This is a genomic window from Tateyamaria pelophila (assembly GCF_019966495.1).
In the GTDB taxonomy this organism is placed as follows: Bacteria; Pseudomonadota; Alphaproteobacteria; order Rhodobacterales; family Rhodobacteraceae; genus Tateyamaria; species Tateyamaria pelophila.
On record NZ_JAIMIA010000027.1, the window covers coordinates 1 to 53,432 of the forward strand.

Annotated in this window: 50 protein-coding genes and 1 pseudogene; 19 read left to right on the plus strand and 32 right to left on the minus strand. The window is 58.5% G+C overall.

Going from position 1 to position 53,432, the window contains the following annotated elements; genetic code table 11:
* Positions 1–40 precede the first annotated feature (40 nt).
* The 7 genes from LC354_RS10770 to LC354_RS10800 all read right to left on the minus strand — a co-directional run bounded on the left by LC354_RS10770 (position 41) and on the right by LC354_RS10800 (position 6,848).
* Complete coding sequence (locus LC354_RS10770; protein ID WP_223423677.1) at positions 41–745, minus strand: hypothetical protein; 705 nt, start codon at positions 743–745, stop codon at positions 41–43.
* A gap of 95 nt (positions 746–840) precedes the next feature.
* Entirely contained in the window at positions 841–1,713 is an 873-nt protein-coding gene (locus LC354_RS10775) for a sulfotransferase family protein (protein ID WP_223423679.1), read from the minus strand.
* 403 nt (positions 1,714–2,116) lie between these two features.
* Positions 2,117–2,311, minus strand: a complete 195-nt coding sequence (locus tag LC354_RS10780) for a hypothetical protein (RefSeq protein WP_223423681.1) — start codon at positions 2,309–2,311, stop codon at positions 2,117–2,119.
* 344 nt (positions 2,312–2,655) lie between these two features.
* Entirely contained in the window at positions 2,656–3,690 is a 1,035-nt protein-coding gene (locus LC354_RS10785) for a glycosyltransferase (protein ID WP_223423683.1), read from the minus strand.
* Positions 3,683–4,666: a glycosyltransferase family 2 protein gene (locus LC354_RS10790; RefSeq protein ID WP_223423684.1), complete on the minus strand. Its 984-nt coding sequence runs from the start codon at positions 4,664–4,666 to the stop codon at positions 3,683–3,685. The genes LC354_RS10785 and LC354_RS10790 overlap by 8 nt, the downstream gene beginning before the upstream one ends.
* Positions 4,667–4,682: 16 nt before the next feature.
* Positions 4,683–5,606, minus strand: coding sequence for a glycosyltransferase family 2 protein (locus LC354_RS10795; protein ID WP_223423686.1), 924 nt, complete (start codon positions 5,604–5,606; stop codon positions 4,683–4,685).
* 3 nt (positions 5,607–5,609) lie between these two features.
* Positions 5,610–6,848 (minus strand): oligosaccharide flippase family protein, encoded by a 1,239-nt coding sequence (locus tag LC354_RS10800; RefSeq protein WP_223423688.1) that lies wholly within the window; start codon positions 6,846–6,848, stop codon positions 5,610–5,612.
* A 200-nt stretch (positions 6,849–7,048) separates the two neighbouring features.
* Between LC354_RS10800 and LC354_RS10805 the strand changes: the two genes are divergently transcribed.
* Positions 7,049–8,254, plus strand: coding sequence for a polysaccharide biosynthesis/export family protein (locus LC354_RS10805; RefSeq protein WP_223423689.1), 1,206 nt, complete (start codon positions 7,049–7,051; stop codon positions 8,252–8,254).
* Between the two features lie 9 nt (positions 8,255–8,263).
* On the opposite strand, the gene LC354_RS10810 is transcribed toward LC354_RS10805, so the two are convergent.
* From LC354_RS10810 to LC354_RS10820, 3 genes are all read right to left on the minus strand, one after another.
* On the minus strand, positions 8,264–10,762 hold the full coding sequence (locus LC354_RS10810) for a hybrid sensor histidine kinase/response regulator (protein ID WP_223423691.1): 2,499 nt from the start codon (positions 10,760–10,762) through the stop codon (positions 8,264–8,266).
* 44 nt (positions 10,763–10,806) lie between these two features.
* The gene (locus LC354_RS10815) at positions 10,807–11,322 is read right to left on the minus strand and encodes a molybdopterin-dependent oxidoreductase (protein WP_223423693.1); all 516 of its coding nucleotides are present in this window, start codon (positions 11,320–11,322) and stop codon (positions 10,807–10,809) included.
* Between the two features lie 218 nt (positions 11,323–11,540).
* The gene (locus LC354_RS10820; RefSeq protein ID WP_223423694.1) at positions 11,541–12,920 is read right to left on the minus strand and encodes a WecB/TagA/CpsF family glycosyltransferase; all 1,380 of its coding nucleotides are present in this window, start codon (positions 12,918–12,920) and stop codon (positions 11,541–11,543) included.
* A 253-nt stretch (positions 12,921–13,173) separates the two neighbouring features.
* Between LC354_RS10820 and LC354_RS10825 the strand changes: the two genes are divergently transcribed.
* The 3 genes from LC354_RS10825 (at position 13,174) to LC354_RS10835 (ending at position 16,679) form a co-directional block, all read left to right on the plus strand.
* The gene (locus tag LC354_RS10825; protein WP_223423696.1) at positions 13,174–13,788 is read left to right on the plus strand and encodes a response regulator transcription factor; all 615 of its coding nucleotides are present in this window, start codon (positions 13,174–13,176) and stop codon (positions 13,786–13,788) included.
* Between the two features lie 108 nt (positions 13,789–13,896).
* Positions 13,897–15,339 (plus strand): GumC domain-containing protein, encoded by a 1,443-nt coding sequence (locus LC354_RS10830; protein ID WP_223423698.1) that lies wholly within the window; start codon positions 13,897–13,899, stop codon positions 15,337–15,339.
* Positions 15,339–16,679, plus strand: coding sequence for an O-antigen ligase domain-containing protein (locus LC354_RS10835; RefSeq protein ID WP_223423699.1), 1,341 nt, complete (start codon positions 15,339–15,341; stop codon positions 16,677–16,679). Before LC354_RS10830 ends, LC354_RS10835 begins: the two co-directional genes overlap by 1 nt.
* A gap of 73 nt (positions 16,680–16,752) precedes the next feature.
* Here the strand turns inward: LC354_RS10835 and LC354_RS10840 are convergent, their stop codons facing one another.
* A complete protein-coding gene (locus LC354_RS10840) occupies positions 16,753–17,727 on the minus strand; it encodes an OmpA family protein (protein WP_223423701.1) in 975 nt (324 codons plus the stop codon).
* Positions 17,728–18,059: 332 nt separating this feature from the next.
* Positions 18,060–18,593, minus strand: a complete 534-nt coding sequence (locus tag LC354_RS10845) for a J domain-containing protein (protein ID WP_223423703.1) — start codon at positions 18,591–18,593, stop codon at positions 18,060–18,062.
* A gap of 405 nt (positions 18,594–18,998) precedes the next feature.
* Between LC354_RS10845 and LC354_RS10850 the strand changes: the two genes are divergently transcribed.
* A complete protein-coding gene (locus LC354_RS10850) occupies positions 18,999–19,307 on the plus strand; it encodes a hypothetical protein (protein ID WP_223423705.1) in 309 nt (102 codons plus the stop codon).
* Positions 19,308–19,454: 147 nt separating this feature from the next.
* On the opposite strand, the gene LC354_RS10855 is transcribed toward LC354_RS10850, so the two are convergent.
* The gene (locus LC354_RS10855; RefSeq protein WP_399203380.1) at positions 19,455–19,778 is read right to left on the minus strand and encodes a DUF6476 family protein; all 324 of its coding nucleotides are present in this window, start codon (positions 19,776–19,778) and stop codon (positions 19,455–19,457) included.
* Here LC354_RS10855 and LC354_RS10860 point away from each other — a divergent pair.
* The 5 genes from LC354_RS10860 (at position 19,750) to LC354_RS10880 (ending at position 24,476) form a co-directional block, all read left to right on the plus strand.
* On the plus strand, positions 19,750–20,772 hold the full coding sequence (locus LC354_RS10860) for an RluA family pseudouridine synthase (protein WP_223423706.1): 1,023 nt from the start codon (positions 19,750–19,752) through the stop codon (positions 20,770–20,772). The genes LC354_RS10855 and LC354_RS10860 overlap by 29 nt on opposite strands.
* A 214-nt stretch (positions 20,773–20,986) precedes the next feature.
* The gene (gene rpoH, locus LC354_RS10865; protein ID WP_223423708.1) at positions 20,987–21,883 is read left to right on the plus strand and encodes an RNA polymerase sigma factor RpoH; all 897 of its coding nucleotides are present in this window, start codon (positions 20,987–20,989) and stop codon (positions 21,881–21,883) included.
* Positions 21,884–22,067: 184 nt separating this feature from the next.
* Complete coding sequence (locus LC354_RS10870) at positions 22,068–22,985, plus strand: capsular polysaccharide export protein, LipB/KpsS family (RefSeq protein ID WP_223423710.1); 918 nt, start codon at positions 22,068–22,070, stop codon at positions 22,983–22,985.
* Between the two features lie 210 nt (positions 22,986–23,195).
* The gene (locus LC354_RS10875) at positions 23,196–24,167 is read left to right on the plus strand and encodes a Gfo/Idh/MocA family protein (RefSeq protein WP_223423712.1); all 972 of its coding nucleotides are present in this window, start codon (positions 23,196–23,198) and stop codon (positions 24,165–24,167) included.
* Positions 24,168–24,206: 39 nt separating this feature from the next.
* Entirely contained in the window at positions 24,207–24,476 is a 270-nt protein-coding gene (locus LC354_RS10880) for a DksA/TraR family C4-type zinc finger protein (protein ID WP_223423714.1), read from the plus strand.
* A gap of 21 nt (positions 24,477–24,497) precedes the next feature.
* On the opposite strand, the gene LC354_RS10885 is transcribed toward LC354_RS10880, so the two are convergent.
* The 7 genes from LC354_RS10885 to LC354_RS10915 all read right to left on the minus strand — a co-directional run bounded on the left by LC354_RS10885 (position 24,498) and on the right by LC354_RS10915 (position 31,624).
* Complete coding sequence (locus tag LC354_RS10885; RefSeq protein ID WP_223423716.1) at positions 24,498–24,851, minus strand: YybH family protein; 354 nt, start codon at positions 24,849–24,851, stop codon at positions 24,498–24,500.
* A gap of 99 nt (positions 24,852–24,950) precedes the next feature.
* Complete coding sequence (locus tag LC354_RS10890) at positions 24,951–26,771, minus strand: M3 family oligoendopeptidase (RefSeq protein ID WP_223423717.1); 1,821 nt, start codon at positions 26,769–26,771, stop codon at positions 24,951–24,953.
* A 145-nt stretch (positions 26,772–26,916) separates the two neighbouring features.
* Positions 26,917–27,774, minus strand: coding sequence for an amidohydrolase family protein (locus tag LC354_RS10895; protein WP_223423719.1), 858 nt, complete (start codon positions 27,772–27,774; stop codon positions 26,917–26,919).
* Entirely contained in the window at positions 27,767–29,359 is a 1,593-nt protein-coding gene (locus LC354_RS10900; RefSeq protein WP_223423721.1) for an ATP-dependent DNA ligase, read from the minus strand. Before LC354_RS10900 ends, LC354_RS10895 begins: the two co-directional genes overlap by 8 nt.
* Positions 29,356–30,354, minus strand: a complete 999-nt coding sequence (locus LC354_RS10905) for a ligase-associated DNA damage response exonuclease (RefSeq protein ID WP_223423723.1) — start codon at positions 30,352–30,354, stop codon at positions 29,356–29,358. Before LC354_RS10905 ends, LC354_RS10900 begins: the two co-directional genes overlap by 4 nt.
* Before the next feature lie 38 nt (positions 30,355–30,392).
* A complete protein-coding gene (locus LC354_RS10910) occupies positions 30,393–31,334 on the minus strand; it encodes an alpha/beta fold hydrolase (RefSeq protein ID WP_223423725.1) in 942 nt (313 codons plus the stop codon).
* The gene (locus LC354_RS10915) at positions 31,334–31,624 is read right to left on the minus strand and encodes an SCP2 sterol-binding domain-containing protein (protein WP_223423727.1); all 291 of its coding nucleotides are present in this window, start codon (positions 31,622–31,624) and stop codon (positions 31,334–31,336) included. The genes LC354_RS10910 and LC354_RS10915 overlap by 1 nt, the downstream gene beginning before the upstream one ends.
* A 149-nt stretch (positions 31,625–31,773) precedes the next feature.
* On the opposite strand from LC354_RS10915, the gene LC354_RS10920 reads away from it, so the two are divergent.
* The 5 genes from LC354_RS10920 to LC354_RS10940 all read left to right on the plus strand — a co-directional run bounded on the left by LC354_RS10920 (position 31,774) and on the right by LC354_RS10940 (position 36,761).
* Positions 31,774–32,256, plus strand: a complete 483-nt coding sequence (locus LC354_RS10920) for a tetratricopeptide repeat protein (RefSeq protein ID WP_223423728.1) — start codon at positions 31,774–31,776, stop codon at positions 32,254–32,256.
* Positions 32,257–32,277: 21 nt separating this feature from the next.
* The gene (locus LC354_RS10925; protein WP_223423730.1) at positions 32,278–35,169 is read left to right on the plus strand and encodes a helicase-related protein; all 2,892 of its coding nucleotides are present in this window, start codon (positions 32,278–32,280) and stop codon (positions 35,167–35,169) included.
* Positions 35,170–35,556, plus strand: coding sequence for an RNA-binding S4 domain-containing protein (locus tag LC354_RS10930; protein ID WP_223423732.1), 387 nt, complete (start codon positions 35,170–35,172; stop codon positions 35,554–35,556).
* Positions 35,557–35,608: 52 nt separating this feature from the next.
* Complete coding sequence (gene fdxA, locus LC354_RS10935; protein ID WP_223423733.1) at positions 35,609–35,944, plus strand: ferredoxin FdxA; 336 nt, start codon at positions 35,609–35,611, stop codon at positions 35,942–35,944.
* A gap of 304 nt (positions 35,945–36,248) precedes the next feature.
* Positions 36,249–36,761: a CarD family transcriptional regulator gene (locus LC354_RS10940; RefSeq protein ID WP_223423735.1), complete on the plus strand. Its 513-nt coding sequence runs from the start codon at positions 36,249–36,251 to the stop codon at positions 36,759–36,761.
* A gap of 64 nt (positions 36,762–36,825) precedes the next feature.
* Here LC354_RS10940 and cobS read toward each other — a convergent pair whose 3' ends face one another.
* Positions 36,826–37,578, minus strand: coding sequence for an adenosylcobinamide-GDP ribazoletransferase (gene cobS, locus LC354_RS10945; RefSeq protein WP_223423737.1), 753 nt, complete (start codon positions 37,576–37,578; stop codon positions 36,826–36,828).
* Positions 37,579–37,653: 75 nt separating this feature from the next.
* On the opposite strand from cobS, the gene cobT reads away from it, so the two are divergent.
* Positions 37,654–38,661 carry a nicotinate-nucleotide--dimethylbenzimidazole phosphoribosyltransferase gene (gene cobT, locus LC354_RS10950; protein ID WP_223423738.1) on the plus strand — a complete coding sequence of 336 codons (1,008 nt, stop codon included), beginning with the start codon at positions 37,654–37,656 and terminating at the stop codon, positions 38,659–38,661.
* A 66-nt stretch (positions 38,662–38,727) separates the two neighbouring features.
* Here cobT and LC354_RS10955 read toward each other — a convergent pair whose 3' ends face one another.
* Together LC354_RS10955 and LC354_RS10960 are read right to left on the minus strand one after the other, a co-directional pair.
* Positions 38,728–40,614 (minus strand): monovalent cation:proton antiporter-2 (CPA2) family protein, encoded by a 1,887-nt coding sequence (locus LC354_RS10955; RefSeq protein ID WP_223423740.1) that lies wholly within the window; start codon positions 40,612–40,614, stop codon positions 38,728–38,730.
* Between the two features lie 20 nt (positions 40,615–40,634).
* Positions 40,635–41,110 (minus strand): annotated as a pseudogene (locus LC354_RS10960) (Lrp/AsnC family transcriptional regulator).
* A 132-nt stretch (positions 41,111–41,242) separates the two neighbouring features.
* Here LC354_RS10960 and hppD point away from each other — a divergent pair.
* Positions 41,243–42,337: a 4-hydroxyphenylpyruvate dioxygenase gene (hppD, locus tag LC354_RS10965; RefSeq protein WP_223423742.1), complete on the plus strand. Its 1,095-nt coding sequence runs from the start codon at positions 41,243–41,245 to the stop codon at positions 42,335–42,337.
* Between the two features lie 126 nt (positions 42,338–42,463).
* On the opposite strand, the gene LC354_RS10970 is transcribed toward hppD, so the two are convergent.
* On the minus strand, positions 42,464–45,130 hold the full coding sequence (locus LC354_RS10970; RefSeq protein WP_223423743.1) for a hypothetical protein: 2,667 nt from the start codon (positions 45,128–45,130) through the stop codon (positions 42,464–42,466).
* Between the two features lie 165 nt (positions 45,131–45,295).
* On the opposite strand from LC354_RS10970, the gene LC354_RS10975 reads away from it, so the two are divergent.
* Positions 45,296–45,982 (plus strand): SIMPL domain-containing protein, encoded by a 687-nt coding sequence (locus LC354_RS10975; protein ID WP_223423745.1) that lies wholly within the window; start codon positions 45,296–45,298, stop codon positions 45,980–45,982.
* Between the two features lie 32 nt (positions 45,983–46,014).
* Here LC354_RS10975 and LC354_RS10980 read toward each other — a convergent pair whose 3' ends face one another.
* The 7 genes from LC354_RS10980 to LC354_RS11010 form a co-directional block, all read right to left on the minus strand.
* The gene (locus LC354_RS10980) at positions 46,015–47,307 is read right to left on the minus strand and encodes an O-acetylhomoserine aminocarboxypropyltransferase/cysteine synthase family protein (RefSeq protein ID WP_223423747.1); all 1,293 of its coding nucleotides are present in this window, start codon (positions 47,305–47,307) and stop codon (positions 46,015–46,017) included.
* Between the two features lie 139 nt (positions 47,308–47,446).
* Entirely contained in the window at positions 47,447–47,875 is a 429-nt protein-coding gene (locus tag LC354_RS10985) for a hypothetical protein (protein WP_223423748.1), read from the minus strand.
* Positions 47,876–48,012: 137 nt separating this feature from the next.
* Entirely contained in the window at positions 48,013–49,017 is a 1,005-nt protein-coding gene (locus tag LC354_RS10990; RefSeq protein WP_223423750.1) for a hypothetical protein, read from the minus strand.
* 88 nt (positions 49,018–49,105) lie between these two features.
* Positions 49,106–49,357 carry a hypothetical protein gene (locus tag LC354_RS10995; protein ID WP_223423752.1) on the minus strand — a complete coding sequence of 84 codons (252 nt, stop codon included), beginning with the start codon at positions 49,355–49,357 and terminating at the stop codon, positions 49,106–49,108.
* Complete coding sequence (locus LC354_RS11000) at positions 49,354–50,109, minus strand: hypothetical protein (RefSeq protein ID WP_223423754.1); 756 nt, start codon at positions 50,107–50,109, stop codon at positions 49,354–49,356. The genes LC354_RS10995 and LC354_RS11000 overlap by 4 nt, the downstream gene beginning before the upstream one ends.
* Positions 50,106–51,176: a Rieske 2Fe-2S domain-containing protein gene (locus tag LC354_RS11005; RefSeq protein WP_223423756.1), complete on the minus strand. Its 1,071-nt coding sequence runs from the start codon at positions 51,174–51,176 to the stop codon at positions 50,106–50,108. The genes LC354_RS11000 and LC354_RS11005 overlap by 4 nt, the downstream gene beginning before the upstream one ends.
* Entirely contained in the window at positions 51,173–51,544 is a 372-nt protein-coding gene (locus LC354_RS11010; RefSeq protein ID WP_223423758.1) for a hypothetical protein, read from the minus strand. The genes LC354_RS11005 and LC354_RS11010 overlap by 4 nt, the downstream gene beginning before the upstream one ends.
* 263 nt (positions 51,545–51,807) lie before the next feature.
* Here LC354_RS11010 and LC354_RS11015 point away from each other — a divergent pair, with 263 nt between their 5' ends.
* Positions 51,808–52,821 carry a succinylglutamate desuccinylase/aspartoacylase family protein gene (locus LC354_RS11015; RefSeq protein ID WP_223423759.1) on the plus strand — a complete coding sequence of 338 codons (1,014 nt, stop codon included), beginning with the start codon at positions 51,808–51,810 and terminating at the stop codon, positions 52,819–52,821.
* Between the two features lie 144 nt (positions 52,822–52,965).
* On the opposite strand, the gene LC354_RS11020 is transcribed toward LC354_RS11015, so the two are convergent.
* Entirely contained in the window at positions 52,966–53,304 is a 339-nt protein-coding gene (locus LC354_RS11020) for a hypothetical protein (protein ID WP_223423761.1), read from the minus strand.
* Positions 53,305–53,432: the final 128 nt, after the last annotated feature.

Below are 53,432 nucleotides of genomic sequence, written 5' to 3' on the forward strand. Positions count from 1 at the left end.
ACATCACGCAATTTCCTGTCGATGATCAAACTGGCATCCGTCAGGCTGTGGATCGAGTTTTATGAGTCCGCTGCCTAGTTTGATAAGTTTGCGGTCCGTATTGATCCGCCCCATCTCCAGCACCGTTGCTATAGCCGCCAACGCCGCCACTTCCGCCACCTCCGCCCGCACCTCCAACGATGTTGCTTGGATCTCCCATGCCCGTCGACGTCACCGTCACCCATGAATCGAAAATTTCGAGCTGCGCTCCTGCGTGGTTTACAAGCGTGCCTGCACTGCCACCGTTTCCGCCATCACCTCCATTGCTGGCATCTTCACCAGGTCCTCCGTTTTTCGAATTCCAAAATGGGCGACCATGCTCCCCAATCTCTCCGTTCGCCCCGTCCCCCCCCCCGTCCGCACCATCAGCACCCATCGCGTAGGCGCCGGTCAGAACCAACCTGGCGAGCGACGCGTCAGCACCTGCTTCCACGGTCAACAACGACGTTGCACCACCACCGTCGATGGTGATGTCTGCCGTCCCATTGCCATCCACATCGCCCTCGATAACGACGGTTTCACCGCTTGCGATCACCAGCGGTCCGTTGTCTGGATCAAGCTCGATCACGCTGCCTTCAGGCAGGTCGAACCCGATCTCATCGGGCCCTGCGTTGCCTTGCGCGATCTCCAGAGCCTCGCGCAAAGTCGTGGTCTCTGCCTCGGGCGTCACCGTGTCCAGAACTGAATTCACCGTAATCATTGTCATGGTATCCTCCTCTCCAGCCAGACCTCTCCCGTGGCTTGCCGCAGGTGCCGCGCCATGCCTGAAAGGTCGCTCCTCAACTCATCCAATGCGCCCCGTCAATTCGGCAGGGTGCGATCCTCCGCTCCGGCAGTTCCGGTCTTTCCAGTGATCCGGAAGGCCTGTGTTTTGCCATCGCGACGCCAGAAATCCAGCGCCCCGAGACGATCGAAAATCTCAGGTGGCAGGCAGGTCTTGCGGGGCCGGAACCGGACTGGGCCGGACACCTTGTGCAAGCCCGGCGTATCGACCGCTCTATCGAACACCTCGGCTTCATATTCCACATGGCTGAAATCATGCTCAAAGGCCGGTTCACCCAGAAATTCGTAGATCAGGCCGATTGCCTGTTCGGGGCGTTGGCAGAGTATATCGTATTCCAGAAGCAGAATCCTGTCGGCAAAATGCCCGTAATAAGTTTCGCGCAGCGCGTTCAGCGGAAAGCCGATCAACCGGTCGCCGCGCAGCATGGCCTCGGCGCGATCGAATACTGTCGCTCGGTCCGCGGACGATCCGAAAATGCGCGGCACGTTCAGAGGGTTTTCGCGATGCAACCGTTCAAGCGAGTCCATGACCCAAGCCGGGTTACGTACACAGCAGATGATCTTTGCCTCAGGAAACAAGTCCGCAATCAGCGGCAGGTGGGCACACCAGAGACGGTTGGTGTCAAACAGTATCTCGGCATCCGGAAATTCGTCGTAAAAGCCGGTGACGATACTGCGCAAAATGCGGCGCTTTTGCGCATCGTTGCGAAAGACAGAGAACTCGTTGTCCGGTCCCATCGCACGCAAGGCACCCATGATAACGCCACCGACAGGTCCGCTCATCGAAGCGAAACAGCGTGGATTCTGCCGCAGGATCCCTCCCAACATCGTGCTGCCGGATCTGGGCAGTCCAGATATGAAGTGGATAGGTCTCCTGCGCGATTGATCCATAACCCAAGGAAAAAACGGTATGCTGTTTGGCTGATGCGCTTATTCTAGACAAAATCGCTCTTTTTGGCGTTGATAAATGTCAATCTGCCGTTCTGCGCGGTGCAAACCCAATGTCGGGTTCCCCGATTTTTGATGGAGGTAACGGCCAGACACGCTCCGCAAGGCGGTTACTTTTTTCGCAATCTAAGCGCGACGGGATGCGCCTTTCAGGCTCAGTCGCTATCATGTTGCCTGCTGTCTACTGGCCATAGTCATTATGGTGGTGCGTTCGACCTCAGCGACTTGAGAGGCTTCAAGTTCATCCCAAGGCAGGTTCGGATCACGCGTCGTAGACGGCAATTTGATTTGGCCGAAGCTCCAGTTTCCAGGCGTCACTTGGGTGCCAAGGATGGCGGAAATCCCGTCAAGCCACACGGCCCTCAAAGGCATTGCGACAAAAGGCGAACCCGCTGCCGCCTTGCTTTGTTATTTCGGTTTGAAGCTGTTGGGCGGTCTCGACTGCGCGCGCATCGGCTTGAACTGTTGTCCTGAAGGATGTGTCGATTTCTTTTACATCCCGCAACCAAGGTGCTTCCAGCACCTGTTTGACTGTTGCCATCTGCTTATGCCTCAATTTCCCTTTTTGCCCCCTCAAGGATGACGGCGATCCTGCGCGCCATTTCGAGGTCCGAAACGTCTGACGGGTTGATTTCGACTGAGGATATGCTGCCGTTACTGGACTGGTGGTCTTTATTGTCCGCCAGACCCAAATCGCGGGCGATAATACTGGCGTTCAGCAGCCCCGCCGATGTGGCCGACCCGAAGGAACAGGTGATCGTCTGTGGGGCGCAGTGGCGTGATGGGATACGGAAGCGTGCTGCTTCGCGACCAGGCGCCTTTGCCACACATACTGAGTGACACCTCTGATACGATTCAGTCCGGGGGCTGAGACGCCCTTCGTGCTCATGTTTTAACTGACAGCCCAGTGCGCGGTTCAATCCCCTGAACTCCAGTGACCGTGTCCAGAAACCGTGCCCATCCTGTAACAAAGCTGTTTTGCAATTGGTGTTCAAGGTCGCTGTTTGCGCTTTGAGGTTTTGTCACATCCGTCGCAAGAACGTCTTCCATTGCTTTGGTCAAGGCACTGACGGAGGCGGTGTCCAATGGCTGTCCTCCGTATTCCATGTGGTCCCTCAACCCGTCGACACTGGCGCATAACGCAGTTCTGCCTGCGACCAATGCTTCAATGGCGACAAGGCCATAGGCTTCCCAGCGTGACGGTATGATCACGACGTCCACCGCTTCATAAGCCTGCACGGGATTTGTCGCGAACCCGTCAAAGTGGATACGCGGGTCATCAGCGGCCAGACTGGCAAGATATTCATACTCTTCACCTTCTCCGAAGATGCGCAGTTGAACACTGGGGTCAGAGATCGCCCGAAAGGCTTTGATCAAGGTATCGAACCCTTTTTGCCGGTCAAGGCGACCAATGGCACCAAAAACCCGTGGTCGATTGCTGACTGGTTGCGCATTCTGAAAGGCAGACAGGTCAACGCAAGAGCGTATGACCGACAATTTGGCCGCGTCGCAGAGCTTTTCCCGCCTGATCCATTCGGCTTGTCCATCACTGACCGCGACGACGGCGTCGAAGATTGCAAATGTTGTTTTGAGCAGCGCATGAAACCGCGTCTTGTTCGGGACATTATGCGCCACAAAACCTGCTGTGTAGCTGTGTTCCACATGTGCCAGCTTCGCGCCGCTATTCGCCAGTTTGAGGGCGAGGAACATTGGCAGACTGCGCCAGCTCACCGCCAGATGAGAAACGATGACATCGCAATCATAGTGACGCCCGCTCACCCGACCGCGCTGCACCTGAACGAACTGATGGTCGGCGATTTCAGCCATGTCAGGTGAGGTTTTGATATGTTCCAGCACCCGCATGACGCCACCCGCAGTGGTATCATCAATCAGATGAACGATCCGCGGGCGATTATGCATGTTCCTGACCCACCGATGATGTGACCAGGTCCAGCGCAAGGCCGCCACCTGCTTTGAGAAACAGGGCCGCCAAGACCGTTACGGCGCTTTTCACAGGCTCTTCAAAGGCCGGTCGCAGCGATTGTCCAAAGGCAGATTTTATCAAGAGCAACGCACGATCTGCATCGCGGTCACTGATGGCGCGGCGCGCAAGATAGCGCAGCTGATAGGCGCGTGCGGCGTTGGCGTGTTTTGCAAACAGGTTCGGTGCAAGTGGCGTCAATTTGTCGATCATTTGTTGCCACGTTGCGAATTGCCGGTCCGTATTCGTCGAAAGCGCACCTTTTGCGATGCGGTACCGTGTCAGCAAACCTGGCACGCCTTCGAACGTCCAATCCGTCGTTAAGGCGATACGTAACCAGCATTCGATGTCTTCTGATTGACGCAGCGTTTCGTCAAAATACCAATCGCGTTCGGTCTCAGACTTTGGTCGAAATGCAATTGCTTCAAACACAGCGCGACGGATAACCGGGGCTGACCCGTTGCCGACGGGATTACGTTTGAGAATATGTGCAGGCGAGATGCTTTTCAGACGGGGCTTTTGCGCTGTTCCCAGCAGGTTGCCGTGATCGTCGATCAGAGCCGATCCGGAATAGCTGACCCCGACGCTGGGATTTTGCTTCAGGTGGCGCACATGAACGCCGAGTTTCTCTGGTTCCCACAAGTCATCTGCATCACAAAACCCCACATAGTGCCCGGTTGCTGCGGCGATCCCGGTATTGCGTGCACCGGCCAATCCGCGATTGCGTTGATGCACGACGCGCACGCGCGGATCGCTTTGATAGGCCGCAGCAATATCGACGGTGCTGTCGGTTGAGCCATCGTTGACGATGATGATCTCGAAATCTGAAAAGGTCTGTTGCAACAATGCGTCCAGTGTTTCTGGAAGTGACTTTTCGACATTGTAGGCGGGGACGATGATTGAGGCGACAGTCATGACGCAACTCCTTGAATTAGCGTGAAAACAGAATTTGGCGCGTGCGGCGGGGCAGCACGAGTGCGGCAACGGCGCCGCAAAGCGTAAGCGCGCCGCGGCGCGGGGATCTGAAAAACCCTACGGGACTTTCGACGAGGCCGCGCATTGCGAATTTGAGCGCGTCGGTTCGGTCGACCCCGACACGCAAGGCGCGGCGTGCAAGGTAGCGCATGTGGATGGCCTGATCTGCTCCGGACGGGATAAACCCAAACGCCTTCGCTGTGCGCAAAGCCGCGTTGCGCCCTTGCATCATGGCGGTCAGATCTGCGGACAATCCGTGTGGATTGGCGCGATAATAGGTGAGCGTCTGATCGACACCGATAATGCAGGCCCCCAATCCGATCAAGCGGATCAGCCATTCCAGGTCTTCGTTGTGCACAATGTCGGAATTGAAGCCGCTTGACACAATGAACTGATCTTTTCGAATGGACAAATTGGACATCGTTCCCACCGGGTTTTCGCCCAGCAGATCTGCAATGGTCAGGGCACCGGACGGCACGTTGGAAAACGTTTGAACGTCGCTGGGCGAATGTTGGAAAAACCCGATTTTCGAGAAGACGGCATCGCAGGTTTCGGTTTCAAAAACGCGTTTCAATTCGGCCAGTTTGGTTGGAGCCCACAGATCGTCCGCGTCGCAAAACGCAATGATGTCACCCTGTGCAAAACAGATTGCGCCGAGGTTTCGAGCGTCACTTGGGCCTTTGCCCGTGTTGCGCACAAGGCGCACGCGCGGATCATGGGACTGCGCCTGCGTGATCAGGTCACGCGTTTTGTCGCTTGAGCCATCATCGACGCAGATAACCTCGAAATCAGCCAGAGTTTGGACGCAAATGCTGTGCAGGGTTTCTGTGATTGTTGCTTCTGCGTTGAAGCAGGGAATGACGACGGAAAACTGTGTCATGGTTCAAACCTCCTGAATGCGTGCTGTGAAGAATGCTGTGCGCAACCCTGGCCAAGCGGCTGCAACGAGGATCACGGTCGTCACGCAGGCATACCCAGTAGCGACAGCGGTGAGGCCGAAGGGGGAAAGTAAGACGGTGTTCAGTACCGTCGCCACAGCCAAGGCAAATGTGACCATAAGTTCAGTTTCCGGCCGGTTGTTCGTCCGCAACCAACCTGCTGTCGCCGTCCAGATTGTCGTCGGGATCGCTACAAGGCACAGAATGGAAACGATACCGGAAATGTGGGACCAGTCCGGCCCAAGTAGGATCGGGACATAAATCGGTGCTGCAATCGCCTGAAGCAATACGACCGGGCTGATCAGGCAAAGCGCGATACTGATGCTGCTGCGCAATGCGGCAGACTGGTCGGATGTCTGGTTCAGGGTTGGGAAAAGAACGGTCGCAAACGCCATCGTAAAGGCATTTGACAAGCTGAGGCCTGCGTTGAATGCCATGAAATAGAGACCCAGCGCTTCGCCGCCCAAGGTCAATCCAACCACGATCTTGTCAGCCTGCAATCGGATCGCCTTGACCACCTCGATGCCCAGAACGGCACGACCATAGACAAAAAATGGACGCAGCGGGGCGAAGCCTGCCGATACATCGCGTTTCCAGGGATGCAATCGACGCACTGCGATCAACCAGATCGGAGCCGATAACAAACGCGGCAGCAACAACGCAATCGCTGACGGCCAGACAAACACAATAGCGGCCGCCAAGAGATTGGCGCTGACCACTTGAGTGCCCGCGATTGCGGCCGTCTGTTTCATCTTGCCCGCGCGCATCGCCAGTGCCACCTGCACGAGGCCTGCTGGCATAAAGAGGAATTCGGTTCCGAGTATGAGAACGAGCAAGGCGAGCGTCGTGCTGCTTCCCAAGCCGAACAAAAGACCGGCGACGGCGGCTTGCACACAGAAAAGAGAGACACACCAGACCCAGAAAATGCGGGACGCTGTGGCGCAAGTAGCTTCAAGCTCGCGGTCTTTGGCCGCAATGATGCGCTGCACCACCCCGTTTTCGGTGAGGGACTTGAGGATATCTGCGGCAGCCATCGCTCCTGCAGCGATGCCAACCTCAGTCAGGTCAAGCGTCCGCGCCACGATGATCACAACCAGTAGCCGCGATGCCTTGGAGGCGACTTCGGAAGCCCCATAGGACAGCAAGTTGGTCGCGAAGGTTCGAATGTTCGGTGCTGTGCTCATATCTTTATGCTCATGCAGTGGCGTTGAGAGACAGATACAGCGCCTTTGTTGTGCTGTCGCGGGCACCTCCGGGCAGCAAATGGGTGCATTTGGGCCATACCCTATCCCATCGGATAGGGGTGGTGGCATAGTTCCCATAGACCGTTTGCGTGTGATCTCTTAAAACGGTCATATAAAAATAGACGAGGCAGCAGCAGAGTATGAGCACCACCAGAAGCGCATTTGCGATGCTGCTGCTATGCACGGCATGCAGCGCATATGACACACCCGACAATATTGAAGCGGTTGCGGAAGGCACTGCGTATCAAGCGCAATGGCGCCAACCCGATGTGTCCCGCGCGAATGCCGAATACCTGCGTTCGGCTGAATTGAATGCGCAACAATGCCTTCCCTTGGGTGGCTATGACGGCAAGGGCAAAGGCTCTGCGATCGCCGCATCCGCACTTGCGGGCGAACGTCTGACACGCAACGATCTGGTGGATGTGCGCGTCGGTGAGGATGAGACGTTTAACGGCGATTATGTCATTTCGCGTGACGGACAGCTCAAACTGCCATTCCTGACGCCGATCCGGGCACAGGGGCGCAGCACGTCACAGATCGAAGCAGACATCGTCAGTCAACTTCTGGACAATGGCTTCTACTCCGACGCGCCGCGTGTCTCTGTACGCGCGGCAGATTTCGCATCGGTCACGGTGGGCGTGTCGGGCGCTGTGTTCGAGCCGCGGGCGGTTGAGATTGGTGGCGTTCCGGGCGATCAGCTTGACGCACGTCGCCAAGCGGCTTTGGGCGCATCGACAGAAGCGCGCAACCTGTCCGCTGCTCTGCGGGCCGCTGGTGGTGTGCGACCGGATGCGGATATCTCGGCGGTGCAGGTGCGACGCGGGGGACTGGTTTACCGGCTCGATATGCGCGGCGTTTTCGAAGGACAGAATGCGGTCGACATCATGCTGCTGACCGATGATGAAGTTTTTGTATCCAGTCGCCAGTGTTTCCAGGATGATCTGATGCGCCCCAGTCCGATCAGCCCCCCGGGTGTCAGCCTGTATCTGTCAAACCTGACACAACCCGCATCAAACAATGCTTCATCTGCCATTGGTCAAACGGTGCGCGAAGTGCCCTACGGCACACGCTATATGCAGGCGGTTGTGGATGCCAACTGTGTCGGTGGTCCGCGCAGTACAAGTGCGGATCGTTCGGCTGTTTTATTCACCCGGAACCCGGTCACCGGCGTCTCCGCGGTGATAGAGCGCGACATCGAAGATCTTTTGCGGCGGGCTGATCGGGATGACTATGACCCCTACCTTTTGCCCGGCGACGCGTTGGCCTGCTACGACAGCACCGTCACCAATGTTGCGGAAATCGCGCGGGTGTTGGGCATCATCAGTATCGCGGCCCTCATCCGGTAATCAAACACGTCACAAGAGGTCATGTTTGGTGGCAGACCAAATTGGGGCGAGTGTATTGATTTCGCGCCGGAGCGTTGCGTGATCTCCCGTTTTTGCAGCGGTTTCAATCACTTTAAGCGCTTCGCGCAGCGCTGTGGCTCCGAACACGGCTGCGCTGCCGGCAACCTTGTGGCTGCGCGATGCGACATCCAGATAGTCATGGGCGTCGTCAGAACCAAGCCATTGCAGCAGGTCTTCGACCTCATGCGAAAACTGCGATGTCAGCTTGGCAAAGGCGACCTCTCCCAAGGCCAGACGCGTTTCTGCGGTGTGATCGGCATCGACAACGGGCCAGATGTTTGTCGGCTGTGCGGACTGATAATCCGCCAACACCTGGCGAAGTGCATCACGGGACAACGGCTTGGTCAGGACGTCGTTCATGCCGTCTTGCAAAAGGTCAGCTTGTTCACTTGCCATCGCGTTCGCCGTCAACGCAATGATTGGCACATTGGCGGACACGCCGCCTGCTGACCTGATGTGACGCGCCGCCGTCCGACCGTCCATGACCGGCATGTTGATGTCCATGAAGATAAGATCGAATGCCTCTACCGCTGCGAGGTCTGCACCTTCGCGCCCGTCATGTGCTTCGAGCACAATGTGCCCGTCCGCTTCGAGCATTGTGCGCGCAACGACGCGATTGACTTCGTTGTCCTCGACGATGAGCACGCGCATGGTGCGCGTCGCCTGGAGGAGTGCAGGAGGTGTTGTATCTTCTGCCGGAGGTTCCGCTGCGGTCACCGGCAGCTTCACCGTGAACGTACTTCCCTCATTCAGCGCACTTTCGACTTCGATCTTTCCGCCCAACGCCTGAACGAAACGCTTTGCGATGCCAAGGCCAAGCCCGGTGCCGCCCACCTCGCGATTGCGCTTTGTATTGCCAATCAGGAAATCATCAAAGATCTGGCCGACCAGTTTATCCTCGATGCCTTCCCCCGTATCGGCGATCTGCAGCGTCAGCAGGCTCTGGTCAGGCTCTGTATGGACGCTCGCCGTGATGCTAACCTTGCCGCGGCGGGTGAATTTGACCGCATTGCCGATAAGGTTCATCATCACATGTTGCAAACGGTCGTGATCTGACACGATCCAGTGCATCGGCGGACCGTCCCAGCCCCATTCCAGTGATGTTTCATTGTCGGCGGCCGTGGCACTTTGGTTGTCTACGATATCTTCCAGCAGTGCAGAGATGTTGACCGCTTCACGCCGGGTGTCGAGCTTGCCCGCGTCATATCGTGTAATGTCGAGCACGTCGGAAATATGGCTCATCAGAAGGCGTCCGGAAGATTCCATATATCCCAGATATCGATCCTGCTCTTTCGAGAGCCGCGTATCACGCAACAGGTTCATGTTGCCAAGCAACCCGTTCAGAGGCGTTCTGATTTCGTGGCTCATGGTCGCAAGGAAATCCGTTTTCAATTTCTCACCGGCAAGCGCCTTGTCGCGTGCCTCGACCAATGCGTGTTCGTTGGCGACCCGTTTCGAGATGTCGCGCAGGTAGGCGATGAAAATCTCGCCATCGTCTGTTTTTGCAGATTGCAGGGCAAGCTCGACAGGAAAAGTGTCACCATTCGCGCGCTTGCCTTCCAACTGGACCCGGCCTTTGCCGACGACCCTGCGTTCGCCAGACCGGCGCATCCGTTCCATTCCCGCGTAATGCGCGTCACGCAGATGATCCGGGACGATGATTTTGGCAATGTCCTTGCCGCGCACATCCTCGGCGTGATGTCCAAAAATCGCTTCCGCGGCCGGGTTGAACTCGATGATCCGGCCTTCTGCGTCACTGACAATCATCGCATCCAATGAGGTCGAGATCACGGTATTCATGCGCGTCGCGATTTGGGATTGCGCCCGTTCCCGGCCCGCCACCTGTGCATTTAACCGATTGAGATACATCACCCCAAGGAACAGCGCGCCGATCAGGCACGCAAGCGCGAAGGCCAGCTGTGTCATCGTTCGTGCCACAAGCGCGCGCTGCTGGTCCGCGGCCCTGGCGAAGACATCCAGCCCTGATTTGGCCAGCAAACGAACTGTTGGCCGTATCTCTGCCGCCATGGCGCGCAGATCGTCAAGACGTGCCAATACGACATCATCATTCGCGTCGATGACAGGCACAGTTTGGTCAAGAAATCCGCTGATCTGTTCCAGTTTGTCCTGTGCTTCCGGATCAGCCCGCAATCCGGCAAAGACCGACGCGGTCGTCAGCGTGTTCACCCGACTGTAAAAGACGTCAAAGCGACGCCTGAGAGTCACCAGATTTGTCGGCGCGATCTCTAACTGGCGGGTATATTCCAGGTATTCGACCTCAGCTTGCGCCAGTGACCATTGGACATTGTCAGACTGTGCCGACCCCAACTGCCGAATTTCGCGTTGGACGTTCAGCGTCAGAAACGCGATGGCTGCGATAACGACAAGCCCGGCCAGAGCCAAAAAGGCTCGACCGGGCTTGGCCTTCAGAGGTGTGTTGGCGGGCAAAATACCCTCCATTATATTATGAACGTAGTTGGCGTGCCTTGGAGCTAACGCACGACTTCAATCCTGTCGAGTTGCCAGATGCTGCGGGAATAGGTGACTTCGGAACGATAGTCCGCATTTTGATCATAGGGGTAGATGATCCACAACGGCCCTTTGTCGCGCACAGACATCGGCGCACCATTCAGCAGATATGCAAGGATCGGGCCGTTTTCCACTGCGTCCGAAACCGGAACCTCAACGGTATAATCATTGATCGCAGATGCCAAAAGCGTGCCGCCATCCGCCCCGACGAGGTCAACGAGGGTCTTGAGTGGTATACCCTGAAAGGTATCCACACCGTCCGTCCAGATCGTGCTTGTTTCAATCTCGACACTGCCAAGTGCCGCAAGGGTGTCGGCGTCAAAAACCAGCGTATCGCCAACATTTGTTTTTTCGATATCACCGGAAATCGTCAGGATCGGCGTGCCGCTTGGTACAGCGATATCAGATGCGCCTGCAGGGATTGCGATCCCAAAGGCAAGCATCAGGCCCAGAATTGTCGCGCGGAAACGGGTGATCATCAAAAGCTCCATCATATGTTTCAGTCAGCATCGCAAATCTTGCTGCTCCCCGCATCTGGGCATCGGGATACCGACCTATCCAATCGGATAGGTCGGTGAGCAAGCTATCAGGACTTTGTTACCAATTTCATGCCACAAACCCGGCGGCAGAAGACTGTCCGTAAGCTGTAGTGCGAGACCATCAGATCGTCTAATGGTTCACTTGGTTGCGCGGTGGTTCAATGCGCCCCACGGCCAGACACAACAGCTCGGAAGGTAAAAGCGATGATCAGCAGGTCGAGCAGAACCGTACGTGACCGCGCATAGGCAAGGTCCATATCGATCATCTTGTCAAAGCTGACATCAGCACGGCCGGATACCTGCCAAATGCCGGTGATCCCTGGCTTGACTGCCAAACGGCCATAGGCACGTGCGGGGTAGGCGGCGACTTCTGAGGGCAGGGAGGGACGCGGCCCGACAATCGACATCTTGCCCCGCAACACGTTCCAAACCTGCGGCAATTCATCGATCGAGGCGCGACGAATGAAGCGGCCAACGCGCGTGATCCGAGGGTCCACTTTGGACTTGAAGCAAATTCCATCCCGGTCGGACGTGGCCAGCAAGTCATGCCGCAGGTCTTCTGCGTTCTGCACCATGGACCGGAATTTGATCATCTCGAAAGGCTTGCCATCCTTGCCAATCCGCGTTTGACGGAAAAAGACAGGGCCCTTGCTTTCCAATTTGATCGCAGCGGCCGTGACTGCGAAAACCGGAGCAAACAAGAGCATTGCGCTGGTTGAGACCACCACATCCAATGCCCGGCGCGCAACGCCCGCGACTGTGACGCGATGCAAGGCCGTTTTGGCTGTGCGCGCCATGAAAGTCGTGTTGCCGGCAAGATAGCGTTGCGCCATCCGCTTGGGCTCCGCCCCGAGGCGCCAAATCCATTCACAGCGCGCTTTGCGCACGACGGCAGGAGCGCGACGCACATTGCCTGCCAGAAAGTCAAAAAGAGCGCCCACACCAAGCGTCAGCGACGCGTTCAGGCGAACAGCGTTACGGTGCAGCCAAAGCTCTTGCATCGGCACACCGAGTGCGACCAGAACAATATCTGCGCCCGAGGCGTTGATGGCGTCCACGACAGCATCCGCATTGCTTGCACCGTCAAATCCGTCCCGCGTGCCTGCGATACGCAAACCGGGAGTGCTTGTGACCAATCTCTGAGCGGCCAGTTCCGCAGTGCCGGGTTTGCCACCGAACAGGTAAACCGACTTTCCCAAGTTCGCGGCTTTCGCCAGAAGCTCGGGGACGAGATCGGTGCCATTCAAATTGGCGGTCAGTGCTTTGCCGTCCATCTTTGCCGCAAGCGCCACGCCGATCCCATCGGGCAGCAGAACGTCAGCCGTGCGGACCGCCATCGCGTATTGACGATCGTGCTGCATCACGTTGCAGCAATGCGCGTTCATGAAAAACGCCCGGCGGCGGCCCGGCGCCAAAAGCGCATCAACGGCCTGTTGGCTGGTGACGTCGGCGAGGTTCAAGTCCAGCGTATTGATGTAAGAGGCGTTTACACCCGGTGCAGGTGTGGAAGAGTGAAAGTCGATGGCAGCGTGTTGCATTTTGAGGTGTCCTGAGTTTGTGTTTGGTTGATCGTTCAATCCACGAAATCAGGTGCTTGCCTCAACTGAGCAGACGGAGAGGTTTGCGGCGCAACCGGCGAACGGATTAGTGCGAACGTTGCCTTGAGTAGCCGCAAGTCGTGGCGTACCTATCCGTTCGTGCTATCCACCTGTCTCAATGTCCTCTCAATATCCTGCCTTTCAACGGCCACACTTGCGGGCTAATGTCGGGACAGACGTTAAGGACTTCGCGATGCGCATTCTGATTGCTGACGACCACGACCTGTTAAGAGACACGCTGGTGCTCTTCCTCGAAAACGAAGGCACGATGGAAGTCGACGCGGTTGGATCATTCGATGCCGCCCGCGACCGCATGGAAACGAATGCGCCTTATGATCTGGTACTGCTGGATTACAACATGCCCGGCATGAACGGTCTTGACGGGATCAAGCAGGCGCTGGCGTTAAAGGACGGTCAGCGCGTCGCGCTTATTTCGGGCGAGGCGACAAAGAAGATTGCCGAAGAAGCACTTGAGGCAGGTGCCGCGGGTTTTGTGCCCAAATCGTTGCCAGCAAAGTCTTTTGTAAACGCGGTCAAATTCATGGCCATGGGCGAGCAATATGCACCGCTGGATTTCATGACGGCCGAGGACAAAACGCAATCGAATCCGCTCGCCGCAAAGCTGACGGAGCGCGAATTGCAGGTTCTGGAGGGACTGACACAGGGCCTCTCCAACAAAGAGATCGCGCGAAATCTCGACATTCAGGAACCCACGGTGAAACTTCATATGAAGACACTGTACCGCAAAGTCGGCGCGGCAAACCGTACCCAAGCTGCATTGATCGCGCGCGAAGCCGGTCTTTTCTGACCTATCCGTTCGAATAGGGTTCATCACCACATGCGCCCCGGCTTGTCCGTCCGCGTGCGTGATCAAGCGGGCGTTCAAGTGTAGGCATATCGTCAAAGGAGATTTCCTATGACCGATCAAGCCACATGGAACTACGCACCCGTCAGCGCGCCCAAACCCAAGAAAAGCCGCATCCGCCGTGCCTTTGTCGGGGGAGCCCTCAGCGATCTGGGCCGTTTGCCGCGGTACGTTGCCTTTGCCCTGCTCGGCGGTGCCATGATCTGGGCCCCGATTACCGGATATCTCAAGACTGCGCCTGAACGGTACAAGTCGGTTGCATCCCTGATCATGCCCGGGTCCGGCGCTTCTGCCTCGCTGAACCTGAACGGCATCGGCCAGGCGTCCTCTTACGCAAGTTCCGCGTTCGCCAGCAACGCAGTCAGCCCCACGGAAACATATAAACGTCTGCTGGGGGCTGACCGTATCCTGGCCGCAGCGGCGGATGCGCTTGGCATGGCGCAGATTGATCTGGGGCGTCCCCGCATCAACCTCGTGGATCAGACAAGCCTGATCCATATCGAGATGGTCGGGAACAGCCCGGTCGACGCGCAAGCCCGTGCTGACGCAGTCCTGGCTGCATTTTTCGCAGAGTTGGATGCCTTGCGCACAGACGAGGTGAACACGCGCGAAGACAGCGGGCTGCAAGCCATGTCCGACTATCGCGACTCTGTCTCGGAAACACGCGCTGACATTGCAAGACTGCAGGCGGACAGCGGGTTGCTTTCCATGAACCAATACGAGGATCTCGTTGATCGGCATCTGGCTTTGAAGTCCAACGTGCAGGAAAAATCGGCGGTGCTCAGCGACAAGTCTGCAGAAGTGAAACGGCTGGAAGAACAACTGGGTGTGAATGCGCAGATGGCAGCCGCGACGCTTAAACTGTTTGCCGACGGCGCTTATGTCAAAATGCTTGAAGAAGTCGCTTTGTTCGAAGCCGCGCTCGCGGAGGCACAGTCCCACTACGGGCCGTCCCATCCAAAAGTGCAAGAGGCGCGTCAGGCGCGGGATACGGCCAAGACGGCAGCCTTTGAGTTGGCGCGGGGGATTACTGATTTGTCGCTGCGCGATCTTCGGGATCTTGATCTTGCCCCAAATGGCGTCCGAGCCGACCTGCTGTCTCAACTTGTCGAGAAAGACGCAGATCGCTCAGGCACGCAACACGAGCTGGCCGAATTGGAAAACCAACTTGCTGAAGGGGCGGCGGATCTTGAGGTCAAGCGGCCCGCTGCTGCCTCCCTGCAAGACCTCGAGCGCGATTTCGCCGTGGCCGAAGCCGTGTTTGCAACTGCCATTGCGCGTACGCAATCCGGCAAATCGGATTTCTATGCCTCCTATCCTCTGGTTCAGGTTCTGGAAAATCCCTCCATTCCGGAAAGGCCGTCTTCGCCCAACAAGAAACTGGCCATTGCGGCAGGCGGCGCGGCAACCTTCATGATGCTGATTGGGCTACTTCTGGGTTGGACCCGCAAAGCCGTCATCACGCGCCTTCTCACCTCGTCGAAGCCTGCCTGATGGCACCGCAGAACCCCATAGAGCGCATTGTCTTGCGCACGCTCACGCTCACCTGGCCGTTCTATGCAATCGGTGCGCTTTACGTGGTGGGGCCTGTGCTGGCCTGGACGCTTGGGGCTTTGGCGCTGGTCATTCTGTATCTTGGCCCTGCCGTCCGTCAGGATATGCGGGCCAGGGGCTCTATCCCGCTGATTGTCTGGGTTTGGATCACAGGAATGGCGATGATGCTGGTGGTGCTCTGGATCGGACACATGGACTGGGGGCTGGGTCTCAAACAAACCATCAAGTCTTCGATTGGGTGGGCCAAAGGTTGGGCGTTGCTGGCGCTGTTTCCATTGATCGGCGCGGTGCTTCCGATCCGGCGTGCCATCCTTGTGCGCGGACAGTGCATCATCGGGCTGTGGACGTTGATCCTTGCGCCTTTGATGTTGGTGGCCCCTTACGTCGGACTGCCTGACCTCATCTTTACATCTCCGCTCAAAGCGGTGGGTGGCCCCGGGCCCGAATACTTTTCAGTTTATCTTTTCACCTGGGATCCGGCCAGCTGGACACCCAGGTGGCAGTTTTATGCCCCCTGGTCGCCTTTTGCAGCGTTGCTTGGTGTTATCATGCTGATCTTCGCACTCGAAGACCGGTCTCCCAAATGGCGGGCCATCGGAGTGGCAGCAGGCTTGCTCATGATCTTTGCCTCCAAGTCCCGAATGGGCCTTGTCGGGGTTGTGGCCTGCACGGTCGGTCCCCGGATGATGCCGTTGATCCTGCGCGGATGGGCATGGCAGATGGTAGCAGCGCTGGTGGCGTCGCTGGCCGTTTTCGGTAGTGTCGTTTTCGGAGCCGCCATGGATTTTGTGTCCGCCTTCAAAGGCGCCCGGGCTGACAGCACCCGCGTGCGCGCCACGCTTCAACGCATTGCATCCGAGCGGTGGCAAAACGAAGCCTTCTGGTTTGGTCACGGCACCGTTCAACCCGGCTCGCATGCGGTCGAATACATGCCAATCGGAAGTCACCATACCTGGTTCGGGCTTCTCTTTGTGAAAGGCCTTGTGGGCATGGTCAGCTTGGTCATCCCATTCGTATGGCAGATGACAATCACGATGCTGGACGCGGCCAGGTCGAAACGCGGATATTTGCCGATGGGTATCATGATGACTTTCACGCTGCTGTCATTTGGCGAAAACATCGAAATTGAAGCTTACCTTCTTTGGCCAGCCATGATGATGCTTGGCATCCATGCGAGAGAGCTTGCAGAGGCTCGCGGCAGGGCGAACGCGTCGGCGCAACCCGAAAAGCTTGTCGGAGGTTTGGTGGAGGACAGTCCAGCGTCTCTCCATCGCCTATAGCCGACAGGGGCAGTATGCGCTCCTGTCAGCGCGATTGGCCGGGTTATTTGTTCGAAATGGCTTTCGCACACAGCTACGGCCGCTCGACCAGTTCCACTCGACGGTTTCGGTCGCGGCCAGCGTCGCTGCCGTTGGAAAAGACAGGCACCAGCGGTCCAACCCCATGCGGCACAAGCCGCTCGCGGGAGATGCCATAGGACGAGACCAACGCATCCACCACCGCAGCGGCCCGAGCGACAGACAGATCGCGATTGTATTCGTAACGACCGACGGCATCCGTATGTCCGACCACGTAAAACGCCTGATCCGGAAACGCGGTAAGGTGTTGAACCACTGCGCCCAAAGCCGCATCTGAACTGGCCAGCAGTGTCGCGCTGTCGAATTCGAACTCTATTCCATCCAGCACGACGCGCCCCTTTTCGGTCAAATCCCGACCAATGGCTTCGGCATCAACTGAGACCAGGCCGGTTTCCGCAGGTGCGACCTCCACAATATCGATCAATGCGCCGACGAAATCCTCAGCGTGCTGCTCGACCGAAACAATGACGTAAACGCGTCCGGCGGCACGGTCCTTGGTCGCGATAAAACTGCCGGCGCCACCGGCAGAGGACGTTCCGGCTGCCATGGTGCTGGCCTCACCCGGGGCTGTGAACGGGTTTTCGCGCAGATAGACATCCATCCATTGACGGGCGCCGATGTCGGTCCCTTTCCGATCATCTGACGACCCCTGGCCGAGGATCTCGAAACCCTCGGACTCGAATGCACCCAGAAAATTGAGATAGACCTCGGCAAAATCCCGTTCAGTTCCAGCGTAGCGATAGAAGCTGCGCGTCACGCGCCCTTCGGTATCAATCCAATCGTCTATCGTACGGTAGCCGGTGACGGGTCCGACAGGCAGGCGATAGGGCCGGTATGTTTCGATGGTTTGCCAGGTCAGGTCCGTTCCCGGAAACCGCTCTATCATCGGATGATCGGCGGTGCCCGGCATGTCCTGGGCTGCCACTGGTGTGGAAAGGATAAGAAAGAAAGCTAATAAAAAACGGTGCATAGAAGTCTCCAAATCAGAAAACCAAACCCTCTGGGCCGAGCACGTTTTAGCTGTCTTGAAGCGGGCTGTTGCTTCGTTCGTGCCCCTTTCGGCCGACGGCATGCCGTAAATTGGGGTGCAAAACAGGGCTTAGTCAACCCTTCTCGCCATTGGTGTACGGGGCCGTACGCACGACAAGGTAGAGTGTTTTCTGCCTTGCCCAGTTGGAATGTGTTTCGAAACGCAAGCGCTTTAGCCAGTCGCGAGAGGTTTACGCTAGACGCCAGCAACGAATATTTGTTTTGGCAAACCGGGCGATATTCGAGGTCGAATTCAAGATTGGATATGCAGGCTCACATATAAACGGAACCCGCCGCCGAGCGCAGTTCAGAAGAACACACGACCCGAGCCGTTTCAAAGGCCCGGCGCGCCAGTGTCGTGATCTGGGTTTTGGCCAGTGCGTCAGCCTCTGCGGCTGCGGTCTTCTGACGGGCCCCCGAGGCCTTTTCCCGTCTGACAACCGGTTCCTCTGCAGTGGAGTGTTTCCCTGCATGCACTTTCTCGCGCATGCGCGTTTCCTGCGCCGCTTTGAATGCAGCGCGTGCACGGGTCCGGCGGCGTTCCATGTCCTTGCGCTGCTGTCGCGCATCTCGGTCTCTTTTCGCCAACATCTCTGCGAGGCGTTGAACCTCAATTTCGCTGCTGGAACTGACCAGATCCCATGCCGCATTTATTTCAGCAAGGCGCTGGTTTGCGCGTTTGGGGTCTGCCTTCGCCATGTCCGGATGGTAGGTTCTCACCAAGGCGCGCCATGCTTTGCGAAGGGTCGCGTCGTCGCAGCCCGGTTTGACGTTCAAGATCTTGAAAGCATGCAAAAGTTCGTTCATTGCCAAAGCATCCGGTTGTGTTACGCCTGCGCTCAAAGAGGCTTGTCGGCGTATTTGAATATAATTCTTTATAAATTCGAGAATGTCGGATCGCTATTATCTTGTTCACTCTTGGTTAACGCTCAGCCTGGCTCAGTGACGGTTTCTGTTCGTTGAAATCCGGGGCATGTAGCCCAGAGCGCCGCCCAAACCGATCCAATTGTTCGTTTCTGACGCGGTGGTCACCTGGCAGACAAGTCTGGAGGCTGAAATTGAACGTTTCCAGAATGATACGCTCCTTTCGACACCTTGGCGCGGCTCTCTCCGGGCTCAAGTGCGCGTATCCAAACGCCGGATTTCGCCTGCGCTCAAGCTTTTCTTAAGACATCTCTGCTAGCGCTCGTCGCAGATCATAGGAACGCGAGCATGGCCAGTGATTATCGAATTCTCATCCCCCTTGTTTTGGGCGGCGCGGGCGTCGTGTACGGGGTATTTCTCTTTCCGGCTCTGACCTCTGGAGGGTCAGGAAGCTCCAGAGCCGTCACTCCGGAGGAGTTCGAGGCAGTGTTCAATCAGGAACTGGATTATTGCCTGGAGCGACCCAATGGGCTCAACTGCCAGTGTTTTGCCAATATGTCTGGTACCATTCTGGCGGATAAGGCGCCAAAAGTGTTTGGCGCAGTTTACGCCGACAAGCAGGAATTGGCCCGCGGGCAAGCAGAACGTTCGTGCTAGGGCAGGGACGCGACGATGCCCATGCCGCCCCCGGCGGATTTGACCCTTCATCGAAGACCAGAAAACCTGCCGGTTCCTTGAAATACAGGGGAAACCGGACAACGCGTGTTCGCACTGTGTATGATGATCGCTCCGGGATGGCTGGCTCTAGTCCTGAGTCAGCGTCACAGTTTGCCGCAGCGTTCCGGTAACCTGATCATAGATCAGGATTTGATCGTCTTCAGTCACCACCGCAAACCAATCCGTCCCGATGGTAAAGGCCGATGCGGTCGCTCCGTCGGGCAGGGTGACCTGATCTGGTAAGGTCAGTGTCGGCGCAGGTGCATTCAGCCGGATGACAAGCAGGACGATCACCGTTAGAACGCCCAAAATCATTGTGGCGGTCAAGAGCGTCACCAATCGGCGCAGAAATTTCAGGTTGGCCGGTTCCGAGGGGTTTTCGATGTCGTCCAAACTTGTGTCCTTTGTCATAGCTGACGCGCCGCCGCCGCGTCTTGATAAGGCGATTGCGCGCGACGTGCCAGAGGGCGCGTCCTTGTCGCGCACGCGCTTGGCGCGGTTGGTGGCGGATGGCGCCGTAACTGTGGATGGGGTTGTCGTTGTCGACCCCAAGGCGCGCGTCGCGGAGGGTGCGCTGATCGAGGTTACCGTCGCCGTGGCCGAGGAAAGCCATCTGGTGCCGGAAGACATTCCGCTAAACGTGGTGCACGAAGATGCTGATCTGATCGTTGTGAACAAGCCTGCAGGCATGGTGGTGCATCCTGCACCCGGGTCTCCGTCGGGTACGTTGGTCAATGCGTTGATGTTTCATTGCGGCGATGACCTATCGGGCGTCGGTGGGATGAAGCGGCCCGGCATCGTGCACCGCATCGACAAGGATACCAGCGGGCTTTTGGTTGTTGCCAAAAGCGATGCGGCCCATCATGGGCTTGCGGCCCAGTTTGCGGCTCATACGGTTGAGCGGTATTATCGCGCGCTGGTCTATGGTGTGCCCGATGCCAATGATCCACGGTTGCGCGGGGTCAGGGGCGCCTCGTTCGAGCCAGGCAACGTGCTGAAGATGACAACCCAGCTGGCCCGCCACAAAACAGATCGCCAGCGTCAGGCCGTATTGTTTCAAGGCGCGCGGCATGCGGTAACCCGTGCGCGTGTCGTTGCGCGCTATGGAGCCCCGGAGGTTCTGGCGCAGATCGAATGTTGGCTGGAAACGGGCCGGACGCATCAGATCCGGGTGCATATGGCGCATGCGGGACATGGCTTGGTGGGTGATCCCGTTTATGGCGGAAAACGAAAGCTGGCGCGCGGGGCACTGAGTGAGGCGGCGGCAACTGCCGTAGCCGATTTTCGACGGCAGGCCCTTCATGCTGCGGTTTTGGGCTTTGTCCATCCTGTCACCAGAGATCAGATGCGATTTGAGGCACCACTTCCCGATGATTTTGCCGATTTGTTAACGGTTCTGGCATAGGTCGCGGAACCTTCTGGTTGGATAGGCGTATGACCTGTGCCTGAAACCATTCGCACATGCGCGTGACTGCACTGTCTTAGGGCTGTAAACGTTCGGTATTTGGGTCGATATTACGCAACGCGACGATGCCTGCACTTGAAGGTAGGCAATTGCCGTCCCATATTAATGTTAAGGCTCTAAACATGGAGTGTTTTGAGCGATAAGGAGGGACAAGATGGCCAATTACGCAAATCTGCCGGCGCCAACCCCGGAAGGTGGCCTGAACCGCTATATGCAGGAAATCCGAAAATTTCCGCTGCTGGAGCCGGAAGAAGAATACATGCTCGCCAAACGGTGGGTCGAAGAGCAGGACACCGAAGCTGCGCACCGGATGGTGACAAGCCACCTGCGTCTGGCTGCCAAGATCGCGATGGGATATCGCGGCTATGGGTTGCCGCAGGCCGAAGTGATTTCAGAGGCCAATGTGGGACTGATGCAGGCCGTCAAACGGTTTGACCCCGAAAAAGGCTTTCGTCTCGCGACTTATGCGATGTGGTGGATCCGGGCCTCGATCCAGGAATATATCCTGCGCTCCTGGTCTTTGGTGAAACTGGGCACGACCAGTGCGCAGAAAAAGCTGTTTTTCAACCTGCGCAAGGCCAAGAATAAAATTGGTGCGTTGGAAGAGGGCGATATGCGCCCGGAGAACGTCAAACGCATTGCGACCGACCTTGGCGTAACCGAGAAAGAAGTGATCTCGATGAACCGCCGCCTGAGTGGTGGGGATGCATCGCTGAATGCGACTGTCGGTTCTGAAGGTGAAGGGACCATGCAGTGGCAGGACTGGTTGGAAGACGAAAGTGCCGACCAGGCTGGAGACTACGAAGAGCGTGATGAATTGGAAGTGCGCCGTGAAATGCTGGCCGAGGCTCTGGACGTTTTGAATGACCGTGAGAAAGACATCCTCACACAGCGTCGCTTGTCTGACCAGACGGTGACACTTGAGGAGCTTTCGGCGCAGTATAACGTGAGCCGGGAACGGATCCGCCAGATCGAGGTGCGGGCGTTCGAAAAACTGCAAAAGAAAATGCGCGATCTGGCCAAGGAAAAGGGCTTGATGGCGACAGCCTGATCTTGCGTGACAGGTGGTTTTGGGGCTCTGCCAAAAATGGCGGGGCCCTTTTTCGTACTCGGGAGACTTTTGCCGACCGGCCCTTCGGGGAGGATTTTTCGGAACAGAGAAAGCGAACGGTTGTTCCGGGCTTTCGGATCGTCGTCGGGGTGGTTAGCGTCGCACCGGAAGGGCGGGTCGTCAAATGGCCGAAATAGTTTTTCATGTTCCGAGGTCATGGCTTGGGTTTGGCGGGGGTGGGTTGCGCCCTTTTTATCTGCGCGTGATCAAAGGGCTGGAGGCCCGGGGCGTTTCGTTTGAGGTGGTAATTCTGGATCGCGCGACTTTACCCGAAAGCGTGGCGGCGGACGACGCCATTCATGTGGTGCATCACGGTCGCTATGCCCATCCGCGTGTGCGCAATGCCGATGTTGCCTACATCTATCCGTTCTGGAATTTTGATCCGCAGGGGATCCGGGCGTTTTCTTCCATCGCACAGGCTCATTTCCCGCAGGACGACATCGATCCCGACGTCGCGCGTCCGTTTTTTCGCCGTGTGCGGAAACGGATCGTTCAGGGTCGGCGGTCCCGGTATGCGCAGCCCGAAGCCGTCACGACATTGGCGCGGGTCAAGGCCGCTGTCTTTCTGCAATCGGAAGGTCACCGGGTTGTCGGGGAAACCTGCTATCTGGATCGGTGGCAGATGTTGGAAACCGTCTGTGCGTCGGTGGACGGACCTGTGGTCGTCAAGCCGCATCCGCGGGATGGTGACCCTGCAACTGGGGAAGGATTGCGCGAGATATGCGCCCGGTTTCCGCATCTGGTCGTTTCAGATGGCAATATACACGACTTGATTGCCGTGTCTGAGCGGGTCGTGACGATCAATTCCGCCGTGGGGATCGAGGCGTATTTGCACCGCAAACCGGTGGTTTTGTGTGGCCAGTCCGATTTCCATCACATTGCGGACGTGGCCCGATCACAGGTCCAATTGAGTGAGATTTTAGAACGTGCGCCACGCAAACGCGCCTATGACAAGTTCATCTGGTGGTATTTTGCGGAACAGTGTCTGAGCGGCACCGACCCTGACTTGGTGGATCGCGTTCTGGCGCGTTGTGGCTTGTAGGTCGAAAGAACCAGCGCCGATGTTACTGCGCCGCAGATCGGTCCGGCGTGTGGGTCCGGACCGGTCACCAAGCGGCGATGGCACTGCGACGCGAGCCTTGATTTACAGACGCTTTTGCGTAGCATCGTGCCAATTCCTCTTGATCGAAGTTTGAGAGTTGAGGACGCTACGGCGCTTTTGCCCTGCGAGAGATGAATTGGAGAAACAGGGATGAGCAAAGCTGTTCAGTGGGGTATTTTGGGCGCTGCAAAATTCGCCCGCCAATTCATGGGGCCTGCGATCCACGCAGCTTCGGGCGCGCAACTGGCCGCCTTGGCAACCTCTGATCCGGCCAAGGCCGAAGGGTTTCAGGCGTTTTGCCCAAACCTGCGTGTGCACGACAGCTACGAGGCGTTGCTTTCGGACCCGGAGATTGATGTGGTATATATCCCGTTGCCCAATCACATGCATGTGGAGTGGACACTCAAGGCATTGGCGGCGGGCAAGCATGTTCTGTGCGAAAAGCCCATCACACTCCGCGAGGCGGAATTTGATGATCTGATCGCGGCGCGCGATGCGGCCGGATTATTGGCCGCTGAAGCCTATATGATTGTGCATCATCCACAGTGGCAGCGTGCCCGCGAGATGGTGCAGGGCGGTGCCATTGGAGCGTTGCGCCATGTGACCGGTGCATTTTCATTCGATAACCGTGACATGGGCAATATCCGCAATCAGGCGGCAACGGGCGGTGGTGGCTTGCGCGACATCGGGGTTTACGTTTTCGGGTCGGCCCGCTTTGTGACGGGGCAAGACCCGCTTTCCGTGTCGGCCCGCATCGATTGGGAAAATGGTATCGATACGTTTGCAGACGTGCAGGCCCAATTCGACGGTTTTACCTATAACGCATACACCTCGATCCGGATGTATCCCTATCAGGAGATGTGTTTCCATGGGGAAGAAGGCCTGATCAGGCTGACCGCGCCCTTTAACGCTAATGTCTATGGTGAAGCGCGGATTGAGTGGCACAAGCCTGATCTTGCCGTCGAAACCTATCGATATCCGGCCGCCAATCACTATGTCTTGCAGGTCGAGGCGTTTTGCCGATCGGTGCGCGACGGGGTGCCTTATCCTTGCCCGCTGGAGTTTTCGCGCGGCACGCAGGCGATGATTGATCAGGCGCTGCTGTCCGGTAAGAAGACTTGAGGCCGGAGCATTTATTGGAAGATTGAAAGGGAACCTGTAATGGCGGGTGGATGGGCAAAAGACGGGGCTGTTTCAGAACAGATTGAGGCGTCTATTTCGGACGAATTGGCGCGGATGAAGGCGCGACGGACCCCTGTCGGGGCCAGTCTGACCCACTGTGCCGAGTGTGAAGAGCCGATACCGGAGGCACGTCGTCAGGCAGTGCCGGGGGTGAAGCTGTGTGTGGACTGCGTGGCTGAGCGCGATGCGGCCTTTCAGCGCCGCGGTGGCATCAATCGGCGCGGGTCCAAGGATTCGCAACTGAAGTAACCGTCGACTCCTTTTGCGCCGTTACAACTCATTCAAGCTACTGTGCGTGATCAGCCAACGGCCATCCGGTTGTCGCGCCAGAACACTCAAAGTCGTGCCATGCTCCGCACCCGCTTCACTGAAACGCGCAAGGCACCATCCGAGATCTCCGCTATGCTTGGCACTCGAGACTTGAATCTGTTTGGTCTGCGCGTCCTCTCGGAGCCACTCGTGATGCATCGTTTCGATGGATGCCCGTCCGATCGCGGGTGGTCCAAACGGAGAATACATCTCCGCATCCGGCGCGTATACGGAAGCGCATCCCTCAGCGTTGCCTGCGCGGTAGTGCAACACATACTCATCCAGGAGCGTTTGGCAGTCTTCTTTGAACCCCATGGCAAATCCTCGATAGGTAACGACCGACACAGAGTGTTGTCCGGTGGTCTGCCTCTTGAGCGTAAAGCGCACCGGAAAAGCTGCCAAGCGGAATAAAGCTTAGTCTTCCATCGCTTCCAATTCGTCAATGAAGCCGGAAATCATGCTCAACCCTTTATCCCAGAATTCGGGGTCGGATGCGTCGAGGCCGAAGGGGGCCAAAAGCTCTTTGTGATGTTTGGAGCCACCGGCCTTGAGCATGTCGAAATATTTCTCCTCAAAGCCATCCGTTCCTTCGGCATAGACCGAGTAGAGCGCATTCACCAAACCATCTCCGAAGGCGTAGGCGTAGACGTAGAAGGGCGAATGCACGAAGTGCGGGATATACGCCCAGAAGGTCTCGTAGCCGTCCATGAAATCAAAGGCCGGGCCGAGCGACTCTGCCTGAACGGACATCCAGAGAGCGTTGATGTCTTCGGGTGTCAGTTCACCGCCCCGCCGGGCCTCGTGCAGTTTGCATTCAAAGTCATAGAACGCGATCTGGCGGACAACCGTGTTGATCATATCCTCGACTTTGCCGGCCAGCATGACCTTGCGCTGGGCTGTCGTTTCGGCTCCGTCCAACATCTTGCGGAAGGTCAGCATTTCACCGAAGACGCTGGCGGTTTCCGCCAATGTCAGCGGGGTCGACGACAACATCTCGCCCTGGTCCGCTGCCAGGACCTGATGCACACCGTGGCCCAGTTCGTGGGCCAGCGTCATCACGTCACGCGGTTTGCCCAGGTAATTGAGCATCACGTACGGGTGCACGTCCGTCACGGTGGGGTGGGCGAAGGCACCAGGGGCCTTGCCCGGTTTCACGCCTGCATCAATCCAGCCCTTGTTGAAAAACGGCTTGGCCAGATCGCCCATGCGCGGGTCGAACGCGGTATAGGCGTCCATCACCGTTTTTTCGGCTTCGGTCCAGTTGACGATACGCGGATCTTCCATCGGCAGTGGCGCGTTCCGGTCCCAGACCTGCATCCGGTCCAGACCCAACCATTTGCGTTTCAGCTCATAGTAGCGGTGGCTGAGCTTGGGGTAGGCGGCGACCACGGCATTGCGCAAGGCTTCGACCACTTCGGGTTCAACCTGATTGGACAGGTGGCGCCCTGATTGCGCTGTGGGCATCCCGCGCCAACGGTCGAGAATTTCCTTTTCCTTGGCTTGGGTATTGTGCACGCGGGCAAAGGTTTTGATGTTCTCGCCAAAAACTTTCGCCAGTTCACGTGCAGCTGCTTCGCGTTTGGTACGGTCGGGGTCCGTGAGAAAATTCAGGGTGCCTTCGATGCCCATCGTTTCGCCGTCGATCTGAAATGTCAGCCCTGCGATGGTTTCGTCAAAGAGCCGCTCCCATGCGTCGCCAACCACGCCGAGGTCATGCAGGAACTTTTCCATCTCGTCGGACAGCTGATGCGGCTTCATCGCGCGGATCTTGTCGAAGATTGGTTTGTAGCGCGCAAGATCTGCGTTGTGCTCCATCAAGTTGCCAAGATGGTCGTCCTCAAGCCGGTTCAATTCGAGCGTGAAAAAGACCAATGGTGTCGTGTAGTTGGTGATTTTCTCCTGCATGTCGGACATGAACTTGGCCCGGCCCGCATCGGTGGTCAGTTGGTAATAGCGCAGGCCTGCATAGGACATGATGCGGCCAGCGATCTGGTTGATCCGTTCTTGTCGCTGGATACAGTCCAACAGACCCGCCGCGTCAAGTGTCGCTAGGTTGTTTTCATAATCGCTGGCAAAGCTGGCACAGGCCGCTTCCAGCCAGTCGAGATCGCGTTTCAGTTCGGCTGCGTCTTCGCCAGTATAAAGGTCATCCAGATTCCATTCTGGCAGGTTGCCCAAGGGCTGATCTCCGTGGCTTGCATTTGCATCGAAGACGGGGAAAGGCAGATGGAACATGTGAATAACCTTGTGTTGCTTGCGCCAATACGTATGGCGTGGCGGTGGCCGGGACAAGGGTGTGCGACGGACAAGAAAATTCGTACGAATTTTCTTGTTGCGCCTGATCGGCACTGCCCTTGGTTATTTCGGACAAAGGGACGATCTAGGTTGCAAATAGACGGTTTGGATTGGTTTTGAAGATCTTTGTTTTTTCACTGTCGGACGTGATCTGAGCCAAATTGTCCAACAAGGCGGTCGCGTGCGGCATTTTGGCCCCGTTCAGCATGATATGCGGCCAATCCGAGCCCCAAAGGCACTGTTCGGGGTTGGCATTGATCAGCCGACGCATGATCGGATGTACCGCCTCGGGGATATCAGAAAAGCGATAGGGGGCCGAGAGTTTAATCCAGATATCTCCGTCGCTCAGCAGCGTGCACAAGGTGTCGATGGCCGGAGTTTGCGCATCCAGCGAGGTGGGCCAACCGCAATGGTCGATCACCAGTGGCGTGGGCAGGGCACGGATATCATTTGCAATCTCTTCAATATGCAAGTCGGCATGAAGCAGCATCTGGATGTGCATATTGTGATCCGCCAATGTCGGTGCCATCCGGCGCGCGCCATCCCATGTCAGCACGCCGCCGTGAACATAGTTGAGCCGTACCGCACAAATGTTGGCATCTGCCAGTGCCTTGATCGCGCCGAAAAGGCTGTCGTCGGGCAACAGTCCAACGCCCTTGAAGTTCTCACCCAAGGCTTTCACCGCCTCAAGCGTCACTGTATTGTCTGTGCCGTAGAGGATGGAATGCACGATCAATCCGTGATCGCAGCCCAGGTTGGTCAGATGATCGCGGTAAAGTGCAAGCCACCCGTCAAAATCAAGTCCGGCAGGTGGGTTCTCGACCCGGTTTGGGGACAATCGATGCTGTGGCCCGCCCAGCAGGTGTACATGTGCGTCCCATGACCCCTTGGGCAATGGTGTCTTGGGTCGTTCAGGCGGGTAGGGCGGTTGCGCGTTATCCATAGATTTCCAGCATTTCATTCAGGTCTGCGAGGCTGTTTGCCTCCTGGACGGGTTTGTCCTGCCGCCAGCGTGCCATGCGGGGAAACCGCAATGCCACCCCTGATTTATGGCGCGGAGACGCTTGGATGCCTTCGAATGCAATCTCGAAAACATGATGCGGCGTCACGCTGCGCACAGGACCGAACCGTTCGAGCGTATTCTTTTTGACCCAAGCCGTGATCTGACGGAATTCCGCGTCCGTCAGCCCGGAATAAGCCTTGGTGAATGGCACCAGATCGTTCCCATTCCACACCGCAAAGGTGAAATCTGTAAACAGGTTTGCGCGCCGACCATGACCCGACTGCGCATAGATCATCACCGCGTCGATGGTCAGCGGATCGAGCTTCCATTTCCACCAATCGCCTTTCTTGCGACCTGTCAGATAGGGGCTGATCTTGCGTTTGAGCATGAGCCCTTCGGCCTGGGCCTCTCGGGCCGCCGTACGAATATCCGCGAGGGCAACCCACGAGTCGAAATCAATTGTGGGAGACAGTTTGACGGGCGCATCAGGCGGCAGACCCATGCACAGATCTTCGAGGATGGCGCGCCGGTCGGCCAGCGGATTGTGCCGCAGATCTTCGCCTTGCCATTCCAGCAGATCATAGGCGTAGAGGATCACGGGGGCCTCTTGCAGCAGTTTCCTGGGCACTGTCTTGCGCCCGATCCGCTTTTGCAGAGCATTGAAGTTTTGCGGTGCCATGTCGCCCCAGGCCAATAATTCTCCATCCAGAACGGTGCCATCGGGGATGAAATCCCGGGCCCGCGCCAGTTCGGGAAAGCGATCCGTCATCAACTCTTCACCGCGGGACCAGACGTAATGCTCCCCCGCGCGCACGATCAGCTGCCCGCGGATGCCGTCCCATTTCCATTCGGCTTGCCACGCGACGGGTGGCCCCAGGTCATCCGGTGCCGCGTCCAACGCATAAGCAAGGTAGAAAGGGTAGGGCCTGGAGGCATTGGCGGCAGGGTCTTCTGCCTCGATCAACGCCTGCCACGTCACTTGCGCCGGGTCCCAGTCCCCCATCAGGCGATGCGCCATTTCAGGTTCGTCGCGACCGGTGGCGCGGGCCAGCGCGCGGGTCATGAGCTTTTGGCTGACCCCGATCCGAAATCCACCGGTGATCAGTTTGTTGAACAAGAACCGTTGCGTCGGATCAAGGCTGTTCCATGCGTCCAGTACCGCTTGCTTGCGTGCGTCTTCTTCGACTTGCGGCAAGGCGCGCAACATATCGATCCAGTAAGATAATCCATGATCCGAAACGGTTTCAGCCGGCGGCAAAACAAGCGCAATGGTTTCGGCCAGATCGCCAACGATGGGATAGGCGTCTTCAAACAGCCACAGCGGAATCCCTGCGACTTCAGCCGCCCACTCGCGCAGGCGTGTCGTGGTGACCGCTCGTTTCGGGCGGCGACCCGAAAAGATCGCGATGGTCCAGATCCGATCCTGCTCCGTTGCCTCGTGGAAGTATTCCGCAAGCGCGGCGACCTTGACAGTCGTCTTTGTGGACTGGTCGATGGCGTTGAACAGGCCCGCAAAGCGCTTCATGCGGCGTCTTCCTCGGTATCGGTGCCAAATTCCGTTTTCAGAACCTGCGCGTTCCAGCCTTGCTCGGTCAGATAGCGGGCAAAAATGTCGGTATATCCGTGCGTGACATAGATGTTTTCGGCCCCTGTCTCCGAGATCGCCGACAACAGGCCGGGCCAATCGGCATGGTCCGAGATCACAAAGCCCCGATCCCCCGCGCGTCGGCGTCTGATGCCGCGCAACGCCATCCAGCCGCTTGCAAAACCGGTTTCCTGGACACCGAATTTGCGGGCCCAGGCGGAGCCAAGCGCGGAGGGAGGCGCAAGGACCAGCGCACCGGGATGGTCTTTGGGGTTCAGATCTGCATTGGCCAATACGGTTTCGGGCAAGTCTATTCCTTGAGTCCTCATGATCCGGTTGGTGTGTTCGATCGCAGCATGGGTCAGGATCGGCCCGATGGCCGGATCAAGCATGGTCAGCAACCGCTGTGCCTTGCCCAGTGCGTAACAGCCCAGAAAGGCGACTTTGCCAGCCGCGGCGCACTGCGCCCACCAGTCATTGATCTGGCGGGCGACCTCCGCCTGATCCGGCCAGCGAAAGACGGGCAGTCCAAAGGTACTTTCGGTGATGAAATGGTGGCATTTGACAGGCTCGAACGGGGTCGACAGGCCATCGTCGACGATCTTGTAATCGCCGGACGCGACCCAGACTTCGCCGGCCACTTCGACACGGATCTGGGCGGAACCGGGAACATGACCGGCGGGATGGAAGGAGACGCGCGCACCGCCGATCTGGCGAACCTCGCCATAGGCCGCGGTGTCCAGCGCGATCTCGCCCAGCCGGTGCCGCATGACTGGCGCGGCGATATCTGTTGCGAGATAGGCCCCCATGCCGGACCGCGCATGATCTGCGTGGCCATGGGTGATCAGCGCGCGTGAAACTGGTCGCCATGGGTCGATGTAGAAATCACCGGCGGGGCAATAAATGCCCGAAGGGGTAAAGGTCAGCGCGCTCATGAGAGCAAACCTAGCATGCCCTTTGCCAAGTACCAGCCTCAGGCTGCTTTGGTGAACCCATCGGCAATCGTATCGAAAATACGGGTCCGCATGGCGGCAGTTTCCATCAGGACCTCGTGTTCGCCGTCCTGCATCATGTGCAACTGACCGTTTTTCCAGCTTTTCATGCGCGCGATGATCCGCCCGGGATCAACGATACGTTCATTGGTGCCAAGAAAGACGTTGGTCGGCGTGTCCGGGGACGGCATTCTGGAGAGCGAGAGCATTTCGTCCAACGCCTCGCGAAGCCAGACAAAACTGGGACCGCCCAGGGCAAGTTCGGGATGCGCCCGCAATTGATTGCGCATCATGTCGAACATTTCCAGATCCCGGGTCAGTTGGTTGTCTTCGAAGGGTGTCGTCAGGATGTAGGAGTCGATCACGGTGCCGGGCGGCAGGCGATGACCCTGACCCAAGGCTGGCATCACACGACCCAACGCCCAGGCCACGGGTCGCAGATAGGGCGCGATCCTGATACCCCACATGGGTGCGGTGAACGCCGAAGCTTTGACCTCCAGACCTTCGTACAAAGACCGCAAACCGATGCAGCCACCCATCGAATGGCCGATCAGGAAAAACGGTTTGGGAAGGTCCAGCTTTTCTGCGGCGGCCACCATGGCGGTGACGTCTTTCTGATAATCGGAAAAAATATCGACATGCCCGACGCGGGCATCGTCGAGAATGCGGTCCGCCAGACCCTGGCCGCGCCAATCGATCACAAGCGTTGCATACCCGCGCTGGGCGAGGTCGGCTGCGGCGGGGCCATATTTTTCGACATATTCCGTGCGGCCGGGAAACATCAGCACCGTGCCTTTTGCCGCCTCGGACCCGAAGGCCCCGATCCGTAAGCGCACGCCGTCCGAGGCGTGTATCCAATAGGCCGCCCCGGCCAGCGGTGCAGGGTTCACATCAGTAAAGAACGGGGCAGCCTTCAGCGACATCAGGCCAGCGCCGATGCCAATTGCATGGCAATGCCCATATCCCCGTCGACGGTCAGCTTGCCGGTCATGAAAGCGGATGTCGGGTTGGTTTCGCCGTTCAAAATGGAGCTGAACGTATCCGCATCTGCGGACAGCGTCACATCGGCGTCATGATCTGATACCTGTGCGCCGTCCCCATCAATGAAAATCGCCCCTTCGCCTTCGACGACGAATTTAGCCGTGCCGGAAAAATCAGCGCCTTCCAGCTTTTCATTCAGGACGACCACGGCTTCGTTTAAGATATCACTCATCTTTGATCCCATTTTGTTGGCCTGCTTGCTCTTCTGTTGTGGAAAAACGAAGCAAGGCTGTTACATTTGCACTTATGGGCACTCATTTTCGCAAACTCTACCCTGTCGTCACGGCACTTTTCCTGACAGTAGGGAATTCCTTACCCGCAATGGCGCAATCGTCTGTTGACGAGATGCTCGACGCACTTCGCACCGCGGAGCCTGCGGAGGCGACCCGCCTGACGCGCGAGATCGAGCGTCTGTGGTCCCAATCGGGCTCTACGTCGCTGGATATGCTGCTGCGTCGGGGGCGCGAGGCACTGGAAGCCGAAGAAATCGACGTGGCGATAGAGCATCTGACCGCCGTCACGGATCACGCGCCCGAATTTGCCGAAGGCTGGCATACCCGTGCCACCGCCTTTTACATGAAAGGTCTTTACGGCCCGGCGCTGGATGACCTCCAAAAGGCACTGATTCTGAATCCTGAAAACTACAACGCGATCTTCGGCCTCGGGGTCATGTTGCAGGAATTCGGTGAACTTTCTCGCGCGGAACAGGCCTTTTCGCAGGTCATTGACTTGAATCCCAACCATGAACCCGCCAGCAATGCTCTGGAGCGCCTGAAAAGTGACGGCATAGGCCGCGAGCTCTGAGCAGAAGTTGGGAGATTGCCCATGTCGGGCGACGCAAGGGTTGTGGCCGTTCTGGGCCCGACCAATACCGGTAAAACCACCTATGCCATCGACAGGATGCTGGGGCACCGAACAGGTGTGATCGGCCTGCCTTTGCGCCTTTTGGCGCGCGAGGTCTACGACCGAATCGTGGCCTTGCGCGGGCCATCCGTTGTGGCGCTGGTCACCGGCGAAGAGCGCATCGTGCCGCCGCGCACGCAATATTGGGTCTGTACCGTTGAGGCGATGCCCGAAGGCATGGGTGTCGATTTTCTGGCGGTGGACGAAATCCAGCTATGTGCCGATCCGGAACGCGGCCATGTCTTTACGGATCGTCTGCTGCGTGCGCGCGGTCTGCACGAGACCCTGTTTCTGGGGGCGGATACCATGCGCGGCCCGATCTCGGCGCTGGTGCCCGAAGCGCAGTACATGCGGCGCGAGCGGATGTCGCAACTGGTGTATTCGGGACAAAAGAAGGTCAGCCGGATGCGCCCGCGCTCGGCCATCGTCGGTTTCTCTGTCGATAATGTCTATGCCATCGCCGAACTGATCCGCCGCCAGAAAGGCGGGGCGGCCGTGGTGATGGGCGCGCTCAGTCCGCGCACCCGCAACGCGCAGGTCGAGATGTACCAGAACGGCGAGGTGGATTTTCTGGTGGCCACAGATGCCATCGGGATGGGATTGAACCTCGATATCGACCATGTGGCCTTTTCGTCGCTGTCGAAGTTTGACGGACGGCGGATGCGTCCGCTGGCGCCAAATGAACTGGCTCAGATCGCCGGGCGGGCGGGCCGTGGGCAGAAAGACGGCACATTTGGGGTGACGGGGGATGTCCGTCCGCTGGATGACGGCGTCGTTCAGGCGATCATGGATCACCGGTTTACGCCCCTGCAAAAGCTTCAATGGCGCAATCACGCGCTTCAGTTCGGATCGATTGACGCGTTGATCCGGTCGTTGGAAGCTCCGTCGGATCACGAGGTTCTTGTGCGCGCCCGCGAAGCGGATGACGTGATGGCGCTCAAATCCCTCGCCCAAAGTGCCGAAGTGACGGCGCGCTGCACAAACGGCCCGTCCGTGCGCCTGCTGTGGGACGTTTGCCGGGTGCCGGATTTTCGAGGCATCAGCCATCAGGAACATTCTAACCTTTTGGACGTTATCTTCCGGTATCTTCATGAGCGGGGCACCATTCCGAACGATTGGATGGCGCGCCAGATCAAACGGATTGACCGTAAGGATGGCGAAATTGACGCGATCAGCAAAAGACTGGCGTTTATTCGCACATGGACCTATGTCGCTCAGCGCAAGGGTTGGGTAGATGACGAAAGTCATTGGCGTGACGAGACGCGCCATGTAGAAGACCGACTGTCAGACGCTCTTCATGAGAAGCTGACGCAAAGATTTGTAGACCGGCGCACCTCGGTTTTGTTGCGCCGGCTAGGCCAAAAGGAGGCCATGGTGGCCGAAGTAAATGATGCAGGTGAAGTGACTGTCGAGGGCGAGTTCGTCGGCAAGTTGGACGGGTTCAGGTTCAGCCAGGACAAAGGTGCCGGTGCGGCCGAAGCCAAGACAATCAAAACGGCCGCGTTGCAGGCGCTGGCCCCCCATTTCCATCTGCGCGCGGATCGCTTTTACAACGCGCCCGACACAGAGATTGATTATACCGAGCAGGGCGGCCTGATGTGGGGCTCTGCGGCCGTTGGCAAACTGGTACCGGGGTCTGATCCGCTTAAACCGCAGGTCGATGTGTTCGTGGATGACGTTGCTGGCCCCGAGGTCGCCCAAAAGGTGCAACGCCGGTTGCAGCATTTCATTGACCGCAAGGTCGCGGCCCTGTTCGAGCCGTTGATCGCGATGCAGCGTGACGAAGCTTTGAGCGGCCTGGCCAAGGGTTTTGCCTTTCGGATGGTCGAAGCATTGGGCGTTCTGCCCCGCGCCGCCGTCGCAGAAGACGTCAAGGCGCTGGACCAGGATGCACGCGGCGCGCTGCGCAAGCATGGTATCCGCTTTGGCCAGTTCACCATCTTCATGCCGCTTTTGCTGAAACCCGCACCAACGCGGTTGCGTCTGGTTCTGTGGTCGTTGTCGCAGGGGCTGTCCGAGTTCCCCGAATCGCCGCCTCCCGGTCTGGTTACCATTCCTGCGATGGCGGATGGTCCCAACGGGGCCGACACGATGGCCGGCTATCGCAATGCGGGCGGGCGTGCCATCCGTATCGACATGTTGGAACGGCTCGCTGACATGCTTCGGTCCGAGGATTCGCGTGGCGGGTTCGAGGCCAAAGCCGATATGCTGTCGATTACCGGCATGACGCTTGAACAGTTCGCGGCGCTGATGGAGGGCTTGGGCTACAAGGCCGAAAAAGGCGAGCGTGAAAAAGTCAAGGCCGTGGATGCCGTCACGGCCGCCAAGCCCGAGGCCGATACGCCGGTCATGGACGCAGGCGATACGGCACCCGCTTCGGGCGGGCTCGACACACCCGCGCCTGTCGATGTGCCCGAAGGCACGGGCGACATCGTCGACACCGGCGCGGCCCCCATCATCGCCGAACCGGCGGAAATGCCCGAGGCGGACCCCGGCGTGCCGCAGAATTCCGAGACGGAGATCGACCCCGGCACGGCTCCGGACGCAGGCACCGCAGAGATCGAGACGGAGGTGTTTTACACCTTTACCTGGGCCCGGCCCGCGGGAGGACAGAGGAGCCGTGGTGCACCGCAAGGTGCCGGGAAGCCGCGCGGCAAAGGCAAACCACAAGGCAAGGGCGGTCCCAAAGGTGGCCGCAAGCCCGGTGGCAACACCTCCCAGAACTTCTCTGCACGTCCTCCCAAGCCCGAGAAAAAGATCGATCCGGACAATCCATTTGCCGCTGCCCTCATGGGTCTGCGCGATAACAAGTAAGTGAACGCGACGGCGGAAAAGCTGCGGCTCGACAAATGGCTTTGGTTTGCGCGCTTTTTCAAGACCCGTTCACTGGCCGCCGCACGTGTCGCGACAGGCGACGTGCGGGTCAATGGCGAGCGGGTGACCAAGCGCGCCACGACCATCGGCGCAGGCGACGTTCTGACCTTTGCACAAGGGCGTGTCGTGCGCGTGGTTGAGGTTGTTGGGATCGGAACCCGACGCGGTCCGGCGCCCGAAGCGCAGGCCCTGTACAACGACATGACGCCGCCGCCGCCACCCCCCGAGGACGCCGTTCCGGTAAATCCGAAATTCGAGGGAAAGGGACGTCCGACCAAACGCGACAGACGGCAAGCCGATCTTTCGCGCGCGCGCCACCTTGAATGATCCGGGCCGCTGATTTAGCTAGAAGCCTGACCTTAGCCATACGAGCCTCTGCATGACCTACATCGTGAACGATTCCTGCATCGCCTGCAAATACACCGATTGCGTGGAAGTGTGTCCGGTGGACTGTTTTTACGAAGGCGAAAACATGCTGGTGATCCACCCTGACGAATGTATCGACTGCGGCGTGTGCGAACCGGAATGCCCCGCAGACGCGATCCGCCCCGATACGGAGCCTGACATGGAAAAATGGGTCGAGTTCAATCGCAAATATTCCGAGATGTGGCCTGTCATCGTCACCAAGAAAGATCCGCTGCCGACGGCCGACGAGATGGATGGCAAGGACGGCAAGCTGGAGTTGTTCTCCGAAGCCCCCGGCGAAGGCGGCTGATCCGCGCGAATCGGTTTTAAGGACCTATCGAGCGTCAGTGGACCGTTTGAATTTGGTTTCAATCCTTTGACATTAAACTGCTTTTTGCAGTCTGACCTTGGGGAAGCTTTCGGAAGGGCCGTTTTTGTGTTATGATTCTGTCATAAACGACCAATGGATGCCGTGTTATCCTGTCCTGACACTCCGGATGGGCGCGTTCGACATAACCTGAACCGCACCAAGACGAGGCAATGCGTGCCCCGGCTAGATGCGGTTTTGAGTGTCGGAAATTGCATGGTTTCCGGGTGCCCTATGAGGATCAAGTATGACCAAATCTAAGAAACTCGACTTCCGTCCCAACGAATTTATTGTTTACCCTGCCCACGGTGTGGGCCAGATCGTGTCGATCGAAAGCCAGGAAGTTGCAGGCATCACGCTTGAGCTGTTCGTGATCTCGTTTGAGAAAGACAAGATGACGCTACGCGTGCCGACAAACAAGGCGACCCATATCGGGATGCGCGCCCTGTCGAGCCCGGATGTGATCAGCGCGGCGATGAAGACCCTCAAGGGGAAAGCCAAGGTGAAACGGGCCATGTGGTCGCGGCGCGCTCAGGAATACGAGCAGAAGATCAACTCGGGTGATCTGATCGCGATCGCTGAAGTGGTGCGCGACCTGCACCGGACCGACGATCAGCGCGAGCAGAGCTATTCCGAACGTCAGCTTTATGAAGCTGCACTTGAGCGCCTGACCCGTGAAGTGGCTGCCGTTTCAGGTGGTGACGAACTGGCTGCCGCCAAGGAAGTTGGCGATGTGCTGATGAGCCGTATCGCAGCCTGAACCTGACCTTTTAAGTGTTGTGAACGCCGCGCCTCCCTGGACAGGGGGGCGCGGCTTTCCCGTGTCAGGGGATCAGGACGATCAGAATGGCTATTTCGGTGCAAAGCTGCGTCGCCCCAAGAATGTCGCCGGTCTGACCTCCAATCTTGGTCTTGGCCAGAAGGCCGATCATGGTGGCGATCAAGGTAGCCATGACAAGGGCCAGTACGCCTGCACTGCCATTGAGCCCTATAGCCACGGTCGCGCCGATCAGGATGGCCAACAGAACGCTGCCCCTGGACGGCGCGCCGACGCTGTGCGACAGGCCCGTATTCCGGGCGTGCGGCAGTGCCAGCATAAGAGGCGGCATCATGGCACGGGACAAAACGAGCGCGGTGACAAGAGCAGGTAGCGTGACGTCCGCCAGCCCGAGCCAACGCAGGCCCATGGCAACGATCAATGCCAGCACGCCGTAGGCGCCAATGCGGCTGTCTTTCATGATTTCGAGCCGTCGGGTCGCGTCTTGCCCGCCCCACAGGCCGTCTGCCGTATCGGCCAACCCGTCTTCGTGCATGGCGCCCGTCAGAAGAATAAGTGCGCCCAAAATCAAGCCGGCGGTGACGGGAGCGGACAGGTCCATTGCAGTGCAGACCCAACTCAGTGCGCCAACGATCAGACCAAGGATCAACCCCACAAGAGGGTAGGCCCAAACCGCGCGTGCAGGCTGCGCAAACGCCCGCTGTGGCAAAGCGGGGAGCGGCAGGCGTGTCAACAAGATGGCGGCCACTGGCAAATCCCAGAGCCACGACAGGGCCGTGTCGGTTTTGTGGGTCTCCATGTCCGGTCCTGACTTGCGGGCAGATGGGCTTTGCGTAAAGAGCAGGGCCAGGACAGGCAAGGGAAAGTATAGGCGATGGCGTTTGAGACACTGGATGAATTGCGGGCGCTGTTGCGCGAGATGCCGACGGCAGACAAAGCGGCGGAAACCGGGGCAGCCGAGCGCAACGCACAGTTGACCAAGCCACCCGGAGCCTTGGGTCGTCTGGAAGAGCTTGCGCAGTGGTATGCCGGATGGCGCGCCGATGCCCGCCCATCGATTGAAGCGCCTCAGGTTATCGTTTTTGCTGGCAATCACGGGATCGCAGCGCGTGGCGTGTCGGCATTTCCACCTGAAGTGACCGTGCAGATGGTGGCCAATTTTCAACATGGCGGCGCAGCGATCAATCAATTGGCGTCTGTGTTTGGCGCGCGGATGGATGTGGTTGCCCTGGACCTGGACAGGCCTACGGCGGATTTCACGCAAGGCCCGGCCATGTCAGAAACTGACTGCGTCGCGGCGCTGCGCGCGGGATGGGACGCGGTGGATCCGGCCGCAGACCTTTTGGTTGTCGGTGAAATGGGGATTGGCAACACAACGTCTGCGGCAGCGATTGCGTCACGGTTGTTTGGCGGTGCCGCAGCCGATTGGACGGGGCGGGGTACTGGGGTCGATGGGGGCGCGCTTGCGGCCAAGACACAGGTGGTTGCGGATGGCGTGACGCGGCACAGGGATGCAAGCGACGGGCTGGATGTGTTGATGCGTCTGGGGGGCCGGGAGCTTGCCGGTATGGCCGGGGCAATGGCGCGGGCCCGCAGCTTGCGGATACCCGTAATTTTGGATGGGTTCATTTGCACCGCGGCGGCGGCCTGTCTTGAGCGCACGCAACCGGGCGCTTTGGATCATTGCGTGGCTGGCCATCTGAGTGCGGAAGGCGCACACGCTCGAATGCTGGACGCATTGGACAAGGCACCGTTGTTGCAGCTTGGTTTGCGGTTGGGCGAAGGATCTGGAGCAGCACTTGCCATCGGCGTGTTGAAGGGGGCCGTGGCCTGCCACAGTGGCATGGCGACCTTTGCCGAAGCTGGCGTGGCCGACGGATGAGATCGGTTGGCGGGTCTGTTTCGGGCATGCGCCCGAAAGGCGCCCGCCCACCGACCCTGCCGCGGTTCACGCGCGTTTGGGATCTTCAGTTTTTTCCGCGCGCGCAGAGAGGGATATTTCGAGTTCCTTCTCGAGCAATTTGGCACGCGCGATATAGGCTTTGTTTTGCGAGGGGGGGATATCGGGATCCCACAATTCTGCCAATTGCCGGACGGCGTCCCTGTCATGCTGGTAGAACACGCGCTCGGCCTCTGCCGCCTCGTAGTCGCTGAGCCCGAGATTTTCGAGCACATAGCGACCGGCCCGCAAGGACCCGTCGAACAATTCTCGTACAATGTCGTCCGCGCCTGCCTTGTAGAGTTTGTAGACGTGCACCCGGTCATAGGCGCGTGCGATGATATGCAGGTCGGGCCGCGTCTTGCGGGCATAGGCCACCAGTCGCACGGCGGCTTCGGGATCGTCGAGGGCCACGACCAGCACACTTGCTTCGTTCAACCCGGCGGCCTTGAGTATGTCCGGGCGGGTCGGATCGCCCAGGAACCCCTTGAAGCCAAATCGCCGCATGAGGGCGATCATTTCCATATCATGATCCAGAACAACGGCTTTGAACCCGGTGCCTTGCACAAGCCGGTTCACGATTTGGCCAAACCGTCCGATGCCCGCGATAATCACCGGCCCTTTGGCGTCTATTTCATCCGGCTCCACCTCGCCCGCGTCTTCGCTGCTATGGCTTGGGATCATCTCGTATATGATGAAGAGCAGAGGCGTGATCAGCATGGTCAGCGCAATCACTAAAAGCAGCGTTTCTGCGACATTTGCCGGGATCACGCGCTGACCGACGGAAAATGCCACGAGAACGAAGCCGAACTCACCCGCCTGGGCCAGACCGAGAGTGAAGAGCCACCTGTCACGTCCCCTGATTCCGAAGGTGACTGCAAGACCGTAGAGGACCATGCCTTTGACCAGGATGATCAGCAGAGCCATTGTGATCAACGTCGGCCAGTCGTTAAACAGAAGTGAAAAGTTGATGCCTGCGCCGACGGTGATGAAAAATAATCCAAGCAACAGCCCCTTGAAGGGCTCAAGGTCGCTTTCCAGTTCATGACGGAATTCGGAGCTTGCCAGAACGACGCCGGCGAGGAACGCACCGAGTGCAGGTGACATGCCGACCAGCATCATTAAAAACGAGATTGAAACGACGATCAGCAGGGCGAGCGCCGTGTACATTTCCCGCAGCCGGGTGGCGTGAATGAAGCGGAAAACCGGGCGCGTGAGAAAGACACCGGTGAGGATGACTGCGGCGATGGCCGCAATCGTGACGAGCGTCACGCCCCAGCCCGGCAGCCCCTCGACGAGGCTCATGGTGGCGCCGTGCGCGTCGCCATGCCCGGATTCCAGGTTGCGCGTAATGGACCCATCCGCAGCGATTTGCGCAGGGACCGTTACGATCAACAGGGGCAGAAATGCGAGGATCGGGATGACGGCAATATCCTGCGTCAGCAGTACCGAGAATACGGATCGCCCGCCATTGGTTTGCATCAATCCTTTCTCTGACAGGGTTTGCAGGACGATTGCAGTAGACGACAGCGCAAGTGTGAGGCCAATGGCAAGGGAAACGCCCCACGGTTGGTCGAAGGCCATGGCCAACCCCATGATCGCGAAGGTGGACAACAGGATTTGGAGGCCGCCCAGTCCCAGCAGCTTGTGGCGCATGTCCCAAAGCGCGCGCGGTTCAAGCTCCAGCCCGATCAAAAACAGCATCATGACCACGCCGAATTCCGCAAAATGCTGGAGATCCGCGGTCTCGGAACCAACGAGGCTGAGCACTGGTCCGATGAGAATACCCGCCGCCAGATAGCCCAGCACAGATCCCAGCCCCAACCGCGCTGCAATGGGCACCGCGATGACGGCGGCGGCCAGATAGATCGAGGCCTGATACAGGAAGCTTTCCATGGGTGACGTCTCCGAAAGTGTCAGGTGGGCAGCGGCCCGTCCCGTTTGAGCTGGTCCATGACGATCTGGCTTTGCACGCGCGCAACAGCGGGGTGCGCCAGCAGCACGTCGTGAATAAGTGAATTCAGAGCAGACAGGTCAGGGCAGTACACCCGCAGCAGGTAATCAGCATCGCCGGTCATTGTCCATGCGCTGGTGATCTCGGCCCGGCCGTTGATCAGCCTTGCAAAGCTGGAGGAATGTTCGGGTCCGTGCGTGCTCAGGTGCACCTGAACAAAGCCCTGAACCGCCAGCCCCAACTTGGTCGCGTTCAATTTGGCGACATAGCTCTGTATTTGGCGACATAGCTCTGTATATAGCCTTCGGCCTCAAGCCGTTGCCTGCGTCGGCCAATCTGGCTGGCGGACAAATGCAGCATGTCACTGAGTTCCTGCGCCGTCAGGTGCGCGTTCTGCTGCAGTGCGGCGAGAAGTTTGGTATCGGTGATGTCAAGCATATGCGGCTCGGTTGCGGAATTTCACCTGATTATGCGGCGTTCGCGCAAGAATTCCCAGTAAATTGTACTATTTTGCGCGGCAACCGCGTTCGGGATGCCTTATATTTGCGCAAGTAGAGAAGGAGACCGTTTATGGGACCGTTCCCGCACCACGCACCAAAATCCACGATCACGGAAGAAAATCCCGCCGGCACCGACGGATTTGAGTTTGTCGAGTTTGCGCATCCCGACCCGGACGCGTTGCGCGACCTGTTTGCGCGCATGGGCTATGAAAAGGTGGCCAAACATAAACTCAAGGACATCGAACTGTGGCAACAGGGTGACGTCACATATGTTTTGAATGCCGAGGCGGACAGTTTTGGAGCCCGCTTTGTCGCAGAGCATGGCCCATGCGCACCTTCGATGGGATGGCGTGTCGTGGATGCGAAAGTGGCGTTTGAGCGGGCAGTGTCGTTGGGCGCGACGCCCTATACCGGGACTGGCAAAGTGCTGGACGTTCCGGCAATTTATGGGATCGGCGACAGTCTGATCTACTTCGTGGATCAGTACTATGAAACCTCCCCCTATAACGACGAATACGAATGGCTTGGGCACTCCAAACCGCGCGGCGTCGGGTTCTTTTATCTCGACCACCTGACCCACAATGTCCACAAGGGCAATATGGACACATGGTTCAGGTTTTATGGCGACCTGTTCAACTTCAAGGAAATCCGATTTTTCGACATTGAAGGCAAATTTACCGGCCTTTTGAGCCGGGCGCTGACCTCGCCATGCGGTCGCATCCGCATTCCGATCAACGAAGACCGCGGCGAAACCGGGCAGATCGTCGCCTATCTGCGTAAGTACAAGGGCGAAGGTATCCAGCATATCGCGGTGGGATCGGATGACTTGTATGACAGCACAGATGCGATTGCAGAGAACGGTTTGAAGTTCATGCCCGGCCCGCCTGACAGCTATTACGATCTGAGCAAGACTCGCGTCGTTGGTCATGACGAGCCCATTGATCGCATGAAAAAGCATGGAATATTAATTGATGGCGAAGGCGTCGTGGATGGGGCGGAGACGAAAATTCTGCTTCAGATATTCTCCAAGACGGTGATTGGTCCGATCTTTTTCGAATTCATTCAACGCAAGGGCGATGACGGATTTGGTGAGGGGAATTTCAAAGCGCTGTTCGAGAGCATCGAGCAGGAGCAGATCAATTGCGGTGAACTCAAGGCCAATTGACCCGTTTCCGACGCGGAAACGGGCTGGATTTCGGCGCGAAATCCTGAGTGTTTCACGGTACCGTCTGCTTTAATCTCGCAGTTGCTTTTCGCGTCGAAAAGCAGTCGGAAACCGTGGCGGTTTCCGTTACCCTTTGGGCATCTTGAGTACCACGTTGCGCGACCCTTTCTGGTAGCGCAACTCACTGTCTCCGATGGCAGAGACCCGACCGCCGTCAAGACGGTCACCGACCTGTACCTTTTGGTAGCGACCATTGGACAAGCGGATCAATGCGCGCCGGTCAGATGGTTTGCCGTATACTCCGATCAGGTTGACCTGTCGCAGGTTGATCGCGTTGCGCGTGGTTGCTTCGCGCGAGACCGAGGCGGACGACGGGATCGAGGGCGTCACGCTGCGCGGTGCAACGCTTGTAGGTGCCGGTGCCGTCGCGACTGCGGCTGTCGAGGCCGAACTTGGCGTTGCCCTTGCCACAAGCCGCGAAAAGTCCGAGGGCCGGGGCTTTGGGCGGAGCGATTGTGTCGTCGCCAATGCGCTCGGCGGGGCGTCATCCGGGGCGGTGGCTTTCTGCTGCTCTTCTTCTTGTTGTTGCAAGGCCTGTGGGCGCAGACGCGGGCGCAACCCGGCCAGTTCCGACCGCGACAAACCACCCAGAGTGGCCCGCTCGTTTTGCTCGATCAGATCCGTCGGTCGTGCCCTTGGCCTGACTTGGGTTGCCGTTTGCAGCGTGCCGGTTTCCGTCGGATCTGTGGCAAAGCGCACTGGCGTTGCCGGTGGAACAAGCGGGGGCGGGCCCAAGAACACCAAGTGCCCGTCTGGGCTCATAGCGCCATCGACCGTTGCGATGACCCGCCCATCTGTGCCCATGGCGAAGTTTGTTCCGGCTGCCACCGGCGAGGTGACGACAGCCAGTTGCCGATCTGTCTCAAACGAAAGTGCCGAAGGTAGCGCGACCGCATCCAGAGCAGGGCTGATCGGGTCAATGCTTGTCACATAGAGGTCTTCAAGCGGAATGAGGGGGGCGGGCTCAAAACTGTCCGGCGCTTTGGGCCAGATACCTGTGACTGCATAGCGGGCTTCGAGGGCGGCGCCATCCAGTGTTTCGGGCATATCCTCTGCCGGGTCTGGTCGCGGATCGCGCAGCGCATCCAGAACGGCTGCATCCTCTGATGTCAGCCCATCGCTGAGTGCCGCATTCAAAGACGCCAGTTCCAATGCGTCGGCTGCGGCCTCGTCCGGTGCATCCGTCGTCGCGCCGACGTCATTGGCAAGCACGGATTGCGTTTCTTCGGGCAGGGTAGAGGCAAGTGTCCGTTCCCGGCCTTGAAACAAGCGTGCCAGACCATCATCCAGAAACACGCTCGCCCAGGCCGCCACACCGGCCAGAAAGATCAGCAACGCAGCTGTCAGAATAAGCCCGAGATAGCGCGGTTTGCCCCCGACCTGCACCGAGTCGCGCGCACCAAAGATGGTCATGCGTTGTGCTTCGATCTTTTCAGCCGACAGGGTGGTTTCGGACTTTGCCGATTTGGTGACGCTTGTACCGGATGCTTGCGGTGCTTTGCGTCGCGACAGGAATTCGTCAGCTTTTGCATCCTTGGGTTCCGGTGCGGGCACAGGTTCTGACGGCAAGACAGGCGGCTCGATTTGGCGCAGGCTCTCCACTGTCGCTTTCGGCGGTACGCTTGGGGGTGGAGGGGCCGACACAGACGTTGGTTTTGTCGGAACCACCGAAGGCGCCTTGCGTGTCACACCACCCAATGGTGCTTTGGGGCGCGCATTCGCGCTGCGGCGACTTGCAAAGCCAAGCGCGGCACCCCCCGCGGTTGCCGGACCCGCAGACACGGGTGCCACACGCGGTTCATGGGGGCCGTCTGATTTGTCCGGCTCAGAGGCCGTGTCGGCCGGGTCGGGCTCTCTCGGCGCGTCGGTGGGTCGAGCGGCGCCGCCTTGGTCAGTCACCACCGGGGAGGAGGGCGGTTTCGGCGCTGCCTTTGGCGGAACGTGAACGTCCTCAGGCGGCGCCGTATCCAAAATGGGCGCATCTTCGACCTGTTCCGCATCCGGCATTTCTTCCGGCTCCGCCGCAGCAGGTGGAAGAGGCGCACTCTGTGTTACGGAGCTGCTTTCAGCTTCCGTGGCGGTGTTTGACTGGTGCGGGCCGGCTTCGGTCGCAGTATCCAATTTCTGTATGATGGATTCGTCCGGCGCATCCTCCATTTCTTCCTCTGGAGGCAGGGGCGGTGGGGCATCGCCAACCACCACCACCCGTACACCGTCGGGTTCCACGGTCTCGCCATCTTCCAGCAACACCTTGGATTGTTCTGTGGTGCCGAAGAACGGTTCTCCCAAGAACGCGGCATCATTCGGAGCGGCGACAAAGCTCACCGGATTGAAGGCATGTTCCGTTGCGAATGCTTCGACCTCGGTCAGTGTCTCGCGTGCAACGGCGGCAATGTGGGTCGTGTCCCCCTCGACCGAGATATCGAAGACCAGATCATCCACGGCATAAGGCGTCGCTCCTTCCAGTGCGTGGCGCGCGGCGGTCCTGCGCTCTGCGTCGCTCAGGGGCCCTGTCTCGGTACTCAGATAGCGGATCTGCTCATCTGGAATGATGAGTTTGCTGCGAATGTCCTCGGGCTTGTAGGCTTGGGCTGATATGCGCAGCGCGGCCAGAGCGCTCGCCAAATTCGGATCGGCCACCTCCACTTCGCCCAGCACTTGCCATCCACCGGCCGCACGCAGCAGCAGGCGGATCCCGTCGAAGGACAAGGACAGGGCAAAGTTTGGCTTCATACCGGGCCTTTAGCATTTGGGCGTGGGGATTGACACGCGTGTCGCCTTATTCCCAAGAATAGAGCAGGACTTTGCCCATGAAAAGCAAAAGGCCGTGTTCCGCTTGTAGAGAGGCAGGACATCGCCGCAATACAGCGCAAGGCAGACCAGAGAACAGGAAAATAGATGCGTTTGATCATTTTGAGTACGGTAATGGCGTTGAGTTTTGTAACGCAGGGGGTTGGACAAGGCGCGCCGGACACGCAAGTACGACACTTGTCTGTGGTGGGTTCGGGCCAAGTGGCTGCAGAACCTGATATGGCCGTCATTTCATTGGGTGTGGCCCATCAAGCCGAGACGGCCCGTGTGGCAATGGACATGGTGAACGCAGAGGCGAGCGCTTTGCTTGCGGCGCTGGCGGCATTGGATATCGCTCCGCGTGACGTCCAGACCGAACAACTCAGCGTTTCACCATTGTGGGACAACAGCAACCAAACGCGCAGCATCGACGGATATGTGGCCCGAAATACGGTGTCCGTACGCGTGCGGGATCTGCCAAGGCTGGGTGCCGTGATGGATGCGGCGTTGTCTGCAGGCTCAAACGAATTCGACGGATTGCGCTTCACTGTGCAGGACCCGGCGCAGTTGGAGGCGCAGGCGCGCAAGGCTGCCGTAGAGGACGCCATGGCCCGTGCCGCGGACCTTGCAGAAGCAGCCGGAGTGACACTGGGACCGGTCGTGACGCTGACGGAACAGGGGGGGCGCGGCCAGCCGATGATGATGGCCGCGGCCCGGAGCGAAGACATGGCGATCGCCACCGGCGAGGTCACGATCAGCGCGTCTGTCTCCATGACTTTTGATCTGATCCCGTAAGGCGGGGGCGTCCCCCGCCCGCGCCGGGTGCGTCAGCTGGTGGCCTTGGCCAGGGCCTGGTCCAGATCTGCGATCAGGTCGGTCACGTCTTCGGTGCCGATGGACAGACGGACAACTTCGGGTGCGGCACCGGCGGCGCGCTGTTGTTCCGCGGTCAGTTGGCGGTGCGTTGTCGACGCCGAGTGGATGATCAGCGACCGGGAATCGCCGAGGTTCGCCACATGGCTGAAGATTTCCAGCGCATTCACCAGTTTGACGCAGGCGTCATAGCCACCCTTGACGGCAAAGGTGAACAGGCCGCCTGCACCGCGCGGACAGATTTTGGCGACGCGGTCATAGTAGGGCGAGCTTTCCAGCCCGGCATAGGTCACATAGTCGACGCGGTCATCCGCCTCCAGCCACTTGGCAATCTTGACGGCGTTCTCGACGTGCCTGTCCATCCGAAGTGACAAGGTTTCGGTGCCCATCAGCGTGTAGTGCGCCGCTTGCGGATTCATCGTCATGCCCAGATCGCGCAGACCGATGGCGATACCGTGGAAGGTGAAAGCCAGCGGGCCGAATGTCTCGTGGAACTTCATGCCGTGATATGCGGGTTCGGGCGCGGACAAGGATGGGAACTTATCGTTTGCGGACCAATCGAACTTGCCGGAGTCGACGACGCAACCGCCCGTGACCGTGCCGTTGCCGGTCAGGTACTTGGTGGTGGAGTGCACCACGAGCGTCGCGCCATGCTCGATCGGGCGGCACAGATACGGCGTGGCGGTGGTGTTGTCCACGATGAGGGGGATCTCTGCCGCGTCGGCAATTTCGGCGATGGCGTCGAGGTCGGTGATATAACCGCCCGGGTTCGCGATGGATTCGCAGAATATCGCCCGCGTGTTTTCATCAATGGCGGCCTTCACCGCATCCAGATCATCGAAATCCACGAATGTCGCGGACCATCCGAACCGTTTGATCGTGTGGCTGAACTGGGTGACCGTCCCGCCGTAAAGACGGGTGGACACAACCACATTCAAGCCGGGCGCCATCAGCGGATACAAGGCCATGATCTGTGCCGCATGTCCCGATGAACAGCACACGCCGCCGACACCGCCTTCGAGGGTCGCGATACGTTCTTGCAGGACAGCGACGGTGGGATTGGTCAGACGGGAATAGATATAGCCGACTTCTTGCAGGTTGAAGAGGGCAGCCGCATGTTCGGCATCCCGAAAGACATAGGCCGTCGTTTGATAGATCGGCGTCTGACGGGCGCCAGTGGCCGGATCGGGCCGCGCGCCTGCGTGAATTTGAAGAGTGTCAAAGCCGTATTTTGGGCCATCTGTCATGATTTGCGTCCTTTGGAAGAAATTGCAGGCAAGGTTGCGCTATCGATAGGCAATGTGCTGCCTGCGGGCAAGGGCGCGCAGTTTTGGTTTGATGGCAGATCGCGCGCCGCGGCAGATTATGCGCGGCACTGTCGATCGGTCAGGCGGGCATGGCCAATGGCAAATGCGCGGCCAATTCCGGAAAGGCAGTGACCTTGTAATCGACCATCTCGATCAGAGGATCAGCGCCGCCCAAGGGTCGCCGCACTACGAAGCGGACCTGATTTGTGCGAAGGCAGACGCCGTCCTTGTCCAGATGATCCCATTCGACCCACGTGTCCGTACGCCGGTTGAGCGGAATGCCTTCGGCAATAATGCGTGGTTCAAGTCGCGCGACGCCGTTCGCCAGCGCCATGTTCCTGTATTCTTCCAACGCCTCAACCAATGTCGCGGGTGCGCCGAACACCAACAGGCCGTCGTGCACATAGGTCGCCATGGGAAACGAAAAGGAATGCGCGAGCGTAAGTAATCTGTTTTCTTCGAACGCGCGTGCGAGTGTATTCAGGAACTGCAAAGTCTTGGCGGACATCCGCTACTCCAATTTAAGTCAATGGAAGTAATTTTGACCAAATGGTCAGATGGCGCGTATCTATACACTTCAGGTTGTATTGCGACCGTTAGTTGCCAGTTTCAGTGCGTTCGTTGCCATTACGTAGCGTCACAGAGCTAGCGGAGCCAAAACCCGTTTGATTTGATCCTGTTTCGGATCGCCTGTTCACGGCGGGGCATATCATCCTGGTCGAATAACGCCCGTACTTTTGCACCGCGACCCTGATAGATGATCCGCTTGATCGGGTCATAGCCTTTGAGCACTTTTTTGATCTTGTTGGGTGCGGTGACGGTCTCCAATGTTTCGATCACGGCTTCGCTTTCGCGGGCATAAAGCAGGGGCAGCACCCGGTAGTGGCAACTGACCGGCCCATCAAGGTAGGCATGCGCTGCGCTGTCGCGCCCGCCACCCAAGGCGTGGATGACCAACGGCAGCGCGACCTGATCCAGCCATGGATCAACCGTCTGACAGACCAAAGCGGCGGGCGGATCGTTCTTGATGCGCAGCGCATATTCAAGAAACCGCGCCCCGAACGCATGCGGACAGTTGCCGAAAAAGTAGCCCGCGTTGAAATAGAGGTAGCGCTCCCAGTACTCGTCCGGTTGGGTCAGATCGAGACTGGATGCGAAATCGAGCCCAAAGGCGTCGTAAAGCGATTTCCACGTCTCGGTATATCCGGGACCATAAAGTTCAATCGTGGGCCACGTCCCTTCGCGCCGCATCGAGGCGCTGGGTCGGTCAAAATCAAACGGGACGGATGTCATGTCACCGGTGATCAGCGTGTCGGTATCAAAAAAAACAAAGGGTTCACCCGCGGGCAGGGCCGCCAACATTTCGATCTTGTTGCCGTAGGGGTAGGACGCCCCGAAATGCTCTGAAACGAACGGCACAATCTCCGCGCCCAGATCGATCAGCGCTGCGCGCACATCCTCGGCGTCGATCCGGGGATCTTTTGGCCAAAGCGGGCCGGGTTGCGGTTCGGCGACGATCAGGCGCCCCTTGAAGCCGGGACTGTTGTGGCGCAGCGAAGCGGCGAACAGCAAGGCCTCGTAGCTCAGGCGCCCCGATTGTCCGACAATGGCGATATTGAAATCCGTTCTGGGGCCTGCATTCGGTGCCATGTAAACTGCTCGGGGTTGGTTTTTCGCCAGTATAGCCGCCTTCACCGTTTCGCAAAAGGCTTCGCCGAGGGCATGGTTATTTTCCCGTTCAACTCAGCCGGTCGTAGAGTTTTTGCAAAATCGTCAGGATCAGAAAGACGCCGATGGCCCAGACCAGAAGCTCGAAGGGAGCAAAATCGGTGCCGCGCAGCCAGGTGGCCAACAGCCCGCCTTGCGGCCGCAGGTCCTCCAAACCAAAGAGGCCAGAGCGCGGCCAGACGGACCAGATCCAAAACCGTGACAGATAGAGCAGGACGATGCCGACACCGGTGACAAGACCCAGCCAAAAGATCCGTTTCATTGCACCACCTCGATGGTGTCGGGCTCGATCTCCCAGACCAGCAGATCGCCGTGGCGTGTCACATTGCCCTCTGCGGTGATGAATTGCGCGACATAGTCATAAGCGGTGCGGGGCAGGCGTGTGCCACCCGGCCCGGTGACCAACAGGAATTCGCTGCCCAGAACCGGTTGGCTTGACACAAAGACAGGTGGCACGTCGCCGAGCAGGCACAGATTGGCGCAGGCCTTGTGGGCCAGCCCGCGTCCGGGCCGCATTGCGCCCGCAAGGCATTTGCCGTCGCAAATCTCTCCGGTCAGTTGCCAGCGCCCTTGGGGTTCGACCGCGATGGCAGGCACATCCCCTTCTGCTGCGCGCAGCCCGTTCTGACCGCCACGCACCTGCAACATATACAGTTCGCCACGTTCCAGAATGATGCCCGACACTTGTGCCAACTGGCCGTCCAATGGGATGGCGCGACTGTCGACGCCTGACTTGCCGCCTGCGGTCATCATGAACGTATCGCCGGGTTTGATCCGGTCATTGCCTTGGGTGACATGGATCAGCGGATAGGGCGTCAACGCGACCACGCCAGTGACCGTCTGGCGCCCATAGTCAAAGCGAAAGGCCCCCGGACCGGGATCGTCCTGCGCCGCTCCCATCAAGAATCCAGCCGTCCCAAGACCGGCAACCAGCAAGACCGACAGGACGACCAAAAAGGTCCTGAAGGGGCCGGGCACAGGTAAGTAGCCGACGAAAAAAGGTTTCTCGCTCATGCAAGCGCTCCTTCTTTGGATCGCTGGGCGGCGGGCAGCGGAACGGGTGTCACAGGTGTGCCGGGTGGATTGGCATCCGGGTGCACCTCGATCATGCCGTTATGAATGCGGATACGGTAGGTGGGTACCATTTCGGTGAAGGGGGCGGGGGACCGACCTGTGCGCACATCGTACTGAAACCCATGCCACGGGCAGGTCACGAGGCAGTCAATAATCCTGCCTTCGCCAAGGGGACCATTCTGGTGCGCGCAGGCGTTGGAAATGGCAGACAGCTTGCCCTCCATCAGGAAAACGGCGACGCGGTCCCCGTTGGTCAGACGTGCGATTCTGGCCCGGCCTTCGGTCATTTCCGAGGGTCGCGCGACCTCGACCCAAGCGCCATCTTTGGCTGCGATGGACCTGCCGCGTTCGGCCCACCATGCCGCAAGATGCAGAACGATCACCGCCGCTGCGCCCGATATGAAGATGATGGTAAAGACCTGATTCCGCTGATCTTGCAGAATGCCTAATGAGACATGCGCCACCACCGAGAAATAGGCGGCATAGATCAGATAGTGCAGCCGCTTCCAAACCGGAGGGGTCAGGAACTTGAGCCAGAAGTCATGGCTGGTCGTGGCCAGGATCAACAAACAGACCAGCGCGAATATCCCGAAGAGTTCAAAGGGAAAGCCTGCGACCTGCCCAAAGCTGGAATTCGCATAGAGCAGGGCGACATATTTGTCAGAGCTGGAAAAGTTGAAGTACCAGTTCAGGATATAGCTTGCATGGGTCAGCGCGACGAAGGCCGTCATCACACCGAAATGCCGCCGATTGTAGAGCAGGGGCAGAAACCGCGGATCAAGGCGTGCGGCTGGCCCGATGCACAGGATCACCGTCAGCATGACAAAGGCGCAGGCTCCGAAGGCGCGGGCATTATGAATCTGTGGATTGACGGCCCGCTCATGGCTCAACACCTCTGGCGTGACATAAAGGAATATCCACAGGAACGCCCCGACCCCAGCCAGCATAACCCCGTCATAAAGCCACTTGTTCCTGTTCCACTGGACGGGCGTGTATTTGACACTCATTGGCTTGCTCCGTCGCTCAGTTGTACCGGGGCGGTATCGCCGGGCCACTCCTGACGCACAGACAGCCCCGTGACGATGATGGCAATGATGCCAAGGCTCATCAGGAGAGCGGCTGCGCCGTGTGCGCCCCGCACGGGCTTGTAGCGTTCAGCCCATCCCGCGCGTTGACTTTCAATTCGCCACCAACGCCACAGCACCAGCGGCCAGATCAGCATGACACCAGGTATCAGCAAAGGACGAAAGACATACGCGCCCTGCGCATCTTCATCGACCCGCTCAATTCCAACAGTCAGGAACACGGCTGCGGTCAATGCGCCGAAGATGCCCCATGCCTGAATGACAACGAGAATGGCCTGTGCAACGTCCATGATGTCTCCACGCAAAATGCAGTGTAACTCTCCACGAACCGTAGCGAAGCCCGCGACCCGCGCAAGGCGCTCATGGTCGGAACTCTTGCAGATACGGAAATCGTGATCGAAACGACGGATTTGAGCGGATAAACCGGATGCCGCCACTGGCTCAGAAGGCAATCCGCGCCGACGTGCACCTCGAAATCTTGACAGGTTGCCCCGCGTCTCATAGCCCAAACTTGGGTTTTGGACGGTCGAAACCCGAGTGGGAGAGTGACACGATGACAGGGACGTTGATCACCTCGGAGGTGGATTTCGAAGCCGCGGGAAAACATTCAGGCTTTTTGCGCGTGCCACATTCCGTTCATCGCTCCGCCTATGGGTGGCTGCCTGTTCCTGTTGTCTCGATCCGCAACGGTGACGGGCCGACGCTGGTGTTGACCGGTGGTACCCATGGGGACGAGTACGAAGGCCAGATCGCGATTTCCAATCTTGCACGGGATCTTGCGCCGGACGAGATTTGCGGCCGGGTGATCCTGCTGCCCATGCTCAATGCGCCCGCCGCCGAAGCGGGCCTGAGGACGTCGCCGGTTGATGGCGGCAACCTCAACCGCTTGCTGCCGGGCGATGCGCGTGGCGGACCCACCGAGATGATTGCGCACTATGTTGAAGATGTGCTGATGCCTATGGCGGACTATGCGGTTGATCTGCATTCCGGTGGCAGTTCGCTGTTTTATCCCCCGACGCTATTGCGAGGCGAGGGGCATGGCGCCGATGAGCGGGCCGCGTTGCTCGGAATGCAGGCGGCCTTCGACTTGCCCTTTGCATGGGTCTTTACCAGCGGTGGCGGGCGCCAGAGCACCGCACGCACGGTGATGGGCGCCGCAAATCGCCACGGGGTCGTGACCGTCATGGCCGAGCTTGGTGGCGCGGGTGTCGTGACGCCCGACATTCTGGCGCGGACCGAGCGTGGCTTGCGCCGTGTTCTGCATGCGCTGGGCATGTTGCCGGATTACGTACCGGATCAGGCGCAGGGCACGCGGGAGCTGAATGTGCACGGTTCGATCTATGCCTATGACAAAGGAGTGTTCGAGCCGCTCAAGGCGATCGGTGATGATGTGATGGAGGGCGATATCGTCGGGCGGATCCATCATCCTCAGACACCTGTCATGGCGCCTACGGAGATCGTATCGCCTTACACGGGCATCGTTCTGTGTCAGCGGGCCTTGGCGCAGGTTGTGCGCGGCGATGCTGTGTTTCAGATCGCTGCGGACGGGAAATCGGATCAGAGTTGAGAGGACGGCGCACCCGATATTCTTGAGTGATGTCCGCGCGCAGTCTGTGAGCACGGCACTTAACAGCGTGCAGCTATGGTCGCGCACCCTTCCGGTTGTGATCTTGGCGCAGGGCCAGTGGCGTGCTCAGTTAAGTCCAAAGCGTTACACAACCACAAGGAGACCGCTGCGCTTGCCTCCCATATCCGAAATTTCGGCGCGCATTCGGGCTGAAAAATCATTGCCCTCGACACAGATCATGCGCAGCGCGCGAGACCGGTCGGCCAAATTCAGGACCGCCCGCCCGCTTGCATCGCCCAAGCCACAGCCAACCATGCCAATCTCCGTGACGGATGTCGGCAATGCGGCCATCAACGCCGTGGCGCCGGTGTCGTTCATGTCGGGATTATAACTGACGCTGAACGATCTCATCGTCGGACCTTCCTGACCCGGCAGGCCGTGCATGGCGGTGGCAAGGTTCAGCGCATCTTGTTCACTTTCCACCTAATGGATCGAAGCCACCGGCTTCTAGCCGGTCCGCTTCAGCGAATCTTTCTCTGATCTTCTCTCCTGAATTTTGAAACCCGCTGTGGCGGTATGGTTTCAAAATTCAGGAGAGAAGATCATGCGTT

What these genes read in the sequence shown, in the direction of transcription:
- LC354_RS10925 (WP_223423730.1), top strand. Translation starts at nt 32,278, where the DNA reads ATGTCGGGCGACGCAAGGGTTGTGGCCGTTCTGGGCCCGACCAATACC.
- LC354_RS10920 (WP_223423728.1), top strand. Translation starts at nt 31,774, where the DNA reads ATGGCGCAATCGTCTGTTGACGAGATGCTCGACGCACTTCGCACCGCG.
- LC354_RS10995 (WP_223423752.1), bottom strand. Translation starts at nt 49,357, where the DNA reads ATGAAACGGATCTTTTGGCTGGGTCTTGTCACCGGTGTCGGCATCGTC.
- LC354_RS10970 (WP_223423743.1), bottom strand. Translation starts at nt 45,130, where the DNA reads ATGAAGCCAAACTTTGCCCTGTCCTTGTCCTTCGACGGGATCCGCCTG.
- LC354_RS10870 (WP_223423710.1), top strand. Translation starts at nt 22,068, where the DNA reads ATGGCCGAAATAGTTTTTCATGTTCCGAGGTCATGGCTTGGGTTTGGC.
- LC354_RS10770 (WP_223423677.1), bottom strand. Translation starts at nt 745, where the DNA reads ATGACAATGATTACGGTGAATTCAGTTCTGGACACGGTGACGCCCGAG.
- LC354_RS10940 (WP_223423735.1), top strand. Translation starts at nt 36,249, where the DNA reads ATGACCAAATCTAAGAAACTCGACTTCCGTCCCAACGAATTTATTGTT.
- LC354_RS10790 (WP_223423684.1), bottom strand. Translation starts at nt 4,666, where the DNA reads ATGACTGTCGCCTCAATCATCGTCCCCGCCTACAATGTCGAAAAGTCA.
- LC354_RS11015 (WP_223423759.1), top strand. Translation starts at nt 51,808, where the DNA reads ATGACAGGGACGTTGATCACCTCGGAGGTGGATTTCGAAGCCGCGGGA.
- LC354_RS10990 (WP_223423750.1), bottom strand. Translation starts at nt 49,017, where the DNA reads ATGGCACCGAATGCAGGCCCCAGAACGGATTTCAATATCGCCATTGTC.
- LC354_RS10860 (WP_223423706.1), top strand. Translation starts at nt 19,750, where the DNA reads ATGTCGTCCAAACTTGTGTCCTTTGTCATAGCTGACGCGCCGCCGCCG.
- LC354_RS10795 (WP_223423686.1), bottom strand. Translation starts at nt 5,606, where the DNA reads ATGACACAGTTTTCCGTCGTCATTCCCTGCTTCAACGCAGAAGCAACA.
- LC354_RS11010 (WP_223423758.1), bottom strand. Translation starts at nt 51,544, where the DNA reads ATGGACGTTGCACAGGCCATTCTCGTTGTCATTCAGGCATGGGGCATC.
- LC354_RS10890 (WP_223423717.1), bottom strand. Translation starts at nt 26,771, where the DNA reads ATGTTCCATCTGCCTTTCCCCGTCTTCGATGCAAATGCAAGCCACGGA.
- LC354_RS10800 (WP_223423688.1), bottom strand. Translation starts at nt 6,848, where the DNA reads ATGAGCACAGCACCGAACATTCGAACCTTCGCGACCAACTTGCTGTCC.
- LC354_RS10975 (WP_223423745.1), top strand. Translation starts at nt 45,296, where the DNA reads ATGCGTTTGATCATTTTGAGTACGGTAATGGCGTTGAGTTTTGTAACG.
- LC354_RS11005 (WP_223423756.1), bottom strand. Translation starts at nt 51,176, where the DNA reads ATGAGTGTCAAATACACGCCCGTCCAGTGGAACAGGAACAAGTGGCTT.
- LC354_RS10980 (WP_223423747.1), bottom strand. Translation starts at nt 47,307, where the DNA reads ATGACAGATGGCCCAAAATACGGCTTTGACACTCTTCAAATTCACGCA.
- LC354_RS10900 (WP_223423721.1), bottom strand. Translation starts at nt 29,359, where the DNA reads ATGAAGCGCTTTGCGGGCCTGTTCAACGCCATCGACCAGTCCACAAAG.
- LC354_RS10955 (WP_223423740.1), bottom strand. Translation starts at nt 40,614, where the DNA reads ATGGAAAGCTTCCTGTATCAGGCCTCGATCTATCTGGCCGCCGCCGTC.
- cobS (WP_223423737.1), bottom strand. Translation starts at nt 37,578, where the DNA reads ATGGAGACCCACAAAACCGACACGGCCCTGTCGTGGCTCTGGGATTTG.
- LC354_RS10910 (WP_223423725.1), bottom strand. Translation starts at nt 31,334, where the DNA reads ATGTCGCTGAAGGCTGCCCCGTTCTTTACTGATGTGAACCCTGCACCG.
- LC354_RS10885 (WP_223423716.1), bottom strand. Translation starts at nt 24,851, where the DNA reads ATGGGGTTCAAAGAAGACTGCCAAACGCTCCTGGATGAGTATGTGTTG.
- LC354_RS10840 (WP_223423701.1), bottom strand. Translation starts at nt 17,727, where the DNA reads ATGCACCGTTTTTTATTAGCTTTCTTTCTTATCCTTTCCACACCAGTG.
- LC354_RS10855 (WP_399203380.1), bottom strand. Translation starts at nt 19,778, where the DNA reads ATGACAAAGGACACAAGTTTGGACGACATCGAAAACCCCTCGGAACCG.
- LC354_RS10850 (WP_223423705.1), top strand. Translation starts at nt 18,999, where the DNA reads ATGGCCAGTGATTATCGAATTCTCATCCCCCTTGTTTTGGGCGGCGCG.
- LC354_RS10780 (WP_223423681.1), bottom strand. Translation starts at nt 2,311, where the DNA reads ATGGCAACAGTCAAACAGGTGCTGGAAGCACCTTGGTTGCGGGATGTA.
- LC354_RS10775 (WP_223423679.1), bottom strand. Translation starts at nt 1,713, where the DNA reads ATGGATCAATCGCGCAGGAGACCTATCCACTTCATATCTGGACTGCCC.
- LC354_RS10880 (WP_223423714.1), top strand. Translation starts at nt 24,207, where the DNA reads ATGGCGGGTGGATGGGCAAAAGACGGGGCTGTTTCAGAACAGATTGAG.
- rpoH (WP_223423708.1), top strand. Translation starts at nt 20,987, where the DNA reads ATGGCCAATTACGCAAATCTGCCGGCGCCAACCCCGGAAGGTGGCCTG.
- LC354_RS10805 (WP_223423689.1), top strand. Translation starts at nt 7,049, where the DNA reads ATGAGCACCACCAGAAGCGCATTTGCGATGCTGCTGCTATGCACGGCA.
- cobT (WP_223423738.1), top strand. Translation starts at nt 37,654, where the DNA reads ATGGCGTTTGAGACACTGGATGAATTGCGGGCGCTGTTGCGCGAGATG.
- LC354_RS10905 (WP_223423723.1), bottom strand. Translation starts at nt 30,354, where the DNA reads ATGAGCGCGCTGACCTTTACCCCTTCGGGCATTTATTGCCCCGCCGGT.
- LC354_RS10820 (WP_223423694.1), bottom strand. Translation starts at nt 12,920, where the DNA reads ATGCAACACGCTGCCATCGACTTTCACTCTTCCACACCTGCACCGGGT.
- LC354_RS10785 (WP_223423683.1), bottom strand. Translation starts at nt 3,690, where the DNA reads ATGCATAATCGCCCGCGGATCGTTCATCTGATTGATGATACCACTGCG.
- LC354_RS10845 (WP_223423703.1), bottom strand. Translation starts at nt 18,593, where the DNA reads ATGAACGAACTTTTGCATGCTTTCAAGATCTTGAACGTCAAACCGGGC.
- LC354_RS10835 (WP_223423699.1), top strand. Translation starts at nt 15,339, where the DNA reads ATGGCACCGCAGAACCCCATAGAGCGCATTGTCTTGCGCACGCTCACG.
- LC354_RS10895 (WP_223423719.1), bottom strand. Translation starts at nt 27,774, where the DNA reads ATGGATAACGCGCAACCGCCCTACCCGCCTGAACGACCCAAGACACCA.
- LC354_RS10825 (WP_223423696.1), top strand. Translation starts at nt 13,174, where the DNA reads ATGCGCATTCTGATTGCTGACGACCACGACCTGTTAAGAGACACGCTG.
- fdxA (WP_223423733.1), top strand. Translation starts at nt 35,609, where the DNA reads ATGACCTACATCGTGAACGATTCCTGCATCGCCTGCAAATACACCGAT.
- LC354_RS10830 (WP_223423698.1), top strand. Translation starts at nt 13,897, where the DNA reads ATGACCGATCAAGCCACATGGAACTACGCACCCGTCAGCGCGCCCAAA.
- LC354_RS11000 (WP_223423754.1), bottom strand. Translation starts at nt 50,109, where the DNA reads ATGAGCGAGAAACCTTTTTTCGTCGGCTACTTACCTGTGCCCGGCCCC.
- LC354_RS10815 (WP_223423693.1), bottom strand. Translation starts at nt 11,322, where the DNA reads ATGATCACCCGTTTCCGCGCGACAATTCTGGGCCTGATGCTTGCCTTT.
- hppD (WP_223423742.1), top strand. Translation starts at nt 41,243, where the DNA reads ATGGGACCGTTCCCGCACCACGCACCAAAATCCACGATCACGGAAGAA.
- LC354_RS10915 (WP_223423727.1), bottom strand. Translation starts at nt 31,624, where the DNA reads ATGAGTGATATCTTAAACGAAGCCGTGGTCGTCCTGAATGAAAAGCTG.
- LC354_RS10985 (WP_223423748.1), bottom strand. Translation starts at nt 47,875, where the DNA reads ATGTCCGCCAAGACTTTGCAGTTCCTGAATACACTCGCACGCGCGTTC.
- LC354_RS10875 (WP_223423712.1), top strand. Translation starts at nt 23,196, where the DNA reads ATGAGCAAAGCTGTTCAGTGGGGTATTTTGGGCGCTGCAAAATTCGCC.